General features: G+C 51.8%; 55 protein-coding genes and 1 pseudogene (1 of these 56 cut by a window edge). 39 read left to right on the top strand and 17 right to left on the bottom strand.

Translation table 11 applies throughout. The annotated features are described in order from the left end of the window. The 3 genes from AC3DKE_RS04440 to AC3DKE_RS04430 form a co-directional block, all read right to left on the bottom strand. Positions 1-542, bottom strand: the 5' portion of a protein-coding gene (locus tag AC3DKE_RS04440) for a thiol:disulfide interchange protein DsbA/DsbL (RefSeq protein ID WP_379072177.1). 67 nt of this gene lie to the left of the window's left edge; 542 of the gene's 609 nt are visible here — the first part of the coding sequence; its start codon is at positions 540-542; the stop codon falls past the left edge of the window. Between the two features lie 107 nt (positions 543-649). Next, positions 650-1306: a c-type cytochrome gene (locus tag AC3DKE_RS04435; RefSeq protein WP_340675842.1), complete on the bottom strand. Its 657-nt coding sequence runs from the start codon at positions 1304-1306 to the stop codon at positions 650-652. 18 nt (positions 1307-1324) lie between these two features. Beyond that, complete coding sequence (locus AC3DKE_RS04430; RefSeq protein ID WP_340675843.1) at positions 1325-1615, bottom strand: c-type cytochrome; 291 nt, start codon at positions 1613-1615, stop codon at positions 1325-1327. A 189-nt stretch (positions 1616-1804) separates the two neighbouring features. On the opposite strand from AC3DKE_RS04430, the pseudogene yihA reads away from it, so the two are divergent. After that, positions 1805-2437 (top strand): annotated as a pseudogene (gene yihA, locus AC3DKE_RS04425) (ribosome biogenesis GTP-binding protein YihA/YsxC); the annotation flags it as partial. Between the two features lie 73 nt (positions 2438-2510). Here yihA and polA read toward each other — a convergent pair. Next, complete coding sequence (gene polA / locus AC3DKE_RS04420) at positions 2511-5312, bottom strand: DNA polymerase I (RefSeq protein WP_487990141.1); 2802 nt, start codon at positions 5310-5312, stop codon at positions 2511-2513. Positions 5313-5484: 172 nt separating this feature from the next. Here polA and AC3DKE_RS04415 point away from each other — a divergent pair, with 172 nt between their 5' ends. From AC3DKE_RS04415 to AC3DKE_RS04405, 3 genes are read left to right on the top strand one after another with little or no spacing between them, the layout of a single operon-like run. Continuing rightward, a complete protein-coding gene (locus tag AC3DKE_RS04415) occupies positions 5485-5973 on the top strand; it encodes a Fur family transcriptional regulator (RefSeq protein WP_340676141.1) in 489 nt (162 codons plus the stop codon). Between the two features lies 1 nt (position 5974). Beyond that, positions 5975-6820, top strand: coding sequence for an ATP-binding cassette domain-containing protein (locus tag AC3DKE_RS04410; RefSeq protein ID WP_487990140.1), 846 nt, complete (start codon positions 5975-5977; stop codon positions 6818-6820). After that, a complete protein-coding gene (locus tag AC3DKE_RS04405) occupies positions 6813-7628 on the top strand; it encodes a metal ABC transporter permease (RefSeq protein ID WP_340675846.1) in 816 nt (271 codons plus the stop codon). Before AC3DKE_RS04410 ends, AC3DKE_RS04405 begins: the two co-directional genes overlap by 8 nt. Here AC3DKE_RS04405 and AC3DKE_RS04400 read toward each other — a convergent pair. The 7 genes from AC3DKE_RS04400 to dprA form a co-directional block, all read right to left on the bottom strand. After that, entirely contained in the window at positions 7625-7831 is a 207-nt protein-coding gene (locus AC3DKE_RS04400) for a YheV family putative zinc ribbon protein (protein WP_340675847.1), read from the bottom strand. The genes AC3DKE_RS04405 and AC3DKE_RS04400 overlap by 4 nt on opposite strands. Continuing rightward, entirely contained in the window at positions 7828-9858 is a 2031-nt protein-coding gene (locus tag AC3DKE_RS04395; protein WP_487990139.1) for a M3 family metallopeptidase, read from the bottom strand. Before AC3DKE_RS04395 ends, AC3DKE_RS04400 begins: the two co-directional genes overlap by 4 nt. A gap of 84 nt (positions 9859-9942) precedes the next feature. After that, positions 9943-10653 (bottom strand): DUF481 domain-containing protein, encoded by a 711-nt coding sequence (locus AC3DKE_RS04390; RefSeq protein ID WP_340675849.1) that lies wholly within the window; start codon positions 10651-10653, stop codon positions 9943-9945. 21 nt (positions 10654-10674) lie between these two features. After that, positions 10675-11514 carry a shikimate dehydrogenase gene (aroE, locus tag AC3DKE_RS04385; RefSeq protein ID WP_340675850.1) on the bottom strand — a complete coding sequence of 280 codons (840 nt, stop codon included), beginning with the start codon at positions 11512-11514 and terminating at the stop codon, positions 10675-10677. Continuing rightward, positions 11511-12449, bottom strand: coding sequence for an oxygen-dependent coproporphyrinogen oxidase (gene hemF / locus AC3DKE_RS04380; RefSeq protein WP_487990138.1), 939 nt, complete (start codon positions 12447-12449; stop codon positions 11511-11513). The genes aroE and hemF overlap by 4 nt, the downstream gene beginning before the upstream one ends. Positions 12450-12457: 8 nt before the next feature. After that, on the bottom strand, positions 12458-13027 hold the full coding sequence (tsaC, locus tag AC3DKE_RS04375) for an L-threonylcarbamoyladenylate synthase type 1 TsaC (RefSeq protein WP_340675852.1): 570 nt from the start codon (positions 13025-13027) through the stop codon (positions 12458-12460). Between the two features lie 66 nt (positions 13028-13093). Further along, a complete protein-coding gene (gene dprA / locus AC3DKE_RS04370) occupies positions 13094-14266 on the bottom strand; it encodes a DNA-processing protein DprA (RefSeq protein WP_487990137.1) in 1173 nt (390 codons plus the stop codon). A 144-nt stretch (positions 14267-14410) separates the two neighbouring features. Between dprA and def the strand changes: the two genes are divergently transcribed. Genes def through AC3DKE_RS04350 form a run of 4 tightly spaced genes read left to right on the top strand, consistent with a single transcriptional unit; the run spans position 14411 to position 18139 of the window. Then, positions 14411-14917 carry a peptide deformylase gene (gene def / locus AC3DKE_RS04365; protein WP_340675854.1) on the top strand — a complete coding sequence of 169 codons (507 nt, stop codon included), beginning with the start codon at positions 14411-14413 and terminating at the stop codon, positions 14915-14917. A gap of 14 nt (positions 14918-14931) precedes the next feature. Further along, complete coding sequence (fmt, locus tag AC3DKE_RS04360) at positions 14932-15891, top strand: methionyl-tRNA formyltransferase (protein WP_340675855.1); 960 nt, start codon at positions 14932-14934, stop codon at positions 15889-15891. Continuing rightward, entirely contained in the window at positions 15888-17264 is a 1377-nt protein-coding gene (rsmB, locus tag AC3DKE_RS04355; protein WP_379071661.1) for a 16S rRNA (cytosine(967)-C(5))-methyltransferase RsmB, read from the top strand. Before fmt ends, rsmB begins: the two co-directional genes overlap by 4 nt. Beyond that, positions 17261-18139, top strand: coding sequence for a mechanosensitive ion channel domain-containing protein (locus AC3DKE_RS04350; protein ID WP_340675857.1), 879 nt, complete (start codon positions 17261-17263; stop codon positions 18137-18139). The genes rsmB and AC3DKE_RS04350 overlap by 4 nt, the downstream gene beginning before the upstream one ends. Positions 18140-18145: 6 nt before the next feature. Here AC3DKE_RS04350 and AC3DKE_RS04345 read toward each other — a convergent pair whose 3' ends face one another. Next, positions 18146-19291 carry an acyl-CoA dehydrogenase family protein gene (locus AC3DKE_RS04345; protein ID WP_379072171.1) on the bottom strand — a complete coding sequence of 382 codons (1146 nt, stop codon included), beginning with the start codon at positions 19289-19291 and terminating at the stop codon, positions 18146-18148. A gap of 153 nt (positions 19292-19444) precedes the next feature. Here AC3DKE_RS04345 and AC3DKE_RS04340 point away from each other — a divergent pair, with 153 nt between their 5' ends. From AC3DKE_RS04340 to AC3DKE_RS04315, 6 genes are all read left to right on the top strand, one after another. Further along, positions 19445-19792 (top strand): HopJ type III effector protein, encoded by a 348-nt coding sequence (locus AC3DKE_RS04340; RefSeq protein ID WP_411729616.1) that lies wholly within the window; start codon positions 19445-19447, stop codon positions 19790-19792. A gap of 63 nt (positions 19793-19855) precedes the next feature. After that, positions 19856-20539, top strand: coding sequence for a hypothetical protein (locus AC3DKE_RS04335; RefSeq protein WP_340675859.1), 684 nt, complete (start codon positions 19856-19858; stop codon positions 20537-20539). A gap of 168 nt (positions 20540-20707) precedes the next feature. Continuing rightward, on the top strand, positions 20708-21679 hold the full coding sequence (glyQ, locus tag AC3DKE_RS04330) for a glycine--tRNA ligase subunit alpha (RefSeq protein ID WP_379071650.1): 972 nt from the start codon (positions 20708-20710) through the stop codon (positions 21677-21679). Further along, positions 21676-23727 carry a glycine--tRNA ligase subunit beta gene (glyS, locus tag AC3DKE_RS04325; protein WP_487990136.1) on the top strand — a complete coding sequence of 684 codons (2052 nt, stop codon included), beginning with the start codon at positions 21676-21678 and terminating at the stop codon, positions 23725-23727. Before glyQ ends, glyS begins: the two co-directional genes overlap by 4 nt. A 157-nt stretch (positions 23728-23884) precedes the next feature. Further along, complete coding sequence (locus AC3DKE_RS04320; RefSeq protein WP_340675862.1) at positions 23885-25702, top strand: acyl-CoA dehydrogenase C-terminal domain-containing protein; 1818 nt, start codon at positions 23885-23887, stop codon at positions 25700-25702. Positions 25703-25816: 114 nt separating this feature from the next. Then, entirely contained in the window at positions 25817-26893 is a 1077-nt protein-coding gene (locus tag AC3DKE_RS04315; RefSeq protein WP_379071644.1) for an AI-2E family transporter, read from the top strand. Here the strand turns inward: AC3DKE_RS04315 and AC3DKE_RS04310 are convergent. The 5 genes from AC3DKE_RS04310 to dnaA all read right to left on the bottom strand — a co-directional run bounded on the left by AC3DKE_RS04310 (position 26888) and on the right by dnaA (position 33976). Beyond that, the gene (locus AC3DKE_RS04310; protein WP_487990146.1) at positions 26888-27790 is read right to left on the bottom strand and encodes a tRNA dihydrouridine synthase; all 903 of its coding nucleotides are present in this window, start codon (positions 27788-27790) and stop codon (positions 26888-26890) included. The genes AC3DKE_RS04315 and AC3DKE_RS04310 overlap by 6 nt on opposite strands. A gap of 95 nt (positions 27791-27885) precedes the next feature. Further along, the gene (gyrB, locus tag AC3DKE_RS04305) at positions 27886-30357 is read right to left on the bottom strand and encodes a DNA topoisomerase (ATP-hydrolyzing) subunit B (protein ID WP_379071641.1); all 2472 of its coding nucleotides are present in this window, start codon (positions 30355-30357) and stop codon (positions 27886-27888) included. Beyond that, positions 30354-31454, bottom strand: a complete 1101-nt coding sequence (gene recF, locus AC3DKE_RS04300) for a DNA replication/repair protein RecF (protein ID WP_340675865.1) — start codon at positions 31452-31454, stop codon at positions 30354-30356. The genes gyrB and recF overlap by 4 nt, the downstream gene beginning before the upstream one ends. A gap of 15 nt (positions 31455-31469) precedes the next feature. Beyond that, positions 31470-32582: a DNA polymerase III subunit beta gene (gene dnaN, locus AC3DKE_RS04295; RefSeq protein WP_340675866.1), complete on the bottom strand. Its 1113-nt coding sequence runs from the start codon at positions 32580-32582 to the stop codon at positions 31470-31472. 17 nt (positions 32583-32599) lie between these two features. Next, positions 32600-33976 carry a chromosomal replication initiator protein DnaA gene (gene dnaA / locus AC3DKE_RS04290; protein WP_379071634.1) on the bottom strand — a complete coding sequence of 459 codons (1377 nt, stop codon included), beginning with the start codon at positions 33974-33976 and terminating at the stop codon, positions 32600-32602. A 465-nt stretch (positions 33977-34441) separates the two neighbouring features. Here dnaA and rpmH point away from each other — a divergent pair, with 465 nt between their 5' ends. From rpmH to AC3DKE_RS04165, 25 genes are all read left to right on the top strand, one after another. Next, positions 34442-34576, top strand: coding sequence for a 50S ribosomal protein L34 (gene rpmH / locus AC3DKE_RS04285; RefSeq protein WP_068857706.1), 135 nt, complete (start codon positions 34442-34444; stop codon positions 34574-34576). 5 nt (positions 34577-34581) lie between these two features. Further along, a complete protein-coding gene (rnpA, locus tag AC3DKE_RS04280) occupies positions 34582-34959 on the top strand; it encodes a ribonuclease P protein component (RefSeq protein ID WP_411729613.1) in 378 nt (125 codons plus the stop codon). Continuing rightward, entirely contained in the window at positions 34956-35201 is a 246-nt protein-coding gene (gene yidD, locus AC3DKE_RS04275) for a membrane protein insertion efficiency factor YidD (RefSeq protein ID WP_474640727.1), read from the top strand. Before rnpA ends, yidD begins: the two co-directional genes overlap by 4 nt. 2 nt (positions 35202-35203) lie before the next feature. Then, positions 35204-36922 (top strand): membrane protein insertase YidC, encoded by a 1719-nt coding sequence (gene yidC / locus AC3DKE_RS04270; protein WP_487990135.1) that lies wholly within the window; start codon positions 35204-35206, stop codon positions 36920-36922. A 6-nt stretch (positions 36923-36928) separates the two neighbouring features. Further along, on the top strand, positions 36929-38308 hold the full coding sequence (mnmE, locus tag AC3DKE_RS04265; RefSeq protein ID WP_487990134.1) for a tRNA uridine-5-carboxymethylaminomethyl(34) synthesis GTPase MnmE: 1380 nt from the start codon (positions 36929-36931) through the stop codon (positions 38306-38308). Between the two features lie 112 nt (positions 38309-38420). Continuing rightward, entirely contained in the window at positions 38421-40874 is a 2454-nt protein-coding gene (locus tag AC3DKE_RS04260; protein ID WP_487990133.1) for a hypothetical protein, read from the top strand. 7 nt (positions 40875-40881) lie between these two features. Next, entirely contained in the window at positions 40882-42582 is a 1701-nt protein-coding gene (locus tag AC3DKE_RS04255; protein WP_340675872.1) for a hypothetical protein, read from the top strand. Between the two features lie 32 nt (positions 42583-42614). Further along, positions 42615-43385, top strand: a complete 771-nt coding sequence (locus AC3DKE_RS04250) for a thrombospondin type 3 repeat-containing protein (protein ID WP_487990132.1) — start codon at positions 42615-42617, stop codon at positions 43383-43385. Between the two features lie 2 nt (positions 43386-43387). Beyond that, positions 43388-44056, top strand: a complete 669-nt coding sequence (locus tag AC3DKE_RS04245) for a hypothetical protein (RefSeq protein WP_340675874.1) — start codon at positions 43388-43390, stop codon at positions 44054-44056. Between the two features lie 15 nt (positions 44057-44071). After that, entirely contained in the window at positions 44072-44662 is a 591-nt protein-coding gene (locus AC3DKE_RS04240; RefSeq protein ID WP_340675875.1) for a YceI family protein, read from the top strand. A gap of 71 nt (positions 44663-44733) precedes the next feature. Beyond that, positions 44734-46629 (top strand): tRNA uridine-5-carboxymethylaminomethyl(34) synthesis enzyme MnmG, encoded by a 1896-nt coding sequence (gene mnmG, locus AC3DKE_RS04235; RefSeq protein WP_379071606.1) that lies wholly within the window; start codon positions 44734-44736, stop codon positions 46627-46629. Then, positions 46629-47288 (top strand): 16S rRNA (guanine(527)-N(7))-methyltransferase RsmG, encoded by a 660-nt coding sequence (gene rsmG, locus AC3DKE_RS04230; RefSeq protein ID WP_340675877.1) that lies wholly within the window; start codon positions 46629-46631, stop codon positions 47286-47288. Before mnmG ends, rsmG begins: the two co-directional genes overlap by 1 nt. A 101-nt stretch (positions 47289-47389) precedes the next feature. Next, complete coding sequence (locus tag AC3DKE_RS04225) at positions 47390-48166, top strand: ParA family protein (RefSeq protein WP_487990131.1); 777 nt, start codon at positions 47390-47392, stop codon at positions 48164-48166. Between the two features lie 3 nt (positions 48167-48169). Then, positions 48170-49057 carry a ParB/RepB/Spo0J family partition protein gene (locus tag AC3DKE_RS04220; protein WP_340675879.1) on the top strand — a complete coding sequence of 296 codons (888 nt, stop codon included), beginning with the start codon at positions 48170-48172 and terminating at the stop codon, positions 49055-49057. Continuing rightward, a complete protein-coding gene (locus AC3DKE_RS04215; protein WP_487990130.1) occupies positions 49032-49703 on the top strand; it encodes an START domain-containing protein in 672 nt (223 codons plus the stop codon). The genes AC3DKE_RS04220 and AC3DKE_RS04215 overlap by 26 nt, the downstream gene beginning before the upstream one ends. A gap of 158 nt (positions 49704-49861) precedes the next feature. Then, entirely contained in the window at positions 49862-50260 is a 399-nt protein-coding gene (locus AC3DKE_RS04210; protein ID WP_487990129.1) for an ATP synthase subunit I, read from the top strand. 13 nt (positions 50261-50273) lie between these two features. After that, positions 50274-51122: a F0F1 ATP synthase subunit A gene (gene atpB, locus AC3DKE_RS04205; protein WP_340675882.1), complete on the top strand. Its 849-nt coding sequence runs from the start codon at positions 50274-50276 to the stop codon at positions 51120-51122. A 49-nt stretch (positions 51123-51171) separates the two neighbouring features. Then, a complete protein-coding gene (atpE, locus tag AC3DKE_RS04200; protein WP_340675883.1) occupies positions 51172-51417 on the top strand; it encodes a F0F1 ATP synthase subunit C in 246 nt (81 codons plus the stop codon). A 67-nt stretch (positions 51418-51484) separates the two neighbouring features. Further along, entirely contained in the window at positions 51485-51958 is a 474-nt protein-coding gene (locus AC3DKE_RS04195) for a F0F1 ATP synthase subunit B (RefSeq protein WP_340675884.1), read from the top strand. 18 nt (positions 51959-51976) lie between these two features. Then, positions 51977-52513 carry a F0F1 ATP synthase subunit delta gene (locus AC3DKE_RS04190; protein WP_340675885.1) on the top strand — a complete coding sequence of 179 codons (537 nt, stop codon included), beginning with the start codon at positions 51977-51979 and terminating at the stop codon, positions 52511-52513. A gap of 25 nt (positions 52514-52538) precedes the next feature. Beyond that, on the top strand, positions 52539-54083 hold the full coding sequence (atpA, locus tag AC3DKE_RS04185; RefSeq protein ID WP_487990128.1) for a F0F1 ATP synthase subunit alpha: 1545 nt from the start codon (positions 52539-52541) through the stop codon (positions 54081-54083). Positions 54084-54140: 57 nt separating this feature from the next. Continuing rightward, positions 54141-55010: a F0F1 ATP synthase subunit gamma gene (gene atpG / locus AC3DKE_RS04180; protein WP_340675887.1), complete on the top strand. Its 870-nt coding sequence runs from the start codon at positions 54141-54143 to the stop codon at positions 55008-55010. A gap of 47 nt (positions 55011-55057) precedes the next feature. Beyond that, complete coding sequence (atpD, locus tag AC3DKE_RS04175) at positions 55058-56452, top strand: F0F1 ATP synthase subunit beta (protein ID WP_340675888.1); 1395 nt, start codon at positions 55058-55060, stop codon at positions 56450-56452. Between the two features lie 45 nt (positions 56453-56497). Further along, positions 56498-56926 carry a F0F1 ATP synthase subunit epsilon gene (locus AC3DKE_RS04170; protein ID WP_340675889.1) on the top strand — a complete coding sequence of 143 codons (429 nt, stop codon included), beginning with the start codon at positions 56498-56500 and terminating at the stop codon, positions 56924-56926. Positions 56927-57089: 163 nt separating this feature from the next. After that, the coding region (locus AC3DKE_RS04165; RefSeq protein WP_487990127.1) for a CBS domain-containing protein at positions 57090-57520 on the top strand (431 nt) is incomplete at its 3' end.

The following is a 57520-nucleotide window of genomic DNA, read 5'->3' as shown; positions in this document are numbered from 1 at the left end:
CCTGGCACTAAATACTTACCATTAACGACGATAGCCGGCACACCCGATAGTTGGTATCGCACAGCCAAATTGCGTGACTGAGCAACTTTTGCACTAACCGTAAATGAGTTGTAAAGACCATTGAAATTGGCTTCTTTCACACCAAATCCAGCATAAAACTTGGCTAAGCTTTTTTGCGAAAATAAGCGCTGTTTATCGATCTGAATGGCAGCAAACAGCGGGCCGTGAGTTTTCTCGACTAGGCCTAATGACTCAGCGACATAATAGCCGCGAGCGTTTGCTTCCCACACGGAGTTTAAAGCTGCTGGGCTACGCTCAAACTTAATGCCGGCTGGATTGGTTTTCAGCCATGCAGCAACATGTGGCTCTAAGGTGTAGCAATGTGGGCAGCCATACCAAAAGAACTCACGCACTTCGATAAGACCACTGCTAAGTGCAGGTGTTGGGTTTGCTAGGCGTGTGTAATCTTTGCCCTCAACGGGCGTCAACGCGAGAGCCCAAGTCGGTAGTGCCAACAGTAATACCGCAATAAATTTCTTCATCATTGTCATTATCCTTAAACGGTTAGAGCAGGTTAACGCTTTAGTGAACACTTGGCTGACAGAAAAAAGCCCGCATAGGCGGGCTCATTTCACATCAACACAAGAGCTTAGTGAAGACCCTGAATGTACGACGCCAAAGCCTGAATGTCTTTATCTGACAACTTGGCCGCAATCATTTGCATAGGGCCTAAGTCGCCAGGCTTGGCACCATCATTGTCGCGACGATCGCCAGTGAGGTCATCACGGCCGGCAGCACGAAACATTTTCAGCTGGTTAGCGGTGTACTCAGCATGCTGACCAGAAAGACGCGGGAATGCCGCAAATGTGTTGCCTTTGCCTGCAGGACCGTGACAGCCCGAGCAAGCGGTCAAGCCAATTTCTTTTTTGCCGCCGCGGAAGATTTTCTGGCCGAGCTCAACCAGTTCTTTGTTCGCACCGCCAATCGAGCCTTTCTGTTGCGAGTAATACTCTGCTAGATCAGCCATATCTTGATCAGCTAGGCCGGCAGCCATAGGCGCCATTAACGCGTTCACGCGCGTGCCTGCTTTGAAGTTCTGCAGCTGCTTATAAATGTATTTAGCATTCTGGCCAGCTAGCTTAGGGAAGGTGGGCGCAGCACTATTGCCATCGGCGCCGTGGCAGGCCGCGCAAACCGCCGCCTTTCCTTGACCGGCAGTAGCATCGCCCTTGGGCATAACAACGGCAGCATGGCTGAATGAGCTAACGCCCAATAACAGCGAAACAACGGCAACAAACTTTTTCATAAGAGCACTCGTAGCAGCTTATTTAGACATATATTTAATGAGCGCTTTATATTCAGCGTCTGTGCAATCATTACACAGGCCTTTCGGCGGCATCATCTTAAAACCATTTTTAGCGTGAGCAAGCAGTGTCGCTTCGCCTTGCTTCAAGCGCGGCGCCCAAGCAGCCTTATCGCCCGTTTTTGGCGCTTGCATAACGCCAGTAGCGTGGCAGGCGGCGCACGATTGCTTGTAACGCTGCTCAGTTGTAGCTGCCTGAGCGAATGCGCTCACGCCAATCAGCAACGCTGCAAACATTAATTGCTTTTTCATGACATGCTCCATCGATTATAGGGAGATTGAGCTTTAACATCACCCATCATGCGACAACACTACGAAACGATCACGCTTTTTTACGTCAAATAGTATATCGCAGTGACCATACGTGGTGTAGCCCTATAAACTACCAGCCTTTAAAAATGAGCAAAGACTATGACGGACGCTGAATACATGTTGATTGCGCTGTCCCGTGCGCAGTTTCAAATCAGCGCACCGACGCTTGCTTTATGCCCACCAGAAATGGGCCATGAAGTCGCTTTTGCTGGCCGTTCAAACGCCGGCAAATCTACTGCAATCAATATCTTAACTCGCCAGAAGCAGTTGGCTCGTGCCTCCAAAACGCCTGGCCGCACGCAGTTGATTAACTTTTTCGCTCTCGATGAAGAGCGTCGTTTAGTAGATTTGCCCGGCTATGGCTATGCCAAAGTGCCGATCGCTATGAAGCTGGCGTGGCAAAAACATTTGGCGCACTACCTGCGTGAACGCCACACCTTGCGTGGTTTAATTTTGCTGATGGACTTGCGCCATCCACTATCGAGCTTCGATCGCAACATGCTCGACTGGGCTAAGCAGCGTAATTTAGCCGTGCATATTTTGCTGACTAAGGCCGATAAGCTTAATCGTGGCCCAGCTATTACGGCACTGATTGCCGTACGTAAATCGCTTAAAGAGCTAAATTACGAAGGTAGCGTGCAGTTATTTTCGGCAACTACGCGCATCGGTCTCGATGAGGCAGCTCTGCAAATTGGCGAATGGTTGCAGATGCCCATGCCTTCGCAAGCAGAAAGCAGCGATGAGGCAGCTTCGGCGAAATAACACGCAGCAGCAAAAAGGCCATCAACACTGGATGTGGATTCCAGCGTTGACGGCCTTTTTATTGGAGGCGTTTTTAGTGCGCCTCATCCCAGTTTTTACCGATGCCCACTTCCACATCTAGCGGCACAGCTAGCTCCGCAGCAGCGGCCATTTGAGCCTTCAGCAGCGCAGTAACACGCACAACCTCAAGCTCAGGCACTTCCAAGACCAATTCATCATGCACCTGCATGACCATCACGGCTTTGAGATTTTCACGATCGAGTGCGGACTGCACACGCAACATGGCGCGCTTGATGATGTCGGCGGCAGTGCCTTGCATGGGCGCGTTGATCGCCGCACGTTCAGCGGCTTGGCGTAGCATCGGTTTTGGCGAGCGGATATCACGCAGCATTAAGCGACGACCAAATAGCGTCTCCACATAGCCCTGCTCATGCGCCTGCGCTCGCGTGCGCTCCATATAATCCTGCACGCCGGGGTAGCGCGAGAAATAGCGCGAAATATAGTCGGCGGCCTCACTGCGGGAAATATCCAGCTGCTTAGCTAGGCCAAACGCCGACATGCCGTAAATTAACCCGAAATTCACGGCTTTCGCAGCTCGGCGCTGATCGCTAGTGACCTCACTCGGCGTGATACCCAACACTTCGGCGGCTGTGGCACGGTGAACATCGAGGCCATCGTGGAAGGCTTTAAGCAAGCCTTCGTCATGCGACAAATGCGCCATGATGCGCAGCTCGATTTGCGAATAGTCGGCTGCCATGATCACGCAGCCCGCTGGAGCAACAAACGCTTGCCGTATGCGGCGGCCTTCTTCGGTGCGAATTGGGATGTTTTGCAGGTTGGGATCGCTAGACGATAGGCGCCCTGTAGCAGCTACGGCCTGATGATATGAGGTGTGCACACGGCCAGTTTTAGCTTGCACCATCTCGGGCAATTTGTCGGTATAGGTCGAGCGTAATTTCGACAAGCTGCGATGCTCAAGCAACAGCTTAGGCAGCGGGTGACTTAGCTGCTCGAGCACATCTTCGGCCGTGGAGTACTGGCCACTCGCGGTTTTTTTGCCGCCGGGAATACCCAGCTTTTCAAACAAAATCACGCCCAACTGCTTGGGCGAACTCAAATTAAACGCTTCGCCTGCAAGCTCATATACCTGTGTTTCTAACCAATGCAAGCGCGAGGTCAGCGACAGCGTTTGCACGCGTAACACTTCTGGATCAATCAACGTGCCGTGATACTCCATGCGCTGAAGCACGCGCTGCACAGGTAGTTCTAAATCAGTGAGTAGCGAGAGTAATGCCGGCGTTTTCGCAAGCTCTGCCTCTAATAGATTAGCTAACTGCAAGGTGTAGTCGGCATCTTCGCCGGCATAGGGTGCGGCCTGCTCAATACTGATGCGCTCAAACGTTACTGCCTTAGCACCTTTGCCAGCGATATCGCTAAAGCTGATGCCTTTACGACCAAGATAATATTCGCCCAAAGCTTCGAGATTGTGCCTAGTCGCGGTGGCATCGAGCACGTAAGAGGCGAGCATGGTGTCGCAGCTCACTCCATGCAAAGCGAGGCCTTCGTTGGCGAAAATATGCATATCGTATTTTGCGTGCTGCAAGATTTTGGCGATCTGCTCAGACTCTAGCAGCGGCTTAAAGGCGGCCAATACATCGGCTTTTGGCAGCTGCTTAGGCTCAACGCTGACATCGTGACCAACGGGAACATACCAAGCTTCCCCTGGTTCAATGGCAACCGACAGGCCGACTAATTCAGCTTCGATGTAGTTTAGGCTAGTGGTTTCGGTGTCGATGGCAAAGCGCTTAGCGGCGATGAGTTTGGCAATTAGCTCGCTGAGCTGATCACTAGTGTCGACGATGTGCGTGATTGTTTTAGCATCGCTTTCGGGAGCGGGGAAGCGAGTGTCTGTGCCTGTGGGCCCGTAAGCACTCTTGGTCGCTACGACATTTGCAGTGCTTGAAGTCGATTGTGGTGGCGTGGCCCATTCGCTAGCGCCACGCGAGTTCGGCACATGGCCATCGGCGCGTAACTCATTGGCCCAGCTACGAAACTCCAGCTCATCATAGAGCGCTAATAGCAGCGCTTCATCGCTGGGCTTGAGCGCGAAATCCTCTAGGCTTTCATCAAGCTCAACATCGCATTTAATAGTCACTAGCTCGCGCGTCATGCCCAGCTGCGGAATGAAGTCGCGCAGCTTCTCGCCAACTTTGCCTTTAATTTCATCGGCATGGGCAACGATATTTTCCAACGTGTCATAGACTGTTAGCCATTTCACCGCTGTCTTTGGCCCCACGCTAGGCACGCCAGGAATGCCGTCAGAGCTATCGCCCATCAGCATTAAATAATCGATGATTTGGTCGGGGCGCACGCCAAATTTGCCGAAAACACCGGCCTCATCGAGCACAACGCTGGTCATGGTGTTCACCAACGTGATGTCTTTATTAACCAGCTGCGCCAGATCTTTATCGCCGGTGGACACTAGCACCGGCCATCCGGCGTTGGCGGCGGTGTGTGCCAAGGTGCCGATGACGTCGTCTGCTTCAACGCCGGGAGTGCACAGCAGTGGCAGACCCAGCGCCCGCACCATGGCGTGCAACGGCGCAATTTGCGTGCGCATATCATCGGGCATGGGTGGGCGGTGAGCTTTGTACTCGGGGTAAATATCATCGCGAAATGTCTTGCCGGGCGCGTCGAAAACCACGACCACATGCGTAGGTCCAACCTGTTTAACCAGGCTTTTTAGCATGTTAACAACACCCTTAATCGCGCCTGTGGCTTGGCCTGTGCGCGTAGTCAATGGCGGCATCGCGTGATAGGCGCGATAGAGATATGACGAGCCATCGACTAGAACTAGAGGTGGGCGTGTACTCATGACGTGGCTCGCTTCGAAATCGTGGCGTTATGTTACACTGTTGCGTCACTTCATTTCAGGCTAATGCGCTATGCCCGCCGCTTTTCGTCCACTTTCTGCACAGGACAGCACGTCGCCCTCGTTAAAGCCTAGCACCTCAAAGCGAGAGTCTACGTTGCGAGAGCCGAAGCGGATCAAGTCTCAGCGACTTAGCCCCACACTTGCGCATGATCATTCGCACTGTGTTGATAGCGCTTTGGCGTCGGCCGAGCGCCTATGTTCGGAAGCTGGCGCGCGCCTAACGCCTTTGCGTAAACGCGTTTTGGAGCTGGTGTGGGCTAGCCATAAGCCGCTAGGTGCTTATGAACTGCTAGATCAGCTCGCGCAAGAAGGTCATAAACCGGCACCTCCAACAATTTATCGCGCACTGGATTTTTTGCTGCAACAGGGCTTAGTGCATCGCATCACTAGCCTCAATGCATTTTTGGGCTGCGCGCACCCAGAGCACGCACATGGCGGCTACTTTTTGATTTGCCAGCAGTGCGGCACCGCCGAGGAATTGGCGGAAGTGAAGGGCATTACCACTGCCATTGATGCCGCAACGAAAGCGGCGGGCTTCACAGTAACGCATGGCGCGTTGGAACTAATGGGCACCTGCCAAGCCTGCATTGATGAGCGCTGATATGGCCTTGAATATTAGTAGTCTGCGGCCATTGGCCGAGCCTTTGCTCAAGCTCAGCAATATCAGCTGGCATATCGATGGCCGCAGCGTGCTTGAGGGTGTTGATCTATCGTTGCAGCGCGGTCAAATCACCACGATTATTGGCCCAAATGGTGCCGGCAAAACCTGTCTAATTCGTATCGCTTTAGGCTTGATGCCTGCCAGCTCAGGCCAACGCTGGTTAGCGCCTAATTTGCGCATCGGTTATGTTCCTCAGCGCTTCCCATTGAACCCGTACTTGCCCTTAACTGTGGCCGATTTTTTAGCACTGCCAGGGCCTAGTGGGCAGCCGTCGCGCTTTTCATGGTTGCGATGGCCTGCGCCAAGGCAGCAATATTCGCAATCGGAAATTTTATCTGCATTACGCGAAGTTGGTGCCGAGCATTTACTCTCTCATGCTGCATTAACACTCTCTGGCGGCGAGCAGCAACGCGTGCTTCTAGCTCGCGCTCTGCTGCGCAAACCAGACTTATTAGTGCTCGATGAGCCAGTGCAAGGCGTTGATCTTGCCGGTCAAAATGAGCTTTATGCGCTAATTCGCAAGCTTCGTGATCGTCATGGTTGCGGCGTGCTCATGGTCTCGCACGACTTACACGTGGTGATGGCGGCGACCGACCAGGTAGTCTGCCTAAATCGCCATGTCTGCTGCACGGGGCATCCGGAAGCGGTGAGCAAGCATCCCGAGTATCAGCGCTTATTTGGCGCTAGCGGCGGCCGCGATTTAGCCATTTATACGCACCACCACGATCATCATCACAGCCTGCAAGGCGATGCCACCGACTGCGACACCGGATGTAAACATGACTGATATTATTTACCCGCTGCTTGGTGGCGTGCTCACCGCGCTAGTTGCCGGGCCATTAGGTAGCCTACTGTTATGGCGGCGCATGGCCTATTTTGGCGACAGTCTCGCTCATGCCTCGCTCTTTGGCGTGGCCTTGGCGCTAATGTTTGACTTGCCCATGGGCACAATGGTCGCTGCCGTGTGCATGGCTGCAGCGCTGCTATTAAGTCGCCTGATGCGTAATAGCGAACACGGCATTGATACTTGGCTGACTATCATGGCTTATGCCGGCATGAGCTTGGCACTGCTGATGACCACCAGCCATGACGAGCATGGAGGGCACGCGCTTGAGGATTACCTATTTGGTAATTTGCTGAGCTTAAGCAGCAGCAATATTATCTGGATGTGCCTTGGTTTAGTTGTCGTGGCGCTACTGTTATGGCGGCACTGGACAGGCTTGGTCGCCGCCGCCATTCATGAAGAAACCGCGGCAGTCGATGGCTGGCCAGTGCATTGGCTACGCCCACTCCTACTGTTATTGCTAGCAGCCGTAGTCGCCGCTGGTGCAAAGGTTATGGGCGTGTTGTTGATCAGTGCCTTGATGGTTATTCCCGCCGCCGCCGCACGCTATTTGGCACGCAGTCCAGCGCAGATGGCACGGCGGGCTAGCATCATCGCGGTGGTGTGTATGAGCGCAGCCGTATTGATCGGTCAGCCATTGCATCTGCCGATTGCAGCGCTCGTGGTGCTATTTGCGCTGAGCTTCTTGTTAATGAGCTGGCTGCTGCACCGCTGGCAGCGCCGCCAGCTTGGCGCTACACCTGCCCGCTAAGGCTTAAAGCGTACGACTCCAGTCTCATTGTCGTGCTCTTCATCGGGCTCTTTCATGGTCACCTCTGTCGGCCGCACATCGGTGTAATCGCAGCGTACGCAGGCGACCCATTCGCGGCCATCTTCGGTGCATAGCTGCAGCTTATCTTCCAAGCCACAGCCGGGGCATTTCGCCCCGGCAATGAAGCGCCTGAGCACACTCATGCCGCCAGACCTGTGTGTCGCAGCAAGGCATCGGCAGACGGTTCGCGCCCCATAAACTGCTGAAATAACTCAGCCGCTGGTTTGCTACCACCCTGCGCCAAAATGGCCTGGCGGAAGCGCGCGCCTGTTTCGGCGTTAAACACGCCTTCGGCCTCAAACGCCGAGAAAGCATCTGCCGACAAAACCTCGGCCCATTTATAGCTGTAATAGCCCGCCGCATAACCGCCAGCGAAAATATGACTGAAGCTACAAGCAAAGCGATTCCACGCAGGCGGCGCCATTAGGCTAGTGGTTTTGCGAACTTCATCGAGCACGTTTAATAGCTCGGCAAAGTCGACGCCTGCTCTACGATGAATGGCTAAGTCAAATAGCGAAAACTCTAATTGGCGCAGCGTCATGATGCCGGACTGAAAGTTTCTCGCCGCTAATAAACGCTCAAGCATAGCTGCGGGCAAGGGCTCACCGGTATCGACATGTGCCGACATCAGCGCAATGCCTTCCGGCGTCCAGCACCAGTTTTCCATGAACTGGCTCGGCAGCTCGACTGCATCCCAAGCCACACCATTGATGCCCGACACGCTGGCAACTTCCACCTCGGTGAGCATGTGATGAATGCCGTGGCCAAACTCATGAAACAGCGTGGTGACTTCGTTATGGGTCAGTAATGCAGGGCGATCGCCAACGGGTGGGCTGAAGTTGCCAGTCAAAAACGCGATGGGCTTTTGCAACTCGCCATTCGGCAAGCGGCGGCGCACACGAGCATCGGCCATCCAGGCGCCGCCACGTTTGTTGGCGCGAGCGTAAAGGTCGAGATAAAACCAAGCTCGCGTCTCGCCCTGCTCTTGGATGGCATAGGCCAGCACATCGGGATGATAGGTTTCTAGCTCGGGCGCGGGCACGACATCGAAGCCGAAGAGCTTTTCCGCCACGGCAAACAGGCCGTCAATTACGCGCGGAGCGGGAAAGTAGGGCTTTAATTCTTCTTGCGATAAGGCGTAGCGCTGCTGCTTCAGGCGCTCGCTGGCGTATGTCATATCCCAAGGCTGAAGCGCCTCGATTGCGCACTCGCGTGCGGCAAACGCTTTTAACTCATCGAAATCACGCTCAGCACCGGGGCGAGCTTTCACCGCCAAGTCGTGTAAAAACGCCTCGACCTGCTCAACGCTATCGGCCATTTTTGGCGCCAAAGAAAGCGCGGCGTAATGCTCATAGCCCAATAGCTGGGCCTGCTCGTGGCGTAGCGCCAAGATCTCAGCAATCAATGGCCCGTTGTCGAACTCGCCGGCATTCGGGCCTTGCTCTGATGCGCGCGTGGCATAGGCGGTGTAGAGCATCTCGCGCAAGTCGCGATCATCGGCGAAGGTCATCACGCTGATGTACACCGGCATGTCCAAGGTGAGGCGATACGCTGCGCCGTCATGGCTTTCAGCTAATGAGGCCATCAGCGCCAAGCCGCTTTCAGGGATGCCGCTGAGGCGCGAGGCGTCATTTAGGTTTAATGACCACGCCTGCGTGGCATCTAGAACATGATCGGCAAAGGTCGATTGCAGCTGTGATAAACGCTCGCTGATCTCGGCGTAACGCTGCTTTTCTGCTACCGGCAAGCCGATACCGCTGAGGCGGAAATCACGCAAATTATTACGTACAGCCTGCTGTTGAGCCGCGTTGAGTTGAGCAAATTCGCTACTGTCATGTAGTGCTTGCCAGGCCTGAAATAAGCTCTCGTTTTGTCCCATTTCAGTGCCGTAAGCCGAGAGCTTGGGCAGACAGCTATTGTAGGCCTCTCGCCACGCCTCGCTGTTGACCACGGCATTGAGCTGCGACACTGGCGACCATGCCGAATTTAGTCGGTCATCAATCGCTTCCAATGGCGCCGCTAAGCTGGCCCAGGTCGGTGATTTTTGCTCTGCTAGCGCCTCGACTTGCGCGCGACTTTCGGCGAGCAGCGTGTCGATTGCCGCCGGCACATCTTCAGGGCGAAGGCTGGCAAACTCAGGGATGGCCGGTGGCGTTAGCAACACATTCATAGACACTCTCAGACGCAGAAATTAGTAGATAGTGGCCGCTTGCACGCTCGTAAAAGAGGCGCATGCACATATAGCGATATGCTCTTAAAAGCCGTAACTCAAGCTCACCGTGGTCAACGACAAGCGTTGATTATTGTCGCTAAACTCTCGTTTAACATCATAGCCAATAGCCAAGCCCAACTCATCGCGCAACTGCACACGCAGCTCAGTTAGGGAGCGCGCAATGATGCTCTCCGTGCCGCCTTCAACACCGAGGCGCTGATGAAAATTCACGGTTTTGCTGATGACATATTTATAGTCCAACGCACCCGTGCCCACCGGCGATGTCTCAGAGTCACCAACGCGGCGCTTGCTATAACGCACACCAACGCCCAACTCGCCGACCAGCGTATGCTCATCATTTTTGATGAGCTCACGGCCATAGCCGCCGGTAAAGTTCATTTGGTAGCGGAAGTCACTGGTGCTGTCTTTTTCCCATTGCTCTTTCAAGAACACATAGTCGCTTTTATCGAGCTTAAAGCTCTGCTTGCTGCTAATGAGATAGCGCTCGGTACCAGAATTCGCTTTATCGTCGGAAGAGCTGACCGCCTGTGCTTGGTTTTCAAGTGTGTAATAGCCCCAAGTCCTTTTGGCCTCTGCTTTTGCCGTCAAACTTTCTTTGCCGCCGTCGCTACCAGATTGGGAGAAATAGCCTAAGTCTGCACGGCCAGTCCAACCTTTATCGACAACCTCTTCGGCATAAGCCGGTAGTGTTAATGGCAGTAAAGCAACGACACATAGCACACGCAATTTCATTCCAACATCCTCTTTTTATATTTAGCCAAGCTCAGCGCGAAGGCTAGCTAGCAACGATTGAGTTTCTGGGCGCACGCCGCGCCATAGGTAAAATGCTTCGGCCGCCTGCTCAACTAACATGCCCAAGCCATCACGACGACGGCTTATGTTTTGCTCGCGCGCCCACGCTAAAAAAACCGTGTCGAAGCCGTACATCATGTCATAAACCGCGCTAGATGCTCGATACCAGCTGTCATGCAGCGCGATAGTTTTGCCCTGCAAGCTGGCACTGGTGGCATTAATAATGACGTCATAGCTGACGCTATCATTGGCTCGCTCTAGCTCAGAGTTGGCCACAGTGCTCATTGAGCCAAGGCCAGCAAAAGCCAAGGCCAGCCGATCAGCTTTTGCCAAGGTTCGGTTGGCAATGCACAAATGCGCCACGCCAGCGGCCAACAAAGGCCCGACCACACCGGCCGCGGCACCGCCAGCGCCAAGCAGTAATACACGTTGCCCTGCCAGCGACCAGCCAGCATTTTCTGCTATATCGCGAACAAGGCCAGCGCCGTCGGTATTATCGCCGCGCACTTGCCCATCGGACATCAAGCTTAGGGTATTTACCGCGCCGGCCTGTTGCGCACGCTCGCTTAATTGGTCACACAGCGCCAAGGCTTCTTGCTTAAATGGCACGGTGATATTGGCGCCACGGCCGCCGCGCGCGCGCAGCTCAACCCAGGTTTTCTCAAGGCCATCTAGCGGTGCTAATAGCGCCTCATAACTCATGCGTTGACTAGTCGCCTTGGCAAAGGCGGCATGAATGCGCGGCGATTTGCTGTGCTCAATGGGGTGGCCAATGACCGCATACTGATCTATTTCGCTCATGCGCTTACCCAGTCTTTTGGCGTTAAGAAATCACTTAGCAAGCGCGACTCAACGCTGCCTGGCTCGGGCTGATGCTCATAGCGCCAGCTCACCGCAGCCGGTAGCGACATCAAAATAGACTCGGTGCGACCGCCGCTTTGCAGACCAAATAAGGTGCCGCGATCCCACACCAGGTTGAACTCGACATATCGGCCGCGACGAATCAGCTGAAATTCGCGCTCACGCTCGCCAAAAGGCGTGTCTTTACGCCGCGCTAAAATCGGCTCATAGGCGGGCAAGTAGCCATCGCCGATACTTCTCATTAAGGCAAAGGCTTGCTCAAAACTGCCGGCCTGCCAGTCATCAAAAAAGAGACCGCCAATGCCGCGCTGCTCATCGCGATGTTTTAAATAGAAGTAGTCATCGCACCAGCTTTTAAAGCGCGGGTAAATTTCGTCGCCAAATGGTTCGCAGGCGGCTTTTGCCGTTTGATGCCAATGCACACAATCTTCCTCAAAGCCGTAGTAGGGCGTGAGATCAAAGCCACCGCCAAACCACCACACCGGCTCAGCACCATCGGCTTCGGCGACAAAAAATCGTACGTTGGCGTGCGAAGTGGGCGCGTAAGGGTTGCTCGGATGAATCACCAAGGACACGCCCAGCGCCTGAAAGCTGCGGCCAGCGAGCTCAGGGCGATGCGCAGTAGCCGAGGCGGGCAGACTTTTGCCCGAGACGTGAGAAAAGTTCACGCCACCTTTTTCGATGACATTGCCAAACTCCAGCACGCGAGTGCGGCCGCCGCCAGCCAGGCGCTCGCCAGGGCCGCGCTGCCAGCTATCTTCGCTAAAAGCTTTGCCGTCAATCGCGCTCAAGCCATCACAAATACGATCTTGTAAGTCCAGCAGGTAGTTTTTTACGGCCTCAATATTTGGTGCCGCTGTTTCAGACGCAGACATGCTCACTCCTAAGCGCTCGCGCGCAACACGCGCTGGCTAATTAAATCGCGAATTTCGCTGGGGCGTTTAGCGCCTGAAACGTGGCCTGGCACAATGGCATCAAGCTCACCACCTAAGCGCAGATGCACTTGTAATGCAGTTTTGCAGGCGGGCTGGCCGCTAAGATTGGCGCTGGTCGAAACCAATGGACCGCCCCACGCTCGGCATAGTTGCTGCACGCCGGCATGCGCACTAACGCGCATCGCCAAAGTTTCGTGCTCGCCGCGCAGCCATCGCGGAATATGCTCAGAGACCGGCACTAGCCATGTCACCGGCCCCGGCCAGCGGCTTTGCATCAATAGTCTTTGCTCAGGCGTGACGCGACCTAGCAATGGCTCAAGCTGTGCCATATCGGCGGCAATCAAAATCAAACCTTTTTGCCAAGGCCGCTGCTTTATCGCCAATAATCGACTCACTGCCTGCTCCGACCACGGATCGCACCCCAAGCCCCACACCGACTCGGTGGCATAGGCGATCACGCCATCGTGAGCCAACGCATCTATAGCGTGCTTTAGCGGAAATAATGAGGCCTGCGCCATCGATGCATCTCTAGTAGTTGGGAGCACAGAGTTTAGCATGCAGACGAACGCGGATTTTGATCTGCGTCAGGGCGCCACGCGTTGATAGCCTCCAGATACCGCCTCCAGCCAACCCATAACCTCGAGCTCGCCAAGCAAAGCCAGCAATTGGCCCATAGGCATAGATTGAGCTTGTGCTAAATCATCAACGCTATATGACGACCAATCTAAGCTGTCGCGAAGGTTTGCCGCCGCTGCACTGGGCTCGCGCCGCACATCGGCCGTTGCCGACAAAGCCCGAGAGGGTGCTTCGGCCTCTAAGCCAAACCATTGCTGAATTCGTGGCACGACATCCTCTAAGACATGCGCGCTGCCTTCTACTAACACCGCTTTATTGTCGCGGATGAGCTGATGACATCCTCTATACTGCAACTGATCTATCGGCCCCGGCACGGCCCAAATATCGCGAGCTAAATTGCCAGCAGCCTTCGCCGTGCTTATCGAACCGCTGTTTGGCCCGGCTTCGACCACCAATACGCCTAGGCTTAAAGCTGCAATTACCTTGTTGCGCCGAGGAAAGTGATATTTTTTCGCAGGCGTGCGCGGGGCAAACTCGGAAATAATTAAGCCGCCATGAGCAATAATGTCATCGGCCAAACCACGATGCTGCGGCGGATAAATGCAATCTAAGCCAGCACCCAAAACGGCAATAGTTTTGCCGCCTGCAGCCAGCGCGCCTTTATGCGCAGCACCATCGATACCGCTAGCTAAACCACTAGTGATGGCAATGCCCGCCTGCGCCAAATCATTAGCTACTGCAGAGGCCATGCGTAGGCCGCGCGCTGTGGCGGCACGACTGCCGACTATCGCTACCTGTGGCAGGCCTAACAGGGCTTCATCGCCACGATAAAACAGCAAAGGCGGGCGCTCCTCTTCGCTGCAGCGCTTTAAGCCCTGCGGCCAATGCACAAGATCATCGGCTAAATTGTCCAGCCACAAGCCACTGCCAGGCAGCTCAAGCCAGCGGCAAGCATGTTGCCATTGCGCATACACGGCTTCTGCTTCGCGACCATCAGGCCAGGCTCGACACACAGCCTCCATTTCTGGATTCAAGCGTAAACTGGCGTCTGCGCGCTGCAATAAAGCCATGCCGTGCTCTGGGCTTTTCGCCAAGGCTAACCAATGCCGATAGCGCTTAGCCTGCTGATCCAGCATGAGATACGCCGCAATATAAATCGCAGCATCGCCATCCATGGCCATAGACAACTCCTTTGCAGCCGCAGTAAACGCTTGGCACTGAGTCGCACCTGAGCGTTTTGCAGCCTATAATAGCGGCACGATGTTTAACCTCACCTTTAGGTGTAGCTGCGTTGCGCACTGATTGCCAACTGCCGGAGTAAATAAATGGCGTTGCTTCCCATTTTAGAGTTTCCCGATCCACGCCTGCGCACGGTTGCTAAGCCCGTGGCCGAAGTCACTGACGAAATTCGTCAGCTCGTTAAAGACATGCTGGAAACTATGTATGCCGCGCCAGGTATTGGTCTTGCGGCATCGCAAGTTGACCGCCACATTCGCTTATTAGTGCTTGATATAAGTGAAGATCAGTCGAAGCCGCAGGTGTTTATTAACCCAACGTTTGAGCCTATTTCAGCTGAAACTAAGGCCTACGATGAAGGCTGTCTGAGTATTCCTGGCTTCTATGAAAGCGTCGAACGCCCAGACTTAATTCGCGTCAGCGCGCTGGACTTACAAGGCCAGCCACAGACGACCGAGGCCGATGGCCTGCTTTCAGTCTGCATCCAACATGAAATCGACCATCTCGATGGCAAGCTGTTTGTTGACTATATTTCGACCTTAAAGCGCAATCGCATCAAGGCCAAGCTTGAAAAGCTGCACAAATCCCGCGACTAACACACGAGTACCCATTGGAAAGCCACTTACGCATCGTCTTTGCAGGAACCCCCGAATTTGCCGCAGAAAGTCTGCGCGCACTCCTGCAGGGACATCATGATGTCATCGCCGTTTACACCCAACCTGATCGCCCTTCGGGTCGTGGTCGAGCCTTAAAACCCAGCGCCGTTAAAGAGCTAGCCTTGTTGCGGGAAATTCCCGTGTTGCAACCGCTTAGCCTAAAAGACGCCGATGCACAGGCCGAGCTCGCTGCCCTAAAGCCAGACCTGATGGTTGTCGCCGCCTATGGACTGATACTGCCGCCCGATGTGCTGGCGATACCACGCTTAGGTTGCATCAATGTTCATGCCTCATTACTGCCACGCTGGCGCGGTGCCGCACCCATTCAGCGCGCAATTTTGGCTGGCGACAATGAAACCGGCATTACCATTATGCAAATGGATGTTGGCCTCGACACTGGTGCCATGTTGGCGAAAGCCTCATGTCCAATTTCACTGCGCGACACTGGCGCCAGCCTTCATGACCGTCTAGCTTTATTAGGCGGCGACGCGCTACTTGGCGTTGTCGACAGCTTGCACGATGGCGAAGAGCTGATACCCGAGGCTCAAGATAATGCCTTGGCGACCTATGCCGCCAAACTTAGCAAAGAAGAAGCGCTGATTGATTGGCAGCAAAGTGCCGAAGTCATCGAACGCAATATTCGTGCGTTTAACAATGTGCCGGTGGCTCATACGCTATTACATGGCGAGCCCGTGCGTGTTTGGCAGGCACGCGTATTAGCTGATGACATCAGCGTAGAAACACCAGGTACTATTTTACGCGCCGACAAACACGGCCTCGCTGTGGCTTGTGGCGATGGCAATGTGCTATTGATCGAAACGCTACAACTGGCCGGCGGCAAGGCCTTACCCATCGCGCAACTGCTTAATGCCAAGCGCGATACCCTAAGCCCCCAAACGGTATTTGGTCTATGAGTTCGCTATCGGCAAAAACGCATCAAAGTGTACGCCACGGTAGCACCGGAAAACGCCAACTCGGCGTGCGTGCACTGGCAGCACAAGCTTTAGCTCCAGCCTTAGCAGGCGAGCGCTCTTTAAGTGCAACATTGCCCGGCGCACAAAAGCTCTGTCGCGGCGAAGATATTGGCCTACTGCAAGAGCTAGTGCAGGGCACCGCGCGTTTTGCAATTTATTACCGCACGCTAATCAAGCCGCTGTTGCAGCGCGCAACCAAAGACTCTGAAGTCGAAGCTTTATTATTAATCGGCGCGCATCAGCTATTGGCCATGCGTATTCCCGATCATGCTGCGCTCGCCGAGACCGTTGAGGCTGCACGCCAACTCGGCATGGAAAAGCTCACCGGCTTTATCAATGGTGTGCTGCGTAGTTTGCAGCGTCGTGAAGCCGAGCTGGTGCATGCCGCCAGTGTTCAACGTCATGCTCATCCGGCATGGCTGCTGCGTGCTATCCAAGCTGACTGGCCCATCGAAGCCAACGACATTATCGAAGCCAATAACAGCTCAGCGCCAATTTGCCTGCGCGTAAATCGCCTGCGTTATAGCCGTAGTGAACTGCTCGTTGAGCTTATTGAAGATGGTTTACCGCTAGAGCCAACGCGCTTTTCGCCCGAAGGTCTGCGCTTAATCGAGCCACTGCCTATTCATAACCTGCCTGCGCTCGCCTCTGGTGCGCTGTCGGTGCAGGATGAAGCCGCGCAGTTAGCCGCATTATTGCTCAACCCCAAAGCCGGCGAGCGCGTGCTAGACGCCTGCGCCGCACCTGGTGGCAAAACCGCGCATTTGCTCGAGCTGATGCCCGATATGGCGCATCTCGTTGCCATCGATAACGACGCTGAACGCCTACGCCGCGTGCAAGATAATATCGAGCGCGTGACCTTGGCTAGCGAAGACCCATTGCCGGTAGATATCGACACCATTTGTGCCGATGCTAGCGATATTAGCAGCTGGTGGGATGGCCAAACCTTCGATGCCATTTTGCTCGATGCGCCGTGCACTGCCACTGGCGTTATTCGCCGCCATCCAGACATTAAGTTGCTGCGCCGCGCCACCGATGTTGCACAAACCACGGCCATTCAAGCGCGCCTGCTGAATATGCTGTGGAAAACGCTGCGTCCGGGCGGACGCCTTTTATATGTCACCTGCTCATTGCTCAAAGCCGAAAACGAAGATCAAATCATCACTTTCTTAAAACGCACCCCAGATGCCAAGTCGATTCCGCTAGAGAAGTCAGGTGAAATGCCCGGCCAATGGCGCCCAGAAGGCCGTCAGTTACTGCCGGAAATCGACGGTCACGATGGTTTCTATTACGCGATGCTCATTAAGAAATGATCCTAGACTTACTGCCCGGCTTTATCGATGCCGCCTTTATCCGTGATCTGCTGATCACGGGGGTTTACTTTGTCGTGCTGATGTCGATCCGCTTCGGCATTGGTCACACAATTTTAAAGCGTGAAAGCCTAGAACCTGAGATGAAGCGACGCTGGCTAGTGTCCGTGCGAAACATCATTTTTATTCTATTTTTGCTCGGCTTAGCGCTTATTTGGGCGCGCGAAATTGAAACCGTAGCAGTGTCCATGGTGGCGGTGGCTGCGGCACTCGTACTAGCCACACGCGAGATGATTTTGTGCCTATTGGGCGCGCTTTATCGCAGCAGTACCAATGCCTATAGCATCGGCGACCGCATCGAAATTAATGGCCTAAAAGGCCAAGTAATTGATACCGACATGCTGTCGACAACAGTTATTGAGGTCACTCAGGCTAGCGTCACTAAGGGCAGCGTTGGTCGAGTCGTGACTATTCCGAATAGTCAGCTACTCACTCAGTCGGTGTTTAACGCGAGTCGATTGGGCCGATTCGGCATGTATACCGTGGTTGTGCAGCTGCCTAGAAATGTCGACTGGCAAGCTGCTGAAGCCGTCATGCTGCAAGTGGCACGTGATGAAATTGGCCGCTATGCCGGCGACTTAGTTAAGCATGCACGTGAGTTGCAGCGCCAACATGGGCTTGGTGTGCCGCTATTGACTCCGCGCTTACGAGTTGCTCTTCATAACTTTGAATACACCGAACTGCAGCTATATCTGCCGGTGCCAATTAATGAAGAGTTTGAGATAGAACAGAAGGTCGTTCGCGCAGTAGCGGCGGTTACCTTCGCATCAGCCCAAAAGCACTATCCAGCTCATTACAAGCCGGATAGTGCAGGCTAAGTCGGCTTAGCGACCTAAGATGTCGCGAGCAACCACTTCTTTCATGATCTCGCTGGCGCCGCCGTAGATGCGCTGAATCCGCGCGTCAACATAGGCGCGAGCCACGGGATATTCCATCATATAGCCGTAACCACCATGCATCTGTAAGCAGGCATCGGCAACGCGGCCTTGCAGCTCAGTGGTGTAGAGCTTCACGGCTGCACCGGTTGGAATGTCCAACTTGCTATCAGCATGTAAGTCCACGCAGTTATTCACGAAAGCGCGAGCGGCCAAGATATCGGTTTTGCAGGTCGCCAGCGTGAAGCGCGTGTTTTGCAATTGCGCCAATGGTTTGCCGAACGCCTTACGCTCTTGCACATAGGCGATGGTGTCTTCGAGCACACCTTCCGATGCGGCAACAGCGATCACCGCAATGTTCAAGCGCTCACGTGGCAGCTCATTCATCATATAAGCGAAACCTTTGCCTTCCTGACCTAGCAGGCAATCAACTGGCACGCGCACGTTATCCATGAACATTTCTGATGTGTCTTGCGATTGCAGACCCATTTTTTCTAACTTTTTGCCTTTGTTGAAGCCGGGCAGGGAAGTGTCCATCAGCAGCAATGACACGCCTTTGGCGCCCGCGCTGGGGTCAGTTTTCACAGCCATGATGACGATGTCGGCGTGCTGACCGTTGGAGATGAATGTTTTCGAGCCATTCACCACGTAATGGTCGCCATCGAGCACAGCGCTAGTACGAATGCCGGCGAGGTCGGAGCCTGCACCTGGCTCGGTCATGCCGATAGCAGCCACGGCTTCGCCTGAGGCCATGCGTGGCAGCCAGTAATCTTTAATTGCCTGTGAGCCTAAATGCTCAACATACGGTGCGCAAATGTCGGAGTGCACGCTAACGCCAGTGGCTAGCGATGACAGGCCCATTTTTGCCATTTCGTTAAGAATGACCATTGAATACTGGAATGGCACGCCGACGCCGCCGTATTGTTCAGGCTGATCAACGCAAAGCAGGCCATTCTCACCGAGCTTGTTCCAAAACTCGCGCGGCATCCATGCGTCTTTTTCCCACTGCTCGTAATGCGGGTGAATTTCGTTTGCCAAAAAGCGCTTCACATTGTCGCGAAACAGTTCCAGCTCGGCGGTATCAATAGTGGCCATCGTCATTTTCTCTCTAAAGTGGAGGTCATTTTCAATTCGTTGCGCATTTTATGTCATTTACTGAGCAATCGGTACCATGCCACAGCCCTTGGTCAACAGCCCAATCCACCCACGCGCTACACTGCGTGCAGACTATTTATCGGATGAACTTCTATGACAACCCAGACTTGGCCCACATTACTCGATGACTTGCGCGCACAGAATGCTGCGTTTTCTACCGTCATTGCCTGGATAAACCAACACTACAGCTACACGCCTTGTGCTTTCAGCAATGGCGCAGCTAACAATGCCGCTGGCGAAAACGAAGGCGCATGTCGCGTTTTCGCATTTGCCCAGCTAAACAAGATGTCCGAGCAGGATACTTTGCTGTGTTTTGCCGAGCATTACACTGCTGTTTTAGCCACACCAAATGGCAGTGATCACACCAATATTCGCGCCTTCATGAGCACCGGTTGGACCGGCATTCGCTTCGATGGTGTTGCACTGGTCGCGAAAAACTAATGTAAACCATTTGTAACTGCTCGCGTTTTGCTTAAACACACGCTCTACACATCTGAGGATTTTATGAAACGTACTGCCCTAGTTGCTGCCTTATTAGTTGCCACCACCAGCGCTTATGCTCTTGATGCCCGTATCAACACCGGCCTACAGCTTGCCGGCGTAAGCACACAAGCCGAAGCTGGTGCCTCCGTTGACCTAAAAGCCCAAAAGGATGCAGCCAAGCAAGGCGCTACCTCAGCTCGCGATAACGCCATTAACGCTGGCCTAGCCGGTGTCGCTAGCGGTAAATCTGCTGCTGAAAGTGGTCATGCTGCTGCCGATGCTGCCAAAGCTTCTGGCACAGCCGCAGTCAACGATGCCAAGGCGCAAGCCGAAGCAAAGCTTGGCACAGCTCAAGCATCCGTTGCCGGCTATAAGCAAAATGCAGAATTGCAGATTGGCGCAAATGATCGCGTCGCCTTAGCCAAGCACTTCGCTAGCGGTACAGCGACTAGCAAGCTCATGGGCAAAATGCTCGGCAGCAGCGATGCTAACGCACCAGCAGCCGGCTATGAGTCCAAACTGGTACTGGGCGCTAAGCTCGACAGCAGTGTTGCAAAGTCGGCCGTCGAAGTTGATGCCAGCTCGGTGAAAAAACTAAGCACACAGCCTAAAGGCACTAAGCTGCTAAAAGTTGGCGATCATATTGTTCGTGTCGATGCGAAAACCAATGTGGTTGTTGCCGTAGCCGCTATCAGCCCTAAATAAGCTGTCGCCGCTAAAGCGCTAAGATTGTCTTAGCGCGATGCAAAAAGGGTCAATGCCTTCACCGGCATTGGCCCTTTTTTGTGCCTATTGAACCTGCCTCAGCTATACTTCTGCGTTCTTTTGCAGCGCAATTTACTCACTGCTGCCAGACGACGTTAGGAATAGCTCATGAGCGATACCGCACAACCCATCCAAACTTTTCAAGGCCTTATTTTAGCGCTGCAGAGCTACTGGGCAGAGCAGGGCTGCTGCGTGCTGCAGCCTTATGACATGGAAATGGGTGCGGGCACGTTTCATACCGCGACATTTTTACGCGCCATTGGGCCTGAGGCATGGCATGCCGCCTACGTGCAGCCATCGCGCCGCCCAGCCGATGGCCGCTATGGCGAAAACCCCAATCGCTTACAGCACTATTACCAGTTCCAAGTGGTGTTGAAGCCAAATCCACCAAATATCCAAGACCTGTATTTAAACTCGCTACGCCATATCGGCATTGACCCTACTGTGCACGATATCCGCTTTGTCGAAGACAACTGGGAGTCACCAACACTGGGCGCGTGGGGCTTGGGCTGGGAAATTTGGCTCAATGGCATGGAAGTCACCCAGTTCACCTATTTTCAGCAAGTCGGTGGCCTAGAGTGCTACCCAGTTACGGGGGAAATCACCTACGGCCTTGAGCGCTTAGCTATGTATTTACAGGGCGTCGACTCGGTGTACGACTTGGTCTGGACCGATGGCCCATTCGGCAAAGTCACCTATGGCGATGTCTTCCATCAAAACGAAGTTGAGCAATCGACCTATAACTTCGAACACGCCAATATTGACGAGCTGTTTAAGCTCTTCGATCTTTACGAGTCAGAATCCAACCGCATCATGGCGTTGAAACTGCCCTTACCGGCTTATGAGTTTGTCTTGAAAGCCTCACACACCTTCAACTTGCTAGATGCGCGCCGGGCGATTTCGGTCACAGAACGCCAACGCTTTATTTTGCGTGTTCGCGCATTGGCTCGCGCTGTGGCACAGAGCTATTTTGACTCACGCGCAGCGCTAGGCTTTCCACTTGCCGATCCCGCTTTACGAGCAGAAGTGATGGCCACCATCGATGCCCAGGTAGCAACAGCAGGGGAGAAGCAGGCATGAGCCATCCATCCGTTTTGTTTGAATTAGGCGGCGAAGAGCTGCCACCCAAGTCCTTGCTAACACTGGCCACGGCTTTGCGTGATGGCGTTGAGCAAGGCCTCAAAAGCAAAGGCCTTGAGTTTGCTGGCGTGCGCTTTTTTGCCGCGCCGCGCCGCTTAGGTTTAATTATCGACTCCTTGGCGCCACAGCAGCCAGATCGCGAAGTTCGCGCCGATGGCCCACCGGTGAAAGCTGCTTTCACAGCCGATGGCCATCCCACGCCTGCTGCACTTGGCTTTGCTCGTAAAAATGGCGTTGAAGTATCTGACTTAGATGCCTCGGGTGAAAAGCTTCGTCTAGTACGCACTGTAAAAGGCGAGGCTGCTGCCGACTTGCTAGCTGGCATTTTTGAGCTGGCCATTAAGCAACTGCCGATTGCCAAACGTATGCGTTGGGGCAGTAGCCGTGTCGAATTTGTTCGCCCCATGCATTGGCTGGTGTTGCTTTACGGAGATGCCGTGGTGCCAGCCTCTGTGCTCGGCCTCGATAGTGGCCGCACTAGCTTTGGCCATCGCTTTCACCACCCAGCAGCTGTAGAGCTTGCACATGCCGATGATTACGTTGAAGCCATGCGCTCAGCGCACGTGCTTGCTGACTTCTCTGAGCGCCGCACGCAGATTCAGGGCGTAGTTAACGACCTTGCGACACAAGCCGGTGGCCGCGCGTTAATGCCCGATGCTCTGCTTGACGAAGTCACCGCCTTGGTGGAATGGCCAGTGCCATTGGTTTGCAGCTTTGAAGAACGCTTTTTGAGCGTGCCGCAGGAAGCGCTAATTTCCACCATGCAGGACAACCAGAAATACTTCTGCTTAGTCGATGCCAATGATCAGCTCATGGCGCGTTTCATCACCGTGGCCAATATCGACTCTACGGATCCAGAAAAGATCATTTCTGGTAATGAGAAAGTGGTGCGCCCACGCTTAACCGATGCCGAGTTCTTTTTCAGCCAAGATAAAAAGGTCACGCTTGCCGAGCGCAATGAACGCCTCAAGCAAGTCGTGTTTCAAGCGCAGCTCGGCACAGTTTTCGCCAAAGCCGAGCGCGTATCGACATTGGCCGGGCATATCGCAGGGCTCATCGGTAGTGATGTTGCCTCTGCAGAGCTCGCCGGCAAGCTCTGCAAGTCCGACTTAGCTAGCGAAATGGTCAGCGAATTCCCAGAGCTGCAAGGCATCGCGGGCTACCATTACGCGCGCCATGAAGGCCTTGCCAATGATGTTGCGCTGGCACTCAACGAGCAGTATTTGCCACGCTTCTCTGGCGATACCTTGCCAACGACGGCTACCGGCGCTGCAGTGTCATTGGCCGACAAGCTCGACACATTGACTGGTTTATTTGGCATCGGCCAACCACCGACCGGCTCGAAAGACCCATTTGCATTGCGCCGTGCGGCGTTAGGTGTTCTACGCATATTGATTGCAGGTGACTACCGCATTGATTTACGCGAACTAGTCGCCACAGCCGTCGCTCAACACGGCTCGGCGGTTACTCAAGCCAACGCCGCCGAAGATGTCTTTAGCTTTCTGCTAGGGCGTTATCGCGCCATGTTTGAAGAGCAGGGCATCAGCGCCGAAGTCATTGCCGCTGTGCAAGCTTGCCAACCTACTGTAGCGGGCGATGTTGCTCGCCGCGTGCAGGCAGTGGCAGCGTTTAGTGGCCTGCCCGAGGCCACCGCCTTGGCTGCGGCTAACAAGCGCGTGGCCAACATCTTAGCTAAAGAATCTTCGGTTTCTGGCTCAGTTGATAGTGCACTTTTACAAGAGCCTGCCGAACAAGACTTGGCAGCCCAGCTCGATGCCTTACAGGCACGCCTGGCACCGCTTTATGCCTCCGGCGATTATGGCCAAGCATTAAGCCTGCTCGCGACCTTACGTGAACCAGTGGATGCCTTCTTCGATAATGTCATGGTCAATGCCGACGATGCCGCTATCCGCCTAAACCGTTTACGCCTGCTCAACCAACTGCGCGCGCTGTTCTTACGCGTGGCCGACATCTCGCTGCTAAGCTAAAAACCTGGGCAGCTATCGTCGCAATAGATTATAGCTGCCCAAATTGGCTCTGGCCGATTGTCCGATATGCCGGACGCTCAGCTTAAAACTGCCAATGACCCAAGCTCGCTTTATGCGTATAAGTTAGTGGTGTTCAACTAACTTGAGTGATTACGCCATGCCAGCTTACAAGGCCCCTCTGCGCGATATGCGCTTCCTCATGAACGAAGTCTTTGATTACCCAAAGCACTACGCAAATTTACCCGGCGGTGAAGACGCGACCCCTGATATGGTCGACGCGATCTTGGATGAGTGTGCGAAGTATTGCGAAGAAGTACTCGCGCCAATCAACCAATCCGGCGACGAAGAAGGCTGCCATTTTGCCGATGGCGAAGTCACTACGCCAAAAGGCTTCAAAGAAGCTTACAACCAGTATGTTGCAGGCGGCTGGCAAGGCCTGAACTATCCAGCTGAATTTGGCGGCCAAGGCCTGCCTATGTCCATGGGCTTGTTAAAAGCCGAAATGATGGGCACAGCAAACTGGTCGTTCACCATGTATCCGGGCCTATCGTTAGGCTGCATGAACACAATCATGCTGCACGGCGATGAGCAACAAAAAGCCACTTTCATGCCAGCATTGGTCGAAGGCCGTTGGTTGGGCACCATGTGCTTAACTGAGCCACAATGCGGCACCGACTTGGGTCAAGTAAAAACCAAGGCTGAGCTTCAGGCCGATGGTAGCTATAAGCTCTCCGGCACGAAGATTTTCATCTCTGCTGGTGATCACGATCTATGTGAAAACATCATTCACATCGTGCTGGCTCGCCTTCCAGACGCGCCTCCTGGCACGCGTGGCATTTCCTTGTTCATCGTGCCTAAGTTCAATGTCGATGTTGAAGGCAATATGGGCGAGCGCAACCCCGTTACTGTTGGCTCCATCGAGCACAAAATGGGCATCCGCGCTTCGGCCACCTGCGTACTGAACTTCGATGGTGCAACTGGCTATTTGATTGGCCCGCCCAACAAAGGCCTTGAGTGCATGTTCACCTTCATGAACACCGCGCGTATCGGCACTGCCGTGCAGGGCATTGCTCACGCTGAGCAATCATTCCAAGGCGCATTGCCATATGCCAAGGATCGTCGCTCGATGCGCGCGCTCACCGGCAAAAAAGAACCGGATCAAGTCGCCGACTCGCTGATTCATCACGCCGATGTCCGCCGCATGCTGCTGACACAAAAAGCCGTTGCTGAAGGCGGCCGCGCGATGATTTATTTTGCCGCTCAGCTTGCTGACAATATGGCTGTGGGTATCACCAACGGTGATAAAGAGCTCTATGACTTCTGGGATGACAAACTTGGCTTCTACACGCCAATTCTGAAAGGGGTATTGACTGAGCTAGGCCTTGAAGCTGCCAACCTCGGCATGCAAGTGTTTGGTGGCCACGGCTACATCAAAGAGCACGGCATGGAGCAGTACGCACGCGACGCGCGCATCTCCACGCTGTACGAAGGCACCACCGGCATCCAAGCGCTGGACCTATTGGGCCGTAAGGTTCTGATTGGTTCACGCGGCAAAGTGGTTCGCGAGTTCACTGGCGATATCGCCAAGTTCTGCCGCGCCAACGTGGCAAACAGCTCAATGCGTCCATTCGTTTGGGAACTAACGAAGATCGCCACGCAGTGGAACTACCTGACAGTGCGCATCATGCTGCAAGCTCGTAAAGATCGCGACATGGTTGGTACTGCATCAAATGATTTCTTGATGTACTCAGGCTACGCCATGCTGGCTTACTTCTGGGCGAAAATGGCCGCAGTGGCTTTCGATAAACTAGAAAATGGTGGCGCTGAAGAGCCAGCATTCTATGAAGCGAAAATCCAAACCGCTGAGTTCTATTTCGACCGTATTTTGCCACGCACCAAAAGCCATGCCGAAGGCATGCTTAAGCCAACATCTTCAATCATGAAGATGAAGGCTGAGCACTTTAACTTTAACTAAGTTACTGAGCGTTTGAGCAGAAGGGGCTATGCCATAAGGTATAGCCCCTTTTTTGTTTTATGGCCTAGCAAATCCAACTTGCAGTGCTAGCATGAGGCCTAGAGGAGAGCCTTCATGACGGTTACTAGCACCTACACATTAACGCGCACTTTGTTGTTCATCGGCCTGGCCGCTTTAGGCTATCTAAGCTATTCCGTGCTCAGCCCGTTTTTTATTCCAATGGCATGGGCAGCTATTCTAGTATTTGTCACATGGCCTGTTTATCGGCGAATTTATAATCTCGTTGGCCAACGGCAAAACATTGCCGCTGGCATCATGACCTTATTGCTAACCTTGCTGCTTATCGGCCCATTGGCGTGGCTGGTTCTTCTGCTGCAAACTGAAATTCGTAATATTTACGCCCATATCGGAGAGCTGCTATCTCAAAGTCAGCTGCCTGTTTCACCATGGCTGGCCGATTTTGCCCCTTGGCTTTATGACGAGCTGCAACGCTGGTGGACGCAGACTCATGCCGACCCTCAAGCCGCCAAAGATAGTATTCGTAGCATCGCCAGCCTCGGCATTCCGCAAGCCAAGCTGCTTGCAGGTGGCATTAGTCGAAACCTAATCAAACTGGCTATCACCGTGTTTACCGCTTTCTTCTTTTATCGCGATGGCCTTGCGCTAATGCATCAAACTCGAAAGGCGTTGGCACTTATTACGCCCGGGCATGGCGAGCGTTATATGAAGGCGGCCGGGGACATGACCCGCGCCGTCGTCTTTGGCATCGTTCTGACCGCGGTAGCACAGGCCACACTGGCCGGTGCAGGCTATGCCGTGGCTGGGGCACCAAACCCAATATTTCTCGCCGTAGTGACCTTTTTAATCGCGCTGATACCCTTCGGCACACCATTCGCTTGGGGTGCTGTATCGCTTTGGCTTTTAGCTAGCGGCGACACATTCAGCGCTGTAGGTCTCGCCATTTGGGGCGGGCTTGTTGTTAGCTCAGTCGACAATATCATTCGACCATTGGTCATCTCCACGGCAACCAAAGTGTCGTTCTTGCTGATTATGTTTGGCGTGCTTGGCGGGCTTACTGCATTCGGAATGATTGGCCTATTTTTAGGCCCCGTCATATTGGCTGTGATGTTAGCTATTTGGAAGGAGTGGCTTGAACAGCCAACAAGTGAAGAGTCGAATAGCCAGCTATAGCGCCATCGTGTCAAAAACCGCTTGCCGATGCTTGAGCCGCTTGATCAAGGCAAAATCGGCAGCGGCCTCTGGATAGTGCAGGGCGGTCATCGCTAACCACTGCTTATATCTTCCGACCATCCGCACATCCTGACCATTCATTTCTGCTAAAAACTTAAGCTGAGCCTGTCTTACGGCAGCCCAGCTTAGTGACTCGCGACCACTTATTATTTCCTCAACCAAGCCAGGCTGACTAACAGCGGCTCTGCCTATCATTAGCGTATTGCAGCCGGTTATTTGCTGGCATAACTCAGCAGCAGCCTTGCTGTGCACATCACCATTGGCAATGATGGTCATACCATTAGCATAGCGACGAGCATCGGCAATGGCGTGCCAGTCCACTGGTGGCCGATAGCCTTGCGCTTTAGTTCTGCCATGAATGGTTAGCCATGAGCTTCCTGCTTGAGCAATTGCGGCGACATTTTCAGCCATCTCGCTAGCATCATCAGTACCCAATCGAATCTTGGCGCTGACTGGGACTTCTGACGGCACAGCATTGCGTACAGCCAACACAATTCTATGAATTAACTCTGGCTCTTTTAACAAAGCGGCTCCGCCGCGATGCCTATTTACGGTCTTCGCGGGGCAGCCAAAATTGATATCAATTGCTAGTGCGCCTAGAGATGCCGCTTTAGCAGCGTTTTCGGCCATCAGTGTTGGATCACTGCCTAGGAGCTGTAAATGCACTGGGGTGCCATTTGCAGTTTTGCTTGCCGTTTCCAACTCTGGCATATGCCTTAGGAAAACACTGGAGGGGAGTAGCTGCTGGGTTATTCGTAAAAATTCGGTAACGCACCACGCATAGGGGCTGAGCTCTGTAAGTGTTCGGCGCATATCGAAATCGGTTAAACCCTCCATCGGCGCCAAAACCAACTTTACCTGTTCCACGTGAAACACCCCGATGGCCTTTTGGCGCTTTATGAGAACTCATTGCGCCAAAAGGCTTTGGCCTCTTATACGTCGAGGTTGGTTACTAGTAGTGCGTTGGTTTCGATAAACGCACGGCGTGGTTCAACGTTATCGCCCATGAGCGTTGTAAACATTTGATCCGCACCAATTGCATCCTCAATTTTCACCTGCAACATGCGGCGAGACTCAGGGTCCATCGTTGTTTCCCAAAGCTGGTCTGGGTTCATTTCGCCCAAGCCTTTATAACGCTGCACGCCAAGACCGCGCTTAGACTCCTGCATAAGCCATTGGTAGACCTGCTTAAATGACTCAGCAGCGACCTCACGCTCACCACGACGCACCAGGGCGCCAGGAACCATAAGGCCATCAAGCGCATCGGCAAGTGTCGAAATTTGGCGATACTCAGGAGACGAGAAGAATTCTGTGCCTAATCGATAGGTGTATGGAACGCCGTGAGCTATTAAGTCGATTTGCACAAAATAGTTTTGTGTTTCGTTATCAAACACTGCTTCAACTAAGTAACGTTGGCTAGGGTCTGCGGCGTCATTAACTGCCTTCTGTAGCTTTCCAGACCACTCAACAACAATAGCTTGATCAGATAACTTGTCTGACGCCAAAGTGCCTAAAGTTAAAAACTGCTCCAGCATAACTTCGGGATAACGACGGCTTAAGCGCTTTAGCAAATTAATGAAATTACGGTAGCCATTAATCAGGCTCTCTAGAGCCAGGCCGGAAATTGCCGGTGAGTTTTCAGAAATCCGAAGCTCAGCGCCATCTAGCGCAATAGATGTTTGGTACTTCTCCATCGCATCATCATCTTTCAGATACTGCTCTTGCTTACCTTTTTTGACTTTATACAGCGGCGGCTGAGCAATATAGATGTAGCCACGCTCGATAAGCTCAGGCATTTGCCTAAAGAAGAAGGTCAGGAGCAATGTACGAATATGCGAACCGTCGACATCCGCGTCGGTCATGATGATGATTTTGTGATAACGAAGCTTGTCTGGATTGTACTCATCACGGCCAATACCGCAGCCCAGCGCAGTGATCAAAGTGCCGACCTCGGCCGATGACAACATCTTATCAAAACGAGCTTTTTCTACGTTTAAGATCTTACCCTTCAATGGAAGAATAGCCTGCATTTTACGGTTACGGCCTTGCTTGGCAGATCCACCAGCCGAGTCGCCTTCCACTAAATATAATTCAGACAGGGCAGGGTCTTTCTCTTGGCAGTCTGCCAACTTACCAGGCAAGCCTGCGATATCCAGCGCCCCTTTACGGCGCGTCATCTCGCGCGCCTTTCTCGCCGCTTCACGAGCACGAGCTGCGTCCAAAATCTTACCGACAATGATTTTGCCCGCTGAGGGGTGCTCGAGTAAGTACTCTTCGAATTTTTCACTCATGATGCTAGAAACAACGTTAGTTACTTCCGACGACACAAGCTTGTCTTTAGTTTGGCTGGAAAACTTAGGATCCGGCACTTTAACTGAGACAATAGCCGTTAGGCCTTCGCGCATATCTTCACCAGCAGTGGTTACTTTATCTTTTTTCAGCAGGCCTTCTTTTTCAACATAGTTGTTCAAGGTTCGTGTTAACGCTGTCCTAAACCCCTGAAGGTGAGTACCGCCATCACGCTGAGGAATATTGTTGGTATAGCAATATACGTTTTCTTGATAGCTATCGTTCCACTGCAAAGCCACCTCAACACCTATGCCGTGCGGGTGCTCATCTTGAGGAACAATGAAGTGAAAGACGTTATTAAGCGGCGTCTTGTTCACGTTTAAATAGTTAACGAATGCCGCCAAGCCACCTTCATATTGAAATAGCTCTTCTTGACCTGTGCGATCGTCTTTTAATGCAATGCGCACGCCTGAGTTAAGAAAAGACAGCTCGCGTAGGCGCTTAGCCAAAATATCGTAATGAAAATCGTAATTCTCTATGAAGATGTCAGTGTCAGGCTGAAAGTGCACCTCTGTGCCGCGGCGCTCAGTTTTTCCTGTGATGCGCATAGGTGATACTTCAACGCCATCCACTAGTTCAATATGGCGATCAATAACCGCGCCGCCGGTGAACTCTAGCGTATGCACTTGGCCATCACGACGAACCGTTAGCCGCAGGTATTTACTCAATGCGTTTACGCAGCTAACACCAACGCCATGCAAGCCGCCCGACACTTTGTAGCTGTTCTGGTTAAACTTACCGCCGGCATGGAGGCCTGTTAGCGCGATTTCTGCCGCACTACGCTTTGGCTCATGCTTGTCATCCATTTTCACATTAGGCGGAATGCCACGGCCGTTATCTGAAACCGTGATGCCATTATCCGAATGAATTGTGACTTGAATTTCGTCGCAATGGCCAGCCAAGGCTTCATCGATAGAGTTATCAACGACCTCAAACACCAAGTGGTGTAGGCCCGTGCCATCGGAGGTGTCGCCGATATACATCCCAGGGCGTTTACGAACAGCCTCCAGACCCTCTAATTGGGTAATACTGGACTCATCATAAACATCACTCATTCTTCTTCTCCGGTGCGAGCCTGCGTTGAGACTGGCGTAATATTGCCCTGCTTCACGTGAAACACTTGCCGTGGCATTTGCCCACAAAAATCATCCAACTGATCAAACTCAATGGTCGTTAACCAAGTTTGCAGATTCATTTCTTCTATCCACTGCATCATTAGTCTGCGCGATGTCTGATCCAGCTCTGAAGCAAGATCATCAAAAAGCAAAACAGGTCGGGCGCCAGCAAGACGTAAACGCTCAACTAAAGACAACTTAATCGCGCATACGCAAAGCTTTAATTGGCCACGAGACAATCGCTCCTCAGCCAAAACACCATCTGCGCGAATTCGAATATCAGCACGATGGTAACCTAACTGTGTAAAGCCCCTCTCAGCGTCTTTTACACGCGCCTCTTTCAGCAATTCCAAAAGAGGAACATCGGCATCCCAGCCAGGCTGATAGCCGACCTGAATATTAAATCCTTCCAGTAGGCGCGACATGGCAGCCACTAAAAATGGCTGCCATGAGTCCATAAAGCGTTTTCTCGCCGCATGGATTTGCTCACTAGCATCCGCAAGCTCAAGTTCCCATGCGAGCAATAAATCATCGGGTATTTTAGCACTTTTCAGCAAAGAGTTCCTTTGTTGAAGCGCGCGACTTGCTCGCGCCCATTGATCAACCAATGAGTGTTCCACGTGAAACACACCCCAATCTAATAATTGGCGGCGAGGAAGACTAGGCCCAGACAAAACATCAAGCGACCGTGGGTCAAACAATTGCACTGGCAAAAGATGGGCGAGCGCCGAGAGGCGAGAGGCGCTACTACCATTTAAACGAGCAGATGTAGTGCCATCACTATTTTTTTGAATGCCCAGGGCATGGCCAGAACCAGTAGCAGCAAAAATAGTTGTTGATTGCTGACCATCTTGAATAAGACGCTTAGCTTTTAGTGTTCGAAAAGAGCGGCCAACACCGAGCAAATAAATCGCCTCCAAGAGAGAGGTTTTGCCGCTGCCGTTATCGCCAACTAAAATGTTCAAGCCAGGAGATGGCTCAAGAGAAAGCGGCTGCAAGTTGCGCCAATGGTGAACTTGCAGCCTAGAGACAGTCACGCTAAGAGAGAGACCTTACAGACGCATAGGCATAACGACATAAACGGCGTTGGCCTGCTCAGGATCATTGTCGCGGATTAATGCAGAACTGTTGGTGTCGCCTAAAATGGCTTGGGTATAAGCACCATTAAGTGCGTTCAGGACATCAAGCATATAACCAACATTGAAACCAATCTCTAAAGAGTTGCCACTGAATTCAACTTGCAGCTCTTCTTCAGCCTCCTCTTGATCAGGGTTGGTAGCTAAAATTTTCAGTTGCTGATCATTAATTTGTAAGCGCACACCACGGAATTTTTCATTGCACAAAATTGCAGCGCGCTGTAACGCAGACTTCAGCTCTTCGCGACCGGCGATCAAAGTACGGTCACCATTTTTAGGCAACACACGTTCGTAGTCAGGAAAACGGCCATCAATTAGTTTAGATGTGAAAGTTACATTGCCGACAGTAACGCGCAGATGATTTGAACCAAGCGTTAATGTGACCTCTGTATCTTCATCAGCAAGCAAACGAGATAGCTCTTGCACACCCTTGCGCGGGACAATAACCTGAGCCTTTTCAGTAACTTGAGATGATATCTCAGCATCGCACATGGCGAGACGATGGCCATCTGTAGCGACTACACGTAGACGATCTGCGGTGACCTCAAACAACATGCCATTGAGGTAGTAGCGAACATCTTGCTGAGCCATCGCAAACGAAGTTTTATCAATCATCTGCTTCAAAACACGCTGAGTTAACGTCACGGTATATGCCGCGTTGAGGCTTTCTTCTAAGTTCGGAAAATCATTCGCCGGCAATGTCGTCAACGTAAATCGGCTCTTGCCGGACTTAAGCAGTAAGCGATTGCCATCAACGGATAAATCAACTTGCGCCGTTGCAGGCAGGGCGCGGCAAATATCCAGCAATTTACGGCATGGAACCGTAATCTTCCCATCACGCGACTCATTCTCTAAATCTTGGCGCGAGAGCAGCTCAACCTCAAGATCGGTGCCAGTCATGGCAATTTCGCCATCAGCTACCACAATTAAAACATTCGATAGCACCTGCAAGGTTTGACGTTTTTCAACAACGCCAGAAACTTGCTGCAAGGGCTTTAATAACTGATCGCGAGACATTGAGACTTTCATGGTTATCTTCCCAAAACTTACGCCTGAAGCTGGCGCAACAAAGTAGAGTAATCTTCATTCAGCTGAGCATCTGACTGCCGAAGCTGAGCAATCCGATCGCAGGCGTGAATAACGGTGCTGTGATCCCTGCCATCGAACGCTAGGCCGATTTCAGGGTAACTATTGCCGGTAAGCTCACGCGATAGCGCCATCGCCATCTGGCGAGGCCTAGCAAACGAACGGTTGCGCTTTTTTCCTTTTAGATCGCGCAGTGAAATCGAAAAATATTCCGTTACAACGCGCTGAATGTTCTCGATAGTAAACTGCTTCACGCGCAGAAGCAGCAGATCTCGCAATGCTTCTTTAACTAATTCCAAAGTCACCGGTGCGCCTCGAAAACGCGCATTGGCAATGACCTTATTTAGCGCACCCTCAAGCTCACGCACGTTACCCTGAACGTGCTCTGCAATAAAGTGGGCAGACTCTAAAGGCACATCAAAACCCGCTGAATGCGCCTTTTTCAGCAAGATGGCAACGCGAGTTTCTTTATCTGGCGGATCAACTTGAATAGACAAGCCCCAGGAAAAGCGCGACTTCAAACGATCATCCATGCCCGAAATATCACGCGGAACACGATCTGAAGTCATGATGATTTGGCGCGAGCCTTCTAGCAAAGAGTTGAAAGTGTGAAAAAACTCATCTTGCGTGCTCTCTTTTTTGGCAAAAAACTGGATGTCATCAATTAACAAGGCATCTAGCGAACGATATAAGCGCTTGAAATCATTCATCATTGATCGCTGAAGGGCATTGATGAAGTCGCCCACGAAGCGCTCAGAAGTAATGTACATAACTCGAGCATTGGGGTTTCTGCGCAACATTTCATTGCCCACAGCATGCATTAAGTGAGTTTTACCTAAGCCGGTAGGGCCATAAATAAACAGCGGATTGGAATGCGATGCGCCAGGGTTATCAGCCGCTTGCAGACAGCCTGCATGCGCTAGCTGAGCACCTTTACCAGAGACAAAGTTATCAAAGGTGAAAAGAGAGTTCAGGCTGCTTGCTGGGCGTGCAATTGGCTCAATGACCGGCATCAACGGTTTCGCTAGCGCAGACGGGGAGGTTGCAGGCGTCGTGTTTCGTAACGATTGCGACTGCTTAGGCTCTGCATCGCCGCGCGAACCAACACGAATACTAACTTGAGTGATACGTCCGTCAGACATATTGGTAACGATTTCACGTATCCGCGCCATAAATTTGTCACCAATATGAGTGACAAAAAAAGTGTTAGGCGCCAATAACAGCAAAGTCGTAGCTGACTCTTCAACCTGTAAGGGCCGTATCCACATCTGAAAAAGATTAGGTGGGTACTCTTCTTGTAAGCGCTGCAGCGCACCTTCCCACACAGAATCAGCCATACCATCTGTCCACATAGCAAAACGAGATTCTAACGGGCTTAGCAGGCAATGCAAAAGCTTTTATCCACAAGATTTGAGAGCATGTAGATAAGTTAGCGTATAACTACGGTAGCACTCAGAGGATTAGCTGTGACGAATACCAGGACTCAAAGTTATCCACAATCATCCACAGCTTTTAAGATCACTAAAGAACGGGCTCATAAACAACTATTGATGTAATCTAACATCTTGTAATTTAACAAAAAAAATGGCTTATCAACAAAATATCAGGACCACTATAAAAACCACTAAAGCTCTTAAAATCTAAAAGAGTATTTATTTAATGGTTAACAATAAGGAACTGTGCACAACTTTAAAATCACGATCTTTAAGATTGATAAGCAAAGCCGTTGACAAAAGCACGGCACTTACCTAAGATTCCGCTCCCTTGAGCCCAACTGGGCGAGTTGTTAGCGGAACGCAATCATGAAACGTACTTTCCAACCCAGCACCATCAAGCAAAAACGTACTCACGGCTTTCGTGCACGTATGGCTACTAAAAACGGTCGCGCCGTTCTAGCTCGTCGCCGTGCAAAAGGTCGTAAGCGCCTAACTGTCTGAGAAATGTGAGCACTCAGCGCTTTACCAGAGACCGACGTCTACTGACACCAGCAGACTTCAAGCACGTCATGGATGGCGCTGAGTTCAAAGCACATCATTCGCACTATATGTTGTTAGCAAAAGCATCAGCGCATACAACTGATCGCATTGGCTTCATCATCGCGAAGAAAAAAGTCAAACTTGCTGTTAGTCGAAACCGTATAAAGCGATGTGTTCGCGATACGTTTCGTCTGCAATTGCCAGCAAATTATGCGCTCGATATAGTTTTTCTTGCCAAAAACGCCTTAGCCGACATTCCAAATGAAACGCTACACAGTGATTTTGCGAAAAGCCTTCAGCAGCTGCATAACAAAATATCAAAACAGTTAGCCAGTTCATTATGAAATGGCTACTGCTGTTGCCTATCCGATTTTATCGCTATGTAATCAGCCCCATGCTGCCTCCTCGTTGCCGTTACGAACCTACTTGCTCGGTCTATGCCGAACAGGCAATTCGTGAATTTGGTGCAATACACGGTGGTTGGCTTGCGATAAAACGAATATCTCGCTGTCATCCTTTCGGTAAACACGGCTATGATCCCGTACCGAGTAAAGTCACCCCTCCTTGTCGTCAACAGGAACCGTGAGTATGGAATTCCGTCGCACACTAATTATGGTGGCACTCGCTGCTGTCACATATTTCTTATTTCTATCTTGGCAGCAGGACTACGGCACTAAGCCTAAAGCTGATGAAGTGGTTAGCACAGCGGTTACGGCTGAAGCCGGTGACATGCCAGCAGTGGTAGCTCCCACAGTAAATTCTGATATCCCTGCAGTTGCGGTTGCAACAGCAGCGAATGTTAGCAAGCCAGTATTAGTGTCGGACTCTACGACGTCACCGCATGTGCGAGTACTAACGGATGTCTTAGATGTAGATATTGACCGTCTGGGTGGTGACGTTACGCGCGTGTCTTTGCCTAAATACACACAGACTGTGACGGATAAAACACCATTCGTACTGATGAATCAGTCCAATAATCTCACGTATATCGCGCAAAGTGGCTTAGTCGGTGTTGGTAATGGCACTGGCCTACAAGGTTTGGATGATCAAGCCAGTGGCCGACCACTTTATGATGTAGCGCAAAGCCAATTCACCTTGGCTGATGGCCAAGATGCTCTGAAAGTTGTGTTATCGACAACAACAGATGCTGGCGTCAAAGTTGAAAAGGTTTTCACCTTTACTCGTGGCGACTATCGCATAGGCATTAATTATCACGTTGCTAACACCAGCGATAAGCCTTGGCAGGGCGTTATGTTCGGCCAAATTAAGCGCGATAACAGCAAAGATCCAAGTAGTGACAATCACTCATTTGGCATGGTTACCTTTTTGGGTGGCGCTTGGTGGACTGCTGATAAAAACTACAATAAAGAATCGCTCGATAATTTTGGTAAAGAAGTGATGAGCCAACAAGTCACCGGTGGTTGGGTGGCGATGGTTCAACATTACTTTGTCTCTGCTTGGATACCACCCGCTCAGCAAATCAACCAAATCAGCACGCGTAAAGGCAATAACGGCGCAGATAACTACATTGGCTTCACGTCGAGTCCTTTGCTAGTTGCACCTGGCGGACAGGGCAGTGTTGCTGCAGATTTTTATGCCGGCCCAAAAATCCAAGACAAGTTGAAAACTTTGTCACCTGGACTTGAGTTGACAGTGGATTACGGTTGGTTGTGGCCAATTGCGCAATTCTTGTTTTGGCTGTTGAAATCAATCCATGGCTTCTTAGGAAACTGGGGTTGGTCAATTATAGTCCTAACGATTTTGGTCAAAGCCGCGTTCTTTAAGTTGTCGGCGACTAGCTATCGTTCCATGGCCAATATGCGTCGTGTAATGCCTGAAATGCAGCGCATGAAAGAACAGTTTGGTGATGATCGCCAAAAAATGTCGCAAGCCATGATGGCTCTGTACAAAAAAGAGAAGATCAATCCATTGGGCGGTTGTTTGCCAATATTGGTGCAAATGCCCGTGTTCATTGCCCTGTATTGGACATTGATGGAATCGGTTGAGCTACGTCACGCTAGCTGGATCTTGTGGATTCAAGATCTCTCCTTAATGGACCCCTACTTCGTCTTGCCATTGCTGATGGGTGTTTCGATGTTCGTTCAGCAGCAGCTCAACCCAGCGCCGCAAGATCCTATGCAGGCTAAGGTTATGAAGATAATGCCTGTGGTGTTCACCGTATTCTTCCTATGGTTCCCAGCTGGTTTGGTGCTGTATTGGTTGATGAACAATTTGCTGTCAATTACGCAGCAGTGGGTTATTACTCGCAATATCGAAAAAGCTGCTGCGCAACAAAGCGGGCACTAAGCTCCGATGGCGTTGATCACTGACACGATCGCCGCCATTGCCACGCCACCCGGCCGCGGTGGCGTTGGCATTATTCGATTGTCTGGGCCAAATGCCGAGCGCATAGGTCGAGAAATCGCAAATCATGCAATGCCAAAAGCCTTACTACCACGGCATGCTCTGTTCACGTCGTTTTATGACAGCCAAGCTCAGGTTTTAGACGAAGGTTTGCTGCTGTATTTTCAAGCTCCGCACTCCTTTACCGGCGAGCATGTGGTTGAGCTTCAAGGCCATGGCGGACCCGTCGTTTTGGGCATGTTATTACAAGAAGCGATACGTCGCGGTGCTCGCATGGCAAGGCCTGGCGAGTTTTCTGAGCGCGCTTTTCTCAACGATAAATTAGATTTAGCACAAGCTGAAGCCATTGCTGATCTCATTGAAGCTGGTTCTGAATCAGCTGCTCGTGCTGCCGTTCATACACTTCAGGGTGCATTTTCGCAGAAGGTAGATGAGCTTTTAGAGTCGCTGATTTACTTACGCCTGTTCATTGAAGCGGCAATTGATTTCCCTGAAGAGGAAATCGATTTTCTTGCTGATGGCCAACTTGAAGCCAAACTCGAAGCCGTACTTGCACAAATAGATCAAGTTTTATATCAAGCAAAACAAGGCGTTATTCAAAGCGATGGCATGCGAGTTGTTATTGCTGGATTGCCAAATGCCGGCAAATCCAGCCTGCTGAACGCATTAGCAGGGCATGACGCCGCTATTGTTACCGATGTAGCAGGTACAACCCGAGATGTCTTGCGAGAACAAATTCAAATCGATGGCATGCCATTACACATAATTGATACCGCAGGCCTACGCGACAGCTCTGATGCGATCGAGCAAGAAGGCATCCGGCGTGCTAAGCGCGAAGTTGATGCGGCAGACGCGGTGATGTGGGTTTGGGATAGCCGACATCCAAGTGAAGACATTGAAAAAGCAATTTTTCAGCAATTTGAACAATGCCCGAAGCAGCTATTTATTGTGCTTAACAAATGCGATTTATCACAGACAGCATTAGGCTTAGGCGAGCTTAGCTGCGCCAAGCAACAACTTAAAACCATTGCATTATCAGCTGCTAACCATAATGGCCTAGAGCCATTAAAAGAGCATTTGAAATCTCTGATGGGTTACCAGCCACTAGGCTCAGGTCATTTTTCAGCACGCCAACGGCATGTTGATGCCTTGGTGCGAGCTAAAGACCATTGTCAGCAGGCAAAAAAGGTATTGTTGAGTCATAGAGCTGGAGAATTAGCAGCAGAAGATTTACGGTTAGCGCAGAACAGTTTGTCTGAAATTACGGGGAGTTTTACTGCAGATGACTTGTTAGGGCGTATATTCTCGTCATTCTGTATAGGTAAGTAAGTTAAAAACAAAATAGAACAATAATTGACCACTGAATTAATTGGTACTATAGTACCATTCTAATGTGGCCCTAGGGCTTGAATTAACGGAATATGGCTCGCCTGGAGTAACCATGAAAAAAAATAAAGTAGGATTAGCCGCACTTGTTGGTGTTGGAGCATTTGCGCTTTACACCGTAGCAACCTTGCCGCCGGCTCCACCCGCAGTACCGCCTGTCCCAAGTGTTATTCCAGTACCTAATATCCCTGAGTTAACGGCTTACGATATGCCGACAGGTCATGTGCCCGTTAGCAACGAGCCGTATCAATCAACTTACCGCAGTGTTTCGCTCAGCGATTTAGCGGATCGAAATCTTACTACTGGCGTCTACACCGGCACCCCTTACTGGAAGCAGCGTGAGCAATGGTTTAAAGATCATTACTACGACACGCTTGCAGCACGCAAAGTTTGGGCGCCAGGCACAAGCCCAGAGACACATAAACGCGGTGATAAAGTTACTTGGAAATCTGAACCTATTCCTCAGTATGTGCCGCCACCCTGCGATCAGCCACAACCAACTGGCTATGACGCTGAAGGTTGCCGTTATGTAAATCAATTATTTACAGATGTCGCAGCGACAGATCCAGCGAAAGCGCAAGAAATGCGCGATCAAGCTCGCCGTGGCCGCGACGTTTGGTACAAAGGCACGTTTGGCAACCAGGATGAAAACTACCTGCTGCAATCACGTGTCGTTGGCAAAGACAACATGAATTACCCATGGCTCGATACGCGCACGCGCTCAGAGCGTTTCACTAAATGGGGTTTGATTAATGATCCAGACTGCAGCGAAGGTGATGCCAGCACAAACTGGTATGACAAATGCCAAGACCCGCATTCATCGGGCGTTTTAGGCTATCGCAAATACTATGCTGACCCCATTAAAGACAAAGATGGCAAGGTAATTTATAACCCGCAAACAGCGGCTTATAGCAAAGATGAAATAGCTAAAAACAAGCGCTTCATTATTGGCCATCCTTGCGTTCAGTGTCACGTAGGCTTTGACCCAACGAATCCGCCAGAAAATCCTAATGAACCAACATGGACCAACTTAACGGCGACAATTGGCAACCAACATATTGTCCAGCCTGATGCATTTTTCCTAGGGGCCCCAGAAAGCAGCCCAGCGCGTCAGGTCTTAAAAGGTGGTCGTTTAGGCACTATCGATACTTCGTTGGTGGCATCGGATTGGATGAATAACCCCGGCACACAAAACAACATCATGGACTTCCATAACAAGCGAATTTTCTCGCATGAAATGAAAGACCCAGTCACTGGGAAAATCAGCACAGCAAATACGCGCCATGTTTTGAAAGGTGCTGAAGATAGCGTTGGTGAGCATCTCGCGCTGATTCGTGTTTACGTCAATATCGGCATGTGTACCGAGGAGTGCTGGACGCCAAACTTTGCTTATCCTGGCAGGATGATTGGTCGCGGCACCGAGCAAAGCCCACTGCGCATCATGCAATGTGCGGCTGAGTGCGATCCATGGAACTATGCCGATGCCAAAATGGATGACCTCGCGGCGTTTTTGATCACCGGCGGTCCAACCTACTTAATGGCATCGAAAGACAAAGATGGCAAAGCTGGTACTGATTTTATTGATACAAAAGTCGTGCCTAAAGGCCGCGAAGTGTTCGCGCAAGAATGCGCAACTTGTCACAGCACGAAAATGGCGCCTGCCAATATTCGTAACGACAAAATCGCTTTAGGCAAATTCTATGAGGGCCATGTTTTCGGCAAAGAAGACTACTGGACCACGGAATACAGCGAAGCTGAGCGTAACGATCCAAAGTTCATTGCACGCTACTTAAGCAAAGATGCTGCTGGAAAATTACGCCCAAATCAGTTCGCTGAGAAAGGCGTGTTTGGGCAGGATTGGTTAGGTAATGATGAGCGCACGCCATTCAATATCATTGGCACTAACTTCTGCCGCGCGCTGCACGATAACCATAACAAGGGCCATATTTGGGAAGAGTTCTCTTCTGAGACCTACAAAAATAGCCCTTCACCCGGCAGTGTGCCGCGTGTTCTCAATCGCATGATTCCGTTTATTGGCGGCATGAAAGTGGGCGAGAAAAAAGTTGAAGGCGGCCCCGGCTATCTGCGCAACATTTCACTATTGTCGGTCTGGGCTACGGCGCCATTCATGCACAATAATGCGATTGGCGAAGTGACTTATTTGGCCGATGGTTCACCAGACTTCACGGTTGCGGGGCGCATCAAGCAATTCGAAAACTCGTTTGCCGAGCTGATGACCTCTGACAATCCAAAAGATGAAAAACATCGCCCACAAAAAATTTCGCTAACCACGGAAGATACAAAAATTACGGCACGTGAAGACATGCAAGGCTTGTTAAAAATCCCCGTGAAGAAGGGCACACCGGTAGCGAATATCGCCTCGGTTAACCCACACAGTCCTTTGTTTATGGGTTGTGGCGACATCGTGGAAAATAACGGCCACCAATTTGGTGTCGACCTGAGCAAAGAAGATAAGTACGCACTACGTGAGTTCTTAAAGCTGATGTGAGGTTGTTATGAAGCGCGTGTGGCGATGGATTGGCCTATTGGTTGTAGTAGCCGGCGGTTTATTCTGGCTGCTACAGCCAAAAAACGACGCCAATATCGCTGAGCTGGTGCACAGTACAAAAGCACCAGCGGGGTCGGTATCGACGAAAGTTATCCCGCAAACGGATTTGCCACCAGAAGGCACGCGCTCGCTTTTTGACCATATCATTGCGCAAAATGATGGCCTGCCATATCCCTATGACAAGCTAGTAAAGCTAATTCAGGATCAGAATCCGAACGGTGAAATGCCGATCAATATTCTAATTCCTGATGGCCGATCCTTGCTTAAGGGCTTGGCCGACTACAAGCATCCACGCTCGCTTATTGCAGCAGACTTTGAGCAGAAAAATAAAGCTGGTGGCTTAGGGCTACGCCCACGCGGCCAGCTTTTTATGGGCTTTGTTGAAAATGCGCGTGAAATTGAAGTCTTAAGCTATAACGAAGCAGCGGGGCGCTTCGAGTTTCAGCTCGTGCAAAATTACTGCGCTGGCTGCGTGCCGCGCATTGTCTATGCGCAGCGCGCTATCTGCACCACATGTCACCAAGGCGCTGGGCCAATATTTCCGCAACGGCCGTGGAATGAAACTAATGCTCAGCCCGATACTGCTGAAGCCATCCGCATTGCACGAGGCGGGGCTGAAAAATACTTATCATTGCCAATAAGCAATGTCCTAGCATCACCAGATCGCTTCGACCAACTCACCGATGAAGGCAACTTTATCAACGTGACCCAGCGAATTTGGCTCGATGGTTGCGGCTTAAACGGTAATGAGTGCCGGCGCACATTACTGAAACTGGCTCTGTTATATCGCGATAGCCCAGGTAGTTTCGATCCTGAGCAGCCTTTAGCTAAGCAGCTGCAAAAGCTGCAAGCGGTGAACTATCCCAAGCAAGGCATTGCCGTGCCGGAGTCAGATATTTTCAATCGCGACCCATTGGGTGAGCGCCGTGGCTTCAAAGGCTGGTGGCATAAGCTCACGTCGCGCGACATTAAATTGGGCGAGGGCGCGATGAATAATGAAGATTTAGATGCCTTTGATCGCCTACCAAAGCTTCAAGCTCGCCTCGATCCATTAAGTCAGCGCCCGCCAAAGCAAACATTGAGCGCGAATGATATTGATGGTGTTTATGGCGTAGCTGTACTGTTTAGCAGCAGCGATATCGATCAGCTGAGTGAAGCAGTGAACTATCAACCATCAGCGTATTTGGCAAAAGTAGATGCGCTTCCTAATGAAGTTTTTGTCGCTAAGCCGGTCAGCCGGGTGGCGCTGATGCGCGCACTATTGGGTCAGGATACTAATTATTGCTGTTTATCGACAAAAGAAATGTCACCACCGCAAGCTTCAGGCGTGCCTCCTTTGAAAGTCAAAAAACACGCTATTTTGAAAGACTTTGAAGATCATTGCTTTGCCTGTCATCGCGGCAACCCATCGAAACGCTTAAATTTCATGGGCGGTGCGGATGAAGATGCCGTATTAGCGAGCATTAAAGATAAGTCAGAAATTCGCGACGCCCTAGACTGGGAGCGTTACACCGGCACAGAAAAGGCCAATAAACTCATGCCGCCGCGCGACTCTATTCAATACGAAGAACTAATCGATGCTGGTAAGTCGGGGCAAGATGCGTTGAAGCGAATGCGAGAAGCCGTGCCTAGCCTCTTTGGATTTTAACCAGCACCAGCTTTAACGCTGGTGGAGTAAAAATGAAAATAATAAACGCCGTTGCCGCAGCCACGTTGCTACTTAGCTTGCCCACATTAGCGACGGCAATGCCGGCATATGCCCGAGCCTACAAGCAAGAGTCGGGATATATGCCCTCATGCAATGCCTGCCACACCGATGGCGGTGGCTCAAAGCTCGATAGCTTCGGTGAGGAGTTTAAGGTGGCCGGAAAAAACATGGCCGCTTTCGGTAAAATTGCTAACAAAGATAGCGATGGTGACGGCATCAGTAATAGCGCTGAGATGCAGGCAAAATCTAATCCGGGCGATAAAAAATCGACGCCGAAAAACCCAGGTAATTGGCTAGATATCGCAAGCTTAATCCCGCGTGAGGTTCGCCATGCTTTTCCTGGTGTGCTGACGTGGCTGCCGCAAGATGCTCTGCTGACGAAAGCTGATATTGCTGCGGCAAAGAAAATGGGTGTTGAGCTTAGCGCCGATGACGACAACACAATTTACATTCCCCTGGTTGATCGCCGACCCGCAGGAACAGGGCTTATTTTTGCAGCCAATTATCAGGGAAAGGATTTTTTCCTACTGATGACCACTGACAAAAAGCTCAACATCAGCCGTGTTAGCGTGCTGCACGCAGATAAAGTGCCTAGCGCTAAAGGCTTGAAAGTTTATGATCAGTTCGTCGGTCAAGCAGCGAATAAAGTCAGTATTTCTGCAAAAGCCCCGCTTGAGCAGGCTGTCCAGCTCGCGGTTAAGCGTGCCGGCATGTTGCTCTATGTGCGCTTGAGGGGGGCATAAACGTGGCCGATCCCGCCTTCGATTTTTTCAGTGACGCACCTATAGTCGATGCTGCCATTGTGCAGCTGCCGCCAGAGCCATCAGCATGGTTGAGCATTGGTGGACCAATTGGGCTAGTACTTTTTTTCTTCGCGATTTGTTTTTTGCTGCGATTTTTTATCCCCTACAAAGATCCTAAATTAGCGTTTTCATTAAAAGACTTACCTGTGGCTGCGCAGCGAGGAATTGCACTTTCGACGGTACTTTTTGGCGTCGCCTTCTTTTTTGGCTTGGCGGAAGTACATTACCAGATCGGGCTTAATGGCAGCACCGATGAGTACTTCGCGAATATGAGCCAAGGCAAGCTGATTGCCTTTACCCATGCCCATTTGTTTGGCTTCACTTGCGCCATTTTAATTATTGGCATCCCATTCTCTATGCACTTCAATCGTTTGAGTTGGTATCAATGGGTATTCCCCGTAGCACTAGCGGCAGCACTCACCGATATTGTGTCGTGGTGGGGGATCAAGTATGTTTCGCCCAATTTCGACTATGTAACGATGGCCTGCGGCGCAGTCTATGGGGGCGCTTACCTATGGATGCTGATTGGTATTATCCGAGTCATTGTCTTCCCCAACCTGCGCTGGTTCCCTGACTACTTAAATGAGCGAAGGGGAAAGCGCGAGCTTTGAAGTGGCAGAGTGTTTATGCAGCGATGGCTAGTGACAGGCGCTTTAATTGCGTGGAGCTCTTTCTGCTATGCCGATCGCATCATCACCTATGCGATTGACCCTCAGCGCACACAAGTGAGCATCTCCTGGCAATATTTAGGCGTGCCTACCGAGGGCGGAGAGTTCAAAGGTGTGACAGGCTTTATTTACGGAAACTTAGACTCGCCAAATAAGTCATGGGCTGAAGCACATATTCCCGTCAATAGCTTTAAAAGTGGCTGGAAGCTAATTGACCACCGCCTGATAAAGTCCGGCGAGTTCTTCCGCGCCAAAGAATATCCTGAGATTATTTTCCGCAGCAAAAGCATCGATACCGTGAACAAAAAAAGCCGCGAACTTAGCTTAAGTGGTGAGATCAGCGTCAATGGCATCGTCAGGCCTGTAACACTATTTATTGAAACCAAGTCGCTTGGCCCACATCCATTTTATGGTGATGCAAACGCTGCCAGCATGAAGGCAGTGACACGTTTTAATCGCAGTGAATTTGGTATGGACAAGTTTGTTGGCATGGTCAGCGACGAAATTGTCGTGCATTTGGCCGTTGAAGCGGTGGTGGTTAAAAACTGAACTGGCCGCAAGGCCGCGCAAACCGTATAATCAGCCCCCGTTTAAACCAGCGCCCGCGCGGGGTTTTATCTATGTTGTACAGCAAGTCTTACGATGTCATCGTTATCGGCGGCGGTCATGCCGGCACCGAAGCCGCCTTGGCTGCCGCGCGCATGGGCTGCCAAACCTTATTGCTGACCCATAATATTGAAACCTTGGGGCAGATGAGCTGCAACCCCGCAATCGGCGGCATTGGCAAGTCGCATCTGGTGAAAGAGATCGATGCACTCGGCGGCGCGATGGCTCTGGCCACCGACATGGCAGGCATCCAATTTCGCGTGCTCAATAGCCGTAAAGGCCCAGCTGTGCGCGCAACACGTGCCCAGGCCGACCGCGCGTTATACAAAGCTGCCATCCGAGAAATTTTAGAAAACCAGATCAATCTCGATATTTTCCAGCAAGCCGCCGACGATTTCATTGTCGAGGGCGAGCGCATCACCGGTGTTATCACGCAAACCGGCATTCGTTTTAATGCAAAAACCGTCGTGCTCACCACCGGCACATTTTTGGGCGGCACCATTCATATCGGCATGCAGAATCATCGTGGCGGCCGTGCTGGCGACCCGCCATCGATTGCTTTGGCTGACCGCCTGCGCGAGTTGCCATTGCGTGTTGGCCGCTTAAAGACTGGCACACCACCACGCATCGATGCCAAGTCGGTAGATTTCTCTGTGATGCAGGCGCAGCCTGGTGATACGCCGTTGCCGGTGATGTCGTTTATGGGCAAGCGCGAAATGCATCCGCGTCAAGTTAACTGCTGGATCACGCACACCAACGAGGCAACGCACGAGATTATTCGCGGCGGACTTGATCGCTCACCGATGTATACCGGCGTGATCGAAGGTGTTGGTCCGCGTTATTGCCCGTCGATCGAAGATAAAATTCATCGCTTTGCTGATAAAAACTCGCATCAAATATTTATCGAGCCTGAAGGCTTGAGCACGAATGAGCTTTATCCCAACGGCATCTCAACCAGCTTGCCGTTTGATGTGCAAGTGGCCTTGGTACGTTCGATTAAGGGCATGGAAAACGCCCATATCACGCGCCCAGGCTATGCCATCGAGTATGATTATTTTGATCCGCGCGACCTCAAGCACACGCTAGAAACCAAGGTCATTGCCGGTCTGTTTTTTGCTGGCCAGATCAATGGAACCACAGGCTACGAAGAGGCTGGTGCGCAAGGTTTATTGGCGGGCTTGAATGCTGGCCTGCAAGCGCAGGGCAAGCCCGGTTGGTATCCCACACGCGATCAGGCGTATCTCGGTGTGCTCGTCGATGACCTCATTACTATGGGTACGAAAGAGCCGTACCGCATGTTTACATCGCGCGCTGAATACCGCTTGATGCTGCGCGAAGATAATGCCGATACTCGCCTGACCGCTGTAGGCCGTGAGCTTGGCCTTATTGATGACTTGCGTTGGGCCGCATTTGAGGCCAAGCAGCAGGCGGTTGAGCTGGAAACACAGCGACTGAGGTCGCAGTGGTTGCATCCAGGTAGCGAAGTCACCAAGCGCTTTACTGAGCTAACCGGCGAGCAAATTAACCGCGAATGCCATTACCTCGATGCCTTAAAGCGCCCGCAGGTGACCTATCTACAGCTAGCAGCTCTGGGTTCAACGATCGTGCCTGATGACTTGCAAGCCGTGGTCGGTGAGCAAATTGAAATCAATGTGAAATACGCCGGCTATGTCGACAGGCAAAGTGATGATGTCGCGCGTCTTCATCAGCAAGAGCAAATGACCTTGCCACAAGATTTTGACTATGACGCTGTGATCGGTTTGTCCAATGAAGTGCGAGCAAAGCTGAAAGCATCGACACCAGAAACGCTAGCTCAGGCTGGACGGATTCAGGGTGTGACGCCAGCAGCCGTGTCGCTATTGTTGATTACGCTGAAAAAACAAGGTCGCCGCTTGTCGCGGGCTGTCTAATGGCGAACGTTAAATTAGCCGCAAATTGGCCAGAGCAGGCTCGTACGCGCTTCGAGCAAGGCCTAAAAGACATGGACTTAAGCTTAACGCCGGCCGTGATAGACAGCATAATGGCCTACTTGGCCGCACTGGTGAAGTGGAACCAAGCCTTCAACCTCACCGCCGTGCGCGATCCACTAGCCATGGTCGACAAGCATTTGCTCGATAGCTTGAGCATTTTGCCGCATATCAGCACGGGTGATTTGATTGATATCGGCACTGGCGCTGGCTTGCCGGGCGTTATTTTGGCGTTGGTTCGGCCTGAACTGAATGTCACTGTGCTCGATAGTAGTAGCAAAAAAACTCGTTTCATCACACAGTTTAAAGCGGCAAATGGCCTGAAAAACCTGACGATAGTGACCGCGCGTTGTGAGCAGCACCAGGGTCAATACATGCAGATTTGCAGCCGAGCATTTGCGAGCCTGCAAGACATGGTTGCGGGCACAGAGCATTTGTTGGCAAGTAATGGCCGATGGCTAGCAATGAAAGGCCACATGCCAGAGGAAGAAATTGCAGCCTTAGCAAGTACAATAAGGCTCGAAACTGCCCCCGCTTTGCGAGTACCCTTTGCAGCTGAGGCGCGCCATTTGGTGTGTTTGGCTCGCGCCGAAGCACTCTAGCCGCGCAAATTTAAGCGGCGCCAACGAATTGATACAGCACTCAAGCATTCGCGCTTGAGGCAAAGACAGCGGCCAAATCAGGCTGATTGAGGACAAGGGATATGATGTTTGCAGTCGCCAACCAAAAGGGCGGAGTGGGTAAGACCACAACGAGCGTCAATCTAGCGGCCTCTTTAGCGGCAACGAAACGCCGTGTCTTGTTGGTCGATTTAGATCCGCAGGGCAATGCCACGACAGGCTCTGGCATCAACAAAAACGATCTTGAGCACTCAGTGCTCGATGTTTTGCTCGCGGATATTCCAGCAATTGATGCAATTTTGACCGGCTCTGGCGGCTACGATGTGCTGCCAGCCAATGGCGATTTGACTGCTGCTGAAGTTGAGCTGGTCGATATGCCGAATAAAGAGCAGCGCTTGCGCCAAGCGTTGCAAACCTTGCGGTCCCGCTACGACGCAGTGGTTATCGACTGTGCGCCATCATTGAGCATGCTCACATTGAACGCTTTGGTGGCAGCTGAAGCGGTCATCATTCCTATGCAATGTGAATACTATGCACTCGAAGGTTTGGCGGCGTTAACGCAAACTATTGATAGGGTTCGCGAAACGGCAAATCCTACGCTGCACATCGCTGGCATTTTGCGCACCATGTATGACCCACGGAATACATTGGCGACTGATGTTTCGGCTGAACTATTCAGCCATTTTGGCGATGTAGTGCTGAATACGGTGATTCCGCGTAATGTGCGCTTGGCGGAAGCACCAGCTCACGGCGTGCCAGCGCTGCAGTACGATAAGAACTCGCGTGGCGCCATGGCTTATTTGGCTCTCGCGACTGAGCTGCTGCGACGCGAAAAGCTCAGCAAAAAAAAGGAAGACTGACCCATGGCAACAGCAAAGAAACGCGGGCTTGGTGGTGGGCGCGGCCTAGACGCCTTGCTGGGCACGGTGCGCAAAGTACAAGATGAGGTCGAGGCGGTAGCTGCCGGCCAAGCGCCAGAGGGCGAATATCAACAGCTGCCAGTCGAATGGCTGACGCGCGGGCGCTATCAACCGCGCCGCGACATGGACCCAGAAGCACTGCAAGAGTTGGCTGAGTCGATTAAGGCGCAAGGTATCTTGCAGCCTATTATTGTCCGTAAAACAGGTGATAAAGCTTACGAAATCATTGCTGGTGAGCGCCGTTGGCGAGCTGCCCAGCTTGCACAGCTAGATACAGTGCCAGCGCTGATTCGTGACTTTAGCGATGAGTCTGCGATCGCCTTAGCGCTTATTGAAAACATTCAGCGCGAAGATTTAAATCCATTAGAAGAAGCGCTAGCAATGCAGCGTTTTGCTGATGAATTCAAGCTTAATCATGGCCAAGTTGCCGATGCTGTGGGCAAGTCGCGGGCATCGGTCAGTAACCTAATGCGCCTACTTGGCCTTCACGATGAGGTGAAGAAAAATCTTGCCCATGGTGATCTCGACATGGGGCACGCGCGTGCCCTGTTAGCACTGCCAACAAATCAACAAGTAGCGGCAGCTCAGCAAGTCATTGAGCGCGGATTATCGGTTCGACATACCGAAGCCTTGGTGCGTGCCCTGCTAGAAGATAAGCCAGCGGTAGGTGGCAAAACCTTAGACCCAAATGTACGCAAGCTACAAGACGATTTAGCGGGCCGATTGGGCGCCGCGGTGCAAATCAACTGCAATGCTCGTGGCAAGGGCAAGTTGGTTATCGCTTATAACTCGCTAGATGAGCTCGATGGCATCCTTGCGCACATTAAATAAGTCGATGTGCTCTCGCCTGATGGTCATGGCAGCGGCGCTGCTGTTGGCTTTTGGGGCGCAGGCAGACGGCTGGGTGTTGAAAAAAACTGATAAAGAGCGCGATATCCGCGTCTATCAGCGAGCACATAGCGGGTCTCAGTTTGATGATATTTACGCGGTCACTGTTTTAGAGGGTGGGCCGGCGCGCATAGAGGCCATCCTCACCGATGCCTCTGCCATGCCCGAATGGCTGGCCCGAGTGACTCAGGCAAAAGTCATTAGCCGCAAGAAAGACGCGGCGATAATTTATCTGCGCTATGTCTTGCCGTATCCCTTTCGTCCTCGAGATGCCGTGCTGTTATCGCGCCGCACTAAAACATCTGAAGGCATAGTGATTGAGGCTGAGGCGGTAGCTGAAAAGTATCCTCTGCAAAAAGACGTGGTGCGTATGCTCGGCGCGAAAAGCCGATGGAAGGTAACGACCGTAGATGCGCATCGAGTGAAGGTAGAGCTGTGGGGCTCTGGCGAGCCCGGCGGGCTCATTCCGGCCATGCTGTATAACTACAATGTCGCGGATGATGCTGTGCAAACACTGAAACAGCTACGGCGAATGGCGTTACGAGAAAAATACGTAAAGGCTGAGAGCAAGGTCGAGCAATCAAACTAGCGCGATGGCGTGAAAGTGACCATATTTTTGCAAAAATCATACTTTCTTAGACGAGTTGTAGAGTGTTTTGTTGCCCTTTTGCTAGCAATTCCCCTATAATTCACCCGCTTCAATGCCAACGGCTTGTTTAACAGTAAGCCGCATACGATGAGTCAGTCATGACAGGAAGTAAGCCCCAGCCGCTGGTGCAGTATCAGCCCGCGCTGCAGCAACTGAAATGGCAAGTGCGACTGATGGTGGCGTTGTGGTTGATAGCGCAGCTTCTGTATGGCACAGCTGCAGGCGTATCGGCACTCGCGGGTGCTGGCATTGCGGTGATAGGGCAGGCATATTTTGTTTTTCGCGCCTTCCGTCATGCAGGTGAAACATCGGCACAACATATTGTGCAAGAATTTTACAGAGGCGAGGCAGGCAAGTTTCTGCTTACCGCGCTTCTCTTTGCTAGCGTGTTCATCTTTTTCAAAGAAGTTGAACCCGTTTGGCTGTTTACAGGTTTTGTATTAGAACAGCTCGTCGCTTGGATTGTGCCATTGGCCAACCGAAACACGCAGCGCTGATGGGTAGAGACGAATGGCTGGTAATTCCACCGAATACATCAAGCATCACCTCACCAACCTGACCTACGGGAATCACCCGGAAAACGGTTGGGGTCTTGCACATACGGCTCAAGAAGCTGCTGAAATGGGCTTCAATGCTATTCACGTTGACACAATGGGTTGGTCGATTTTCCTCGGCATCGTATTTTGCTGGCTGTTTCGACGCGCCGCCAAAAATGCGACCGCGGGCGTGCCTGGCGGCCTGCAGAACTTAGTTGAAGTAATTATCGGCTTCGTTCAGACCAACGTAAAAGACACTTATAGTGGCACCTCGAAAGTTATTGCGCCTTTAGCATTAACGATTTTCGTTTGGATTTTCTTGATGAACTTGATGGATTTAATCCCCGTCGACTTCATTCCAACATTGGCAACAATGATCGGTGTCAACTTCTTTGGCATGGATGCGCACGCCGTATTCTTTAAAATAGTGCCAACCACCGACGTCAACGCCACGTTGGGTATGGGTTTCTCAGTATTTGCGCTGATTATCTACTACAGCATCAAAATGAAGGGCGTTGGTGGCTTTGCTAAAGAGCTAACCTTCCATCCATTCAATACCATCTGGCTGACGTGGTTTAACTTCTTGCTTGAAGGTATCGCGTTGATTGCCAAGCCAATCTCGCTAGCACTGCGTTTGTTCGGCAATATGTATGCCGGCGAATTGCTCTTTATTTTGATCGCGCTGCTGCCATGGTATGTGCAGTGGACGTTGTCTGTGCCTTGGGCCATCTTCCACATTCTGATCATTACGCTACAGGCGTTCGTGTTCATGATGTTGACGATCGTTTACTTGAGCATGGCTTCTGAAAAGCACGATCACTAAGAAAACCCCGTAACTTTAACTCTGAACCAACCCTGAAGAGGAAACTCACATGGAACAAATCATTGGCCTTAACCTGATCGCCGTTGCCCTATTGATTGGCTTGGGTGCTCTGGGCACTGCTATCGGCTTCGGCATCTTGGGCGGCAAGTTCCTAGAAGGTACTGCACGTCAGCCAGAGCTAGCTCCTCAGCTCCAGGTTAAAATGTTCATCGTCGCCGGTCTGCTCGACGCCGTCACCATGATTGGTGTTGGTATTGGTCTGTTCCTGCTGTTTGCCAACCCGTTCATTCAGTAATTCGGCCTAAACCCCGAGCCACGGCGAGCACTATGCTCGTGAATGAAACCGGAATAGAGGTGATAGCGTGAACATCAACTTCACAATCGTAGGCCAGGCAATATCGTTTGCTATCTTTGTCTGGTTCTGCATGAAGTTCGTGTGGCCGCCAGTCATGGCTGCACTTGAGCAGCGCCAGAAGCTAATTGCCGATGGCCTGAATGCTGCCGATAAAGCAAAGCAAGATTTGGACGTTGCACACGCCCAAGTTGCGCAAGAGCTGCAAGCAGCTAAGCAAAAATCAGCTGAGCTGATTGAGCAAGCTAATCGCCGCGCCAGCCAAGTGGCTGACGAAGTGAAAGCACAAGCTGCCGCTGAAGCAGAACGTATTTTGACTCAGGCTCGCGCCGACATTGAGCAAGAAATTGCCGGTGCCCGCGATGGTCTGCGTCAACAGGTTGCTAGCCTCGCCATTGCTGGCGCAGAAAAGATTTTGCAAGCCGAAATCGATTCCGCCAAACATGCAGTGATGCTGGACAACTTGGCTACCGAGCTGAAATAAGAGGCGTTTGAGACAGTCATGGCAGAATTAACGACCGTTGCACGTCCTTATGCTAAGGCCGCTTTTCAGTTGGCGCAGGGCGAAGGCAAGTTGGCCGAATGGTCAGGCATGCTGGCGCTAGCAGCACAGGTAATTGCAAATACTGAATTTGCTGCCTATGTCGCTCGCCCAACGCTTAGCGCTAAAGATCAAGCCGATGCGTTATTGGCTGTGGTCGCTGATCAGCTCAATGAGCAGGGCCAGAACTTCATTCGTCAACTCGCTGGCAACAAGCGCTTAGCCGCATTGCCTGCAATTAGCGGCTTGTTCGATGAGCTGCGCGCACAAGCCGAAGGCGCTGTCGATGTGGCAGTAACTGCGGCCTTTGCTATGAGTGATGAGCAGCAAGCAGCGATGGCTCGTGTGCTAACTGAAAAACTGTCGCGTCAGGTCAAACTGACGACGGCTGTCGACGCCAGCTTAATTGGTGGGGCCGTGATTCATGCCGGTGACTTAGTCATTGATGCCTCCGTACGAGGCAAACTCGGCAAGCTTCGCGCCACCCTGAATACTTGATAATTCCTTCGAGGAAGAGAGCATCATGCAGCATCTGAATCCCTCCGAGATCAGCGAGCTGATCAAGAGCCGCATCACAGACCTAGATTCGTCTGTTGAAGCCCGTAACGAAGGCACTATCGTTGGCGTAGCCGACGGTATCGTGCGTATTCATGGTCTCGCCGACGTTATGTACGGCGAAATGATTGAGTTCGACGGCGGTGTCTATGGCATGGCCCTCAACCTCGAGCGTGACTCTGTTGGCGCCGTGGTTTTAGGCGGCTATCTGACATTGCAAGAAGGCCAAAAGGCTCGCTGCACAGGCCGCATTTTAGAAGTGCCAGTTGGCCCTGAAATGTTAGGCCGCGTGGTTGATGCTTTGGGCATGCCTATCGATGGCAAAGGTCCAATCAACGCTAAGCTGACCGATGCCGTTGAGAAAGTAGCTCCCGGTGTTTGGTGGCGTCAGTCCGTCGACCAGCCCGTACAAACTGGCTACAAATCTGTCGACGCGATGATTCCTGTTGGCCGTGGCCAGCGCGAGCTGATCATTGGTGACCGTCAAACCGGTAAAACAGCATTAGCTATCGATGCCATTATTGCGCAGAAAAACTCTGGCATTAAGTGCGTCTATGTTGCTGTCGGTCAGAAGCAATCAACCATTGCTAACGTGGTGCGCAAGCTCGAAGAGTTTGGTGCCATGGCTTATACCACTGTCGTTGCCGCTGCCGCTGCTGAAGCACCAGCCATGCAATTCTTGGCGCCATATTCCGGCTGCACCATGGGCGAATATTTCCGTGACCGCGGTGAAGACGCACTGATTGTTTATGATGACTTGTCGAAACAGGCTGTGGCCTATCGTCAAATCTCCTTGCTACTGCGCCGTCCACCAGGCCGTGAAGCCTATCCTGGCGACGTGTTCTATCTCCACTCCCGTCTGCTTGAGCGTGCTTCGCGCGTGTCTGCTGAGTACGTAGAGAAGTTCACCAAGGGCGAAGTGAAAGGCAAAACCGGCTCATTAACCGCGCTGCCTATCATTGAAACGCAAGCAGGCGATGTGTCGGCATTCGTTCCAACCAACGTGATTTCGATCACCGATGGCCAGATCTTCTTAGAATCATCGCTGTTTAACGCCGGTATTCGTCCAGCCGTCAACGCCGGTATTTCGGTGTCGCGAGTTGGTGGCGCTGCGCAAACTAAGATCATCAAAAAGCTGTCGGGTGGTATTCGTACCTCGTTGGCTCAGTACCGTGAACTGGCAGCATTCGCTCAGTTCGCTTCTGATCTCGATGAAGCTACACGTAAACAGCTAGAATTGGGCCAGCGCGTGACTGAGCTGATGAAGCAGAAGCAATTTGCTCCACTCAGCATCGGTGACATGGCGCTGTCTATTTTCGCAGTCAACGAAGGTTACTTAAACGATGTTGCAGTGAACAAGGTATTGGATTTTGAAGCCGCCTTGCACAGCTATTTCAACAGCGAAGAAAAAGCGCTGATGGACAACATCAATGCCACCGCTAACTACGATGGCAAGATCGAAGCGGCACTGCGTGCCGGTATCGAGAAGTTTAAGGCCACCCAAACCTGGTGAGCCACGGGAGGCTCGGCCTAGTGCCGAGCCAACACCCAGCAAAGAGTCGGTGAGGCTATGGCCAGCTTAAAAGAAATTCGCGTCAAGGTAGCGAGCATTAAAAGCACGCAGAAGATCACGAAAGCGATGCAGCTCGTGGCCGCCTCCAAGATGCGCAGGGCCCAAGAGCGTATGGTGGCAGGTAAGCCATATGCTCAAAAGATTCGTCAAGTAGTGGCTCACGTTGCGCATGCAACGCCTGAGTACAAACATAGCTACTTGATCGAACGCCCGGTGCGCCGTGTTGGCTATATTGTTGTGTCGTCTGATCGTGGTTTGTGCGGCGGTTTAAACATCAACTTGTTCAAGCAAGTGGTGCAGTCCGTTCGCAGTTACCGTGAGCAAGGCGTTGAGTCTGAGTTTTGCTTGATCGGCACCAAAGCCACGACATTCTTTAAGAATGTTGGCGGTAAAGTGGTTGCAGCTAAAACCCATATGGGTGATCAGCCTTCGTTAGAAGCGTTGATAGGCAGCATCAAAGTGATGTTAGAGCACTTTGACGAAGGCAAAATTGACCGTTTGTATTTGGTGTCTAACGAGTTTGTAAACACCATGACGCAAAAGCCGACGCTTCAGCAGCTATTGCCTTTGGCAACAGGTGGTGACGATGATCTCGGTCAGCGTAGTTACAACTGGGATTATCTCTACGAGCCAGAAGCTAAGCCGCTTTTGGATGCGCTGTTGTTGCGCTTTATCGAGTCCCAAGTGTATCAAGGTGTCATTGAGAACGTGGCCTGTGAAATGGCGGCGCGTATGGTGGCTATGAAATCAGCTACCGACAACGCCGGTGATTTGATCCGTAGCTTGCAGTTGGTTTACAACAAGGTACGCCAGGCAGCCATCACCCAAGAAATTTCCGAAATCGTTGGTGGTGCCGCGGCTGTTTAAGCCGCGCATCACTGCAGATAGCATTACGAGTTTTAGAGGATAACCCCATGAGCAGCGGTCGTATTGTCCAGATTATCGGCGCCGTCATTGACGTCGAATTCCCGCGTGATAGCGTACCTAGGGTTTATGACGCCCTGATGGTCGAGGCCACGTCAACAACCCTAGAAGTTCAGCAGCAGCTGGGCGACGGCGTCGTGCGTACGATTGCCATGGGTTCAACCGAAGGCCTGAAGCGCGGTCTGGGCGTTGCTAACTCTGGCGGCCCCATCAGTGTTCCTGTTGGTCAAGGCACGCTGGGTCGTATCATGAACGTACTCGGCGAGCCAGAAGATGAAGGCGAACCGGTCGTTTGCGAAACCAAAATGTCGATTCACCGTAAAGCGCCGTCGTATGACGAGCAAGCGGGCGGTACAGACTTGCTAGAAACAGGCATCAAAGTCATCGACTTGCTGTGCCCGTTCGCCAAAGGCGGCAAAGTAGGTCTGTTCGGTGGTGCCGGTGTTGGTAAAACCGTAAACATGATGGAATTGATTAACAACATCGCTAAAGCGCACAGCGGCTTGTCCGTGTTCGCTGGTGTGGGTGAGCGTACTCGTGAAGGCAACGACTTCTATCACGAAATGAAAGATTCGGGCGTTCTCGACAAAGTGGCCATGGTTTACGGTCAGATGAACGAGCCACCCGGCAACCGTCTACGCGTGGCGTTGACCGGCCTGACCATGGCTGAGTACTTCCGTGACGAAAAAGGCGAAGACGGCAAAGGCCGTGATGTTCTGCTATTCGTCGACAACATTTATCGCTACACACTGGCAGGTACCGAAGTATCGGCACTGTTGGGTCGTATGCCATCGGCTGTGGGCTACCAGCCTACGCTGGCTGAAGAGATGGGCGTTCTGCAAGAGCGTATCACTTCGACTAAAAACGGTTCGATTACATCGATCCAAGCCGTATACGTTCCTGCCGATGACTTGACTGACCCATCGCCAGCTACAACATTTGCTCACTTAGACGCCACAGTTGTTTTGTCGCGTGACATCGCCTCGCTAGGTATTTACCCAGCAGTTGACCCGCTCGACTCGACTTCACGTCAGCTCGATCCACTGGTCGTTGGCGATGAACATTACGAGATCGCTCGTGGTGTGCAGAACGTGTTGCAGCGTTATAAAGAATTGAAAGACATCATCGCGATTTTGGGTATGGATGAGCTTTCGGAAGAAGACAAATTGGTCGTCTACCGTGCTCGTAAAATCCAACGTTTCTTGTCGCAGCCTTTCCACGTCGCCGAAGTATTCACCGGTGCACCTGGCAAGTATGTGTCATTGAAAGAAACTATCCGTGGCTTTAAAGGTATCTTGGCCGGCGACTACGACTCTCTGCCAGAACAAGCGTTCTACATGGTCGGTGGTATCGAAGAAGCCGTCGAGAAATCCAAAAAGCTGTAAGTTGCTAAGGCCTGCGGCTTAACAGCTGGGGCTTAGGAGTAAGACATGGCGAAAACGATTCATTGCGATATCGTCAGTGCGAAAGAGTCGATTTTTGCTGGTGCCGCGACCTTGGTCGTGGCACACGGCACGCTCGGCGACGTCGGCATTACCCCTGGTCATGCCCCGTTGCTGTCGCAGCTGGCTCCAGGTCCAGTGCGCATCATGAGCGAAGCGGGTGACGAACTCGTGTATTACGTGTCGGGCGGTGTGATTGAAGTGCAGCCCAATGTAGTCACTATTTTAGCTGACACCGCTTTGCGTGCTGCTGATATGGATGAGGCTGCGGCCTTGGAAGCACGTAAGCATGCGCAAGAAGCGCTGACTAATCAGAAGAGCGAAATGGACACTTCAGTGGCCCTTGCTTCTCTAGCTGAGGCTGCTGCTCAGCTGCGTACATTGCAAGCGATGAAAAATCGTAGCGGTCGCGGTTAAGTTCGTAAAGTGTAATTAGCGTAATGAAAAAGGCAGCTTAGGCTGTCTTTTTTTATGCTTGCAAAAAATGCGACGGAAGTAGCCCGTCTTCAGGCTCGCAGACCGTGATAATCCGTGCTAAAACTCTAAACACAATAACAACATATAGACGTTGGAGTACCACGTGAAAACGGTGATGCAAGTACTGCAAGGAAAATCTAATCAAGCCACTTACACCATTACGCCGCAAGCGACCGTGCTCGAGGCTATTAGCTTAATGGCCGATAAAGGCATTGGCGCACTGATCGTTGCTGAAGGCGATCGCATGGTTGGCATTGTCAGTGAGCGTGACTATGCGCGGAAAGTCGTGCTGATGGAGCGTTCGTCATATAACACTTTGGTTCGCGACATTATGACCAGTGCCGTATTAGCTGTAACTGCAGAGGAGACGACTGAGCGCTGCATGGGCATCATGACTGAAAAGCGTCTACGTCATTTACCAGTGCTCAGTGGTGAAAATATCATTGGCATCGTGTCCATTGGTGACTTGGTGAAAGAAGTGATATCGGAGCAACAGCAAATCATTGAGCACTTAGAGCAATATATTCGCGGAGA

The organism is Paraperlucidibaca sp. (genome assembly GCF_982810325.1).
The sequence above is the reverse complement of the archived record's forward strand: the minus strand, read 5'-3'. Positions and strand labels throughout refer to the sequence as shown.

Bases quoted from the DNA above. Each gene is read 5' to 3' on its own strand.
- AC3DKE_RS04435 (WP_340675842.1), bottom strand. From the start codon at position 1,306: ATGAAAAAGTTTGTTGCCGTTGTTTCGCTGTTATTGGGCGTTAGCTCA.
- AC3DKE_RS04430 (WP_340675843.1), bottom strand. From the start codon at position 1,615: ATGAAAAAGCAATTAATGTTTGCAGCGTTGCTGATTGGCGTGAGCGCA.
- polA (WP_487990141.1), bottom strand. From the start codon at position 5,312: ATGAGTACACGCCCACCTCTAGTTCTAGTCGATGGCTCGTCATATCTC.
- AC3DKE_RS04410 (WP_487990140.1), top strand. From the start codon at position 5,975: ATGGCCTTGAATATTAGTAGTCTGCGGCCATTGGCCGAGCCTTTGCTC.
- AC3DKE_RS04405 (WP_340675846.1), top strand. From the start codon at position 6,813: ATGACTGATATTATTTACCCGCTGCTTGGTGGCGTGCTCACCGCGCTA.
- AC3DKE_RS04400 (WP_340675847.1), bottom strand. From the start codon at position 7,831: ATGAGTGTGCTCAGGCGCTTCATTGCCGGGGCGAAATGCCCCGGCTGT.
- AC3DKE_RS04395 (WP_487990139.1), bottom strand. From the start codon at position 9,858: ATGAATGTGTTGCTAACGCCACCGGCCATCCCTGAGTTTGCCAGCCTT.
- AC3DKE_RS04390 (WP_340675849.1), bottom strand. From the start codon at position 10,653: ATGAAATTGCGTGTGCTATGTGTCGTTGCTTTACTGCCATTAACACTA.
- aroE (WP_340675850.1), bottom strand. From the start codon at position 11,514: ATGAGCGAAATAGATCAGTATGCGGTCATTGGCCACCCCATTGAGCAC.
- hemF (WP_487990138.1), bottom strand. From the start codon at position 12,449: ATGTCTGCGTCTGAAACAGCGGCACCAAATATTGAGGCCGTAAAAAAC.
- tsaC (WP_340675852.1), bottom strand. From the start codon at position 13,027: ATGGCGCAGGCCTCATTATTTCCGCTAAAGCACGCTATAGATGCGTTG.
- dprA (WP_487990137.1), bottom strand. From the start codon at position 14,266: ATGGCCATGGATGGCGATGCTGCGATTTATATTGCGGCGTATCTCATG.
- def (WP_340675854.1), top strand. From the start codon at position 14,411: ATGGCGTTGCTTCCCATTTTAGAGTTTCCCGATCCACGCCTGCGCACG.
- rsmB (WP_379071661.1), top strand. From the start codon at position 15,888: ATGAGTTCGCTATCGGCAAAAACGCATCAAAGTGTACGCCACGGTAGC.
- AC3DKE_RS04350 (WP_340675857.1), top strand. From the start codon at position 17,261: ATGATCCTAGACTTACTGCCCGGCTTTATCGATGCCGCCTTTATCCGT.
- AC3DKE_RS04345 (WP_379072171.1), bottom strand. From the start codon at position 19,291: ATGGCCACTATTGATACCGCCGAGCTGGAACTGTTTCGCGACAATGTG.
- AC3DKE_RS04340 (WP_411729616.1), top strand. From the start codon at position 19,445: ATGACAACCCAGACTTGGCCCACATTACTCGATGACTTGCGCGCACAG.
- AC3DKE_RS04335 (WP_340675859.1), top strand. From the start codon at position 19,856: ATGAAACGTACTGCCCTAGTTGCTGCCTTATTAGTTGCCACCACCAGC.
- glyQ (WP_379071650.1), top strand. From the start codon at position 20,708: ATGAGCGATACCGCACAACCCATCCAAACTTTTCAAGGCCTTATTTTA.
- glyS (WP_487990136.1), top strand. From the start codon at position 21,676: ATGAGCCATCCATCCGTTTTGTTTGAATTAGGCGGCGAAGAGCTGCCA.
- AC3DKE_RS04320 (WP_340675862.1), top strand. From the start codon at position 23,885: ATGCCAGCTTACAAGGCCCCTCTGCGCGATATGCGCTTCCTCATGAAC.
- AC3DKE_RS04315 (WP_379071644.1), top strand. From the start codon at position 25,817: ATGACGGTTACTAGCACCTACACATTAACGCGCACTTTGTTGTTCATC.
- AC3DKE_RS04310 (WP_487990146.1), bottom strand. From the start codon at position 27,790: ATGGAGGGTTTAACCGATTTCGATATGCGCCGAACACTTACAGAGCTC.
- gyrB (WP_379071641.1), bottom strand. From the start codon at position 30,357: ATGAGTGATGTTTATGATGAGTCCAGTATTACCCAATTAGAGGGTCTG.
- dnaN (WP_340675866.1), bottom strand. From the start codon at position 32,582: ATGAAAGTCTCAATGTCTCGCGATCAGTTATTAAAGCCCTTGCAGCAA.
- dnaA (WP_379071634.1), bottom strand. From the start codon at position 33,976: ATGGCTGATTCTGTGTGGGAAGGTGCGCTGCAGCGCTTACAAGAAGAG.
- rpmH (WP_068857706.1), top strand. From the start codon at position 34,442: ATGAAACGTACTTTCCAACCCAGCACCATCAAGCAAAAACGTACTCAC.
- yidD (WP_474640727.1), top strand. From the start codon at position 34,956: ATGAAATGGCTACTGCTGTTGCCTATCCGATTTTATCGCTATGTAATC.
- yidC (WP_487990135.1), top strand. From the start codon at position 35,204: ATGGAATTCCGTCGCACACTAATTATGGTGGCACTCGCTGCTGTCACA.
- mnmE (WP_487990134.1), top strand. From the start codon at position 36,929: ATGGCGTTGATCACTGACACGATCGCCGCCATTGCCACGCCACCCGGC.
- AC3DKE_RS04260 (WP_487990133.1), top strand. From the start codon at position 38,421: ATGAAAAAAAATAAAGTAGGATTAGCCGCACTTGTTGGTGTTGGAGCA.
- AC3DKE_RS04255 (WP_340675872.1), top strand. From the start codon at position 40,882: ATGAAGCGCGTGTGGCGATGGATTGGCCTATTGGTTGTAGTAGCCGGC.
- AC3DKE_RS04250 (WP_487990132.1), top strand. From the start codon at position 42,615: ATGAAAATAATAAACGCCGTTGCCGCAGCCACGTTGCTACTTAGCTTG.
- AC3DKE_RS04240 (WP_340675875.1), top strand. From the start codon at position 44,072: ATGCAGCGATGGCTAGTGACAGGCGCTTTAATTGCGTGGAGCTCTTTC.
- mnmG (WP_379071606.1), top strand. From the start codon at position 44,734: ATGTTGTACAGCAAGTCTTACGATGTCATCGTTATCGGCGGCGGTCAT.
- rsmG (WP_340675877.1), top strand. From the start codon at position 46,629: ATGGCGAACGTTAAATTAGCCGCAAATTGGCCAGAGCAGGCTCGTACG.
- AC3DKE_RS04225 (WP_487990131.1), top strand. From the start codon at position 47,390: ATGATGTTTGCAGTCGCCAACCAAAAGGGCGGAGTGGGTAAGACCACA.
- AC3DKE_RS04220 (WP_340675879.1), top strand. From the start codon at position 48,170: ATGGCAACAGCAAAGAAACGCGGGCTTGGTGGTGGGCGCGGCCTAGAC.
- AC3DKE_RS04215 (WP_487990130.1), top strand. From the start codon at position 49,032: ATGGCATCCTTGCGCACATTAAATAAGTCGATGTGCTCTCGCCTGATG.
- AC3DKE_RS04210 (WP_487990129.1), top strand. From the start codon at position 49,862: ATGACAGGAAGTAAGCCCCAGCCGCTGGTGCAGTATCAGCCCGCGCTG.
- atpB (WP_340675882.1), top strand. From the start codon at position 50,274: ATGGCTGGTAATTCCACCGAATACATCAAGCATCACCTCACCAACCTG.
- atpE (WP_340675883.1), top strand. From the start codon at position 51,172: ATGGAACAAATCATTGGCCTTAACCTGATCGCCGTTGCCCTATTGATT.
- AC3DKE_RS04190 (WP_340675885.1), top strand. From the start codon at position 51,977: ATGGCAGAATTAACGACCGTTGCACGTCCTTATGCTAAGGCCGCTTTT.
- atpA (WP_487990128.1), top strand. From the start codon at position 52,539: ATGCAGCATCTGAATCCCTCCGAGATCAGCGAGCTGATCAAGAGCCGC.
- atpG (WP_340675887.1), top strand. From the start codon at position 54,141: ATGGCCAGCTTAAAAGAAATTCGCGTCAAGGTAGCGAGCATTAAAAGC.
- atpD (WP_340675888.1), top strand. From the start codon at position 55,058: ATGAGCAGCGGTCGTATTGTCCAGATTATCGGCGCCGTCATTGACGTC.
- AC3DKE_RS04170 (WP_340675889.1), top strand. From the start codon at position 56,498: ATGGCGAAAACGATTCATTGCGATATCGTCAGTGCGAAAGAGTCGATT.